The sequence below is a fragment of the Photorhabdus heterorhabditis genome, assembly GCF_001280945.1.
In the GTDB taxonomy this organism is placed as follows: Bacteria; Pseudomonadota; Gammaproteobacteria; order Enterobacterales; family Enterobacteriaceae; genus Photorhabdus; species Photorhabdus heterorhabditis.
In genome coordinates, this window is sequence record NZ_LJCS01000034.1 from 1 (window position 1) to 52,457 (window position 52,457).

Annotated in this window: 47 protein-coding genes; 15 read left to right on the top strand and 32 right to left on the bottom strand. The window is 42.0% G+C overall.

The genetic code is table 11. The annotated features are described in order from the left end of the window. Positions 1–265: 265 nt before the first annotated feature. On the bottom strand, positions 266–832 hold the full coding sequence (gmhB, locus tag AM629_RS12555; RefSeq protein WP_054479420.1) for a D-glycero-beta-D-manno-heptose 1,7-bisphosphate 7-phosphatase: 567 nt from the start codon (positions 830–832) through the stop codon (positions 266–268). Between the two features lie 195 nt (positions 833–1,027). Here gmhB and metN point away from each other — a divergent pair, with 195 nt between their 5' ends. The 6 genes from metN to proS all read left to right on the top strand — a co-directional run bounded on the left by metN (position 1,028) and on the right by proS (position 6,684). After that, positions 1,028–2,059, top strand: coding sequence for a methionine ABC transporter ATP-binding protein MetN (gene metN, locus AM629_RS12560; RefSeq protein ID WP_054479422.1), 1,032 nt, complete (start codon positions 1,028–1,030; stop codon positions 2,057–2,059). Continuing rightward, positions 2,052–2,705: a methionine ABC transporter permease MetI gene (locus AM629_RS12565; RefSeq protein ID WP_054479424.1), complete on the top strand. Its 654-nt coding sequence runs from the start codon at positions 2,052–2,054 to the stop codon at positions 2,703–2,705. The genes metN and AM629_RS12565 overlap by 8 nt, the downstream gene beginning before the upstream one ends. Positions 2,706–2,770: 65 nt before the next feature. Continuing rightward, on the top strand, positions 2,771–3,586 hold the full coding sequence (locus AM629_RS12570; protein WP_054479427.1) for a MetQ/NlpA family lipoprotein: 816 nt from the start codon (positions 2,771–2,773) through the stop codon (positions 3,584–3,586). A gap of 144 nt (positions 3,587–3,730) precedes the next feature. Then, the gene (rcsF, locus tag AM629_RS12575; protein ID WP_054479430.1) at positions 3,731–4,129 is read left to right on the top strand and encodes an envelope stress sensor lipoprotein RcsF; all 399 of its coding nucleotides are present in this window, start codon (positions 3,731–3,733) and stop codon (positions 4,127–4,129) included. Further along, complete coding sequence (gene tsaA / locus AM629_RS12580) at positions 4,126–4,833, top strand: tRNA (N6-threonylcarbamoyladenosine(37)-N6)-methyltransferase TrmO (RefSeq protein WP_054479432.1); 708 nt, start codon at positions 4,126–4,128, stop codon at positions 4,831–4,833. The genes rcsF and tsaA overlap by 4 nt, the downstream gene beginning before the upstream one ends. 126 nt (positions 4,834–4,959) lie before the next feature. Continuing rightward, positions 4,960–6,684, top strand: coding sequence for a proline--tRNA ligase (gene proS / locus AM629_RS12585; RefSeq protein ID WP_054479434.1), 1,725 nt, complete (start codon positions 4,960–4,962; stop codon positions 6,682–6,684). Between the two features lie 92 nt (positions 6,685–6,776). Here proS and nlpE read toward each other — a convergent pair whose 3' ends face one another. Then, the gene (nlpE, locus tag AM629_RS12590; protein ID WP_072161883.1) at positions 6,777–7,442 is read right to left on the bottom strand and encodes an envelope stress response activation lipoprotein NlpE; all 666 of its coding nucleotides are present in this window, start codon (positions 7,440–7,442) and stop codon (positions 6,777–6,779) included. A 257-nt stretch (positions 7,443–7,699) separates the two neighbouring features. Here nlpE and rof point away from each other — a divergent pair, with 257 nt between their 5' ends. Next, positions 7,700–7,966 carry a Rho-binding antiterminator gene (rof, locus tag AM629_RS12595; RefSeq protein ID WP_054479436.1) on the top strand — a complete coding sequence of 89 codons (267 nt, stop codon included), beginning with the start codon at positions 7,700–7,702 and terminating at the stop codon, positions 7,964–7,966. A gap of 33 nt (positions 7,967–7,999) precedes the next feature. Here the strand turns inward: rof and tilS are convergent, their stop codons facing one another. From tilS to rpsB, 18 genes are all read right to left on the bottom strand, one after another. Beyond that, complete coding sequence (gene tilS, locus AM629_RS12600; protein ID WP_054479437.1) at positions 8,000–9,328, bottom strand: tRNA lysidine(34) synthetase TilS; 1,329 nt, start codon at positions 9,326–9,328, stop codon at positions 8,000–8,002. A 144-nt stretch (positions 9,329–9,472) separates the two neighbouring features. Continuing rightward, a complete protein-coding gene (gene accA / locus AM629_RS12605; protein ID WP_054479439.1) occupies positions 9,473–10,432 on the bottom strand; it encodes an acetyl-CoA carboxylase carboxyl transferase subunit alpha in 960 nt (319 codons plus the stop codon). A gap of 12 nt (positions 10,433–10,444) precedes the next feature. Continuing rightward, positions 10,445–13,927, bottom strand: coding sequence for a DNA polymerase III subunit alpha (gene dnaE, locus AM629_RS12610; protein ID WP_054479441.1), 3,483 nt, complete (start codon positions 13,925–13,927; stop codon positions 10,445–10,447). Positions 13,928–14,002: 75 nt separating this feature from the next. Beyond that, positions 14,003–14,590 carry a ribonuclease HII gene (rnhB, locus tag AM629_RS12615; RefSeq protein ID WP_054479443.1) on the bottom strand — a complete coding sequence of 196 codons (588 nt, stop codon included), beginning with the start codon at positions 14,588–14,590 and terminating at the stop codon, positions 14,003–14,005. Next, positions 14,590–15,774 carry a lipid-A-disaccharide synthase gene (lpxB, locus tag AM629_RS12620; protein ID WP_054479444.1) on the bottom strand — a complete coding sequence of 395 codons (1,185 nt, stop codon included), beginning with the start codon at positions 15,772–15,774 and terminating at the stop codon, positions 14,590–14,592. Before lpxB ends, rnhB begins: the two co-directional genes overlap by 1 nt. A gap of 4 nt (positions 15,775–15,778) precedes the next feature. Beyond that, a complete protein-coding gene (gene lpxA / locus AM629_RS12625; protein ID WP_054479446.1) occupies positions 15,779–16,567 on the bottom strand; it encodes an acyl-ACP--UDP-N-acetylglucosamine O-acyltransferase in 789 nt (262 codons plus the stop codon). A gap of 3 nt (positions 16,568–16,570) precedes the next feature. Continuing rightward, the gene (fabZ, locus tag AM629_RS12630) at positions 16,571–17,023 is read right to left on the bottom strand and encodes a 3-hydroxyacyl-ACP dehydratase FabZ (protein WP_054479447.1); all 453 of its coding nucleotides are present in this window, start codon (positions 17,021–17,023) and stop codon (positions 16,571–16,573) included. 121 nt (positions 17,024–17,144) lie between these two features. Next, positions 17,145–18,173, bottom strand: coding sequence for a UDP-3-O-(3-hydroxymyristoyl)glucosamine N-acyltransferase (gene lpxD / locus AM629_RS12635; protein WP_054479449.1), 1,029 nt, complete (start codon positions 18,171–18,173; stop codon positions 17,145–17,147). Positions 18,174–18,176: 3 nt separating this feature from the next. Then, the gene (skp, locus tag AM629_RS12640) at positions 18,177–18,674 is read right to left on the bottom strand and encodes a molecular chaperone Skp (protein WP_054479503.1); all 498 of its coding nucleotides are present in this window, start codon (positions 18,672–18,674) and stop codon (positions 18,177–18,179) included. Between the two features lie 110 nt (positions 18,675–18,784). Beyond that, complete coding sequence (gene bamA / locus AM629_RS12645; RefSeq protein WP_054479452.1) at positions 18,785–21,178, bottom strand: outer membrane protein assembly factor BamA; 2,394 nt, start codon at positions 21,176–21,178, stop codon at positions 18,785–18,787. 33 nt (positions 21,179–21,211) lie between these two features. Further along, entirely contained in the window at positions 21,212–22,567 is a 1,356-nt protein-coding gene (gene rseP, locus AM629_RS12650) for a sigma E protease regulator RseP (RefSeq protein WP_054479454.1), read from the bottom strand. A gap of 29 nt (positions 22,568–22,596) precedes the next feature. Then, positions 22,597–23,445, bottom strand: coding sequence for a phosphatidate cytidylyltransferase (gene cdsA, locus AM629_RS12655; protein WP_054479456.1), 849 nt, complete (start codon positions 23,443–23,445; stop codon positions 22,597–22,599). A 9-nt stretch (positions 23,446–23,454) separates the two neighbouring features. Next, positions 23,455–24,150, bottom strand: a complete 696-nt coding sequence (ispU, locus tag AM629_RS12660; protein ID WP_235525474.1) for a (2E,6E)-farnesyl-diphosphate-specific ditrans,polycis-undecaprenyl-diphosphate synthase — start codon at positions 24,148–24,150, stop codon at positions 23,455–23,457. A 281-nt stretch (positions 24,151–24,431) separates the two neighbouring features. Further along, on the bottom strand, positions 24,432–25,628 hold the full coding sequence (ispC, locus tag AM629_RS12665) for a 1-deoxy-D-xylulose-5-phosphate reductoisomerase (protein ID WP_054479459.1): 1,197 nt from the start codon (positions 25,626–25,628) through the stop codon (positions 24,432–24,434). Between the two features lie 142 nt (positions 25,629–25,770). Continuing rightward, complete coding sequence (gene frr, locus AM629_RS12670; protein ID WP_054479461.1) at positions 25,771–26,328, bottom strand: ribosome recycling factor; 558 nt, start codon at positions 26,326–26,328, stop codon at positions 25,771–25,773. A gap of 120 nt (positions 26,329–26,448) precedes the next feature. Further along, a complete protein-coding gene (gene pyrH / locus AM629_RS12675; protein ID WP_054479463.1) occupies positions 26,449–27,177 on the bottom strand; it encodes a UMP kinase in 729 nt (242 codons plus the stop codon). A 149-nt stretch (positions 27,178–27,326) separates the two neighbouring features. Next, the gene (gene tsf, locus AM629_RS12680) at positions 27,327–28,184 is read right to left on the bottom strand and encodes a translation elongation factor Ts (protein WP_054479464.1); all 858 of its coding nucleotides are present in this window, start codon (positions 28,182–28,184) and stop codon (positions 27,327–27,329) included. A 152-nt stretch (positions 28,185–28,336) separates the two neighbouring features. Then, positions 28,337–29,062, bottom strand: coding sequence for a 30S ribosomal protein S2 (gene rpsB / locus AM629_RS12685; RefSeq protein ID WP_054479466.1), 726 nt, complete (start codon positions 29,060–29,062; stop codon positions 28,337–28,339). Between the two features lie 431 nt (positions 29,063–29,493). Here rpsB and map point away from each other — a divergent pair, with 431 nt between their 5' ends. From map to AM629_RS12705, 4 genes are all read left to right on the top strand, one after another. Continuing rightward, positions 29,494–30,288: a type I methionyl aminopeptidase gene (map, locus tag AM629_RS12690; RefSeq protein ID WP_054479505.1), complete on the top strand. Its 795-nt coding sequence runs from the start codon at positions 29,494–29,496 to the stop codon at positions 30,286–30,288. Positions 30,289–30,419: 131 nt separating this feature from the next. Then, positions 30,420–33,074, top strand: a complete 2,655-nt coding sequence (glnD, locus tag AM629_RS12695; protein ID WP_054479468.1) for a bifunctional uridylyltransferase/uridylyl-removing protein GlnD — start codon at positions 30,420–30,422, stop codon at positions 33,072–33,074. 47 nt (positions 33,075–33,121) lie between these two features. Then, positions 33,122–33,946, top strand: a complete 825-nt coding sequence (gene dapD / locus AM629_RS12700; RefSeq protein ID WP_054479470.1) for a 2,3,4,5-tetrahydropyridine-2,6-dicarboxylate N-succinyltransferase — start codon at positions 33,122–33,124, stop codon at positions 33,944–33,946. 212 nt (positions 33,947–34,158) lie between these two features. Next, positions 34,159–34,545 (top strand): DUF3461 family protein, encoded by a 387-nt coding sequence (locus AM629_RS12705; RefSeq protein WP_054479472.1) that lies wholly within the window; start codon positions 34,159–34,161, stop codon positions 34,543–34,545. Between the two features lie 225 nt (positions 34,546–34,770). Here the strand turns inward: AM629_RS12705 and AM629_RS12710 are convergent, their stop codons facing one another. Continuing rightward, on the bottom strand, positions 34,771–35,223 hold the full coding sequence (locus AM629_RS12710) for a flavodoxin (protein WP_054479474.1): 453 nt from the start codon (positions 35,221–35,223) through the stop codon (positions 34,771–34,773). Positions 35,224–35,698: 475 nt separating this feature from the next. On the opposite strand from AM629_RS12710, the gene AM629_RS23955 reads away from it, so the two are divergent. Further along, on the top strand, positions 35,699–35,875 hold the full coding sequence (locus tag AM629_RS23955) for a hypothetical protein (protein WP_161804228.1): 177 nt from the start codon (positions 35,699–35,701) through the stop codon (positions 35,873–35,875). Between the two features lie 232 nt (positions 35,876–36,107). Here AM629_RS23955 and AM629_RS12715 read toward each other — a convergent pair whose 3' ends face one another. The 6 genes from AM629_RS12715 to syd all read right to left on the bottom strand — a co-directional run bounded on the left by AM629_RS12715 (position 36,108) and on the right by syd (position 42,404). Continuing rightward, entirely contained in the window at positions 36,108–37,316 is a 1,209-nt protein-coding gene (locus AM629_RS12715; RefSeq protein ID WP_054479476.1) for an MFS transporter, read from the bottom strand. Positions 37,317–37,342: 26 nt separating this feature from the next. After that, positions 37,343–38,203: a glutamate racemase gene (gene murI, locus AM629_RS12720; RefSeq protein ID WP_054479478.1), complete on the bottom strand. Its 861-nt coding sequence runs from the start codon at positions 38,201–38,203 to the stop codon at positions 37,343–37,345. A 9-nt stretch (positions 38,204–38,212) separates the two neighbouring features. Then, positions 38,213–39,184 carry a Fe(II)-2OG oxygenase family protein gene (locus AM629_RS12725; protein WP_054479480.1) on the bottom strand — a complete coding sequence of 324 codons (972 nt, stop codon included), beginning with the start codon at positions 39,182–39,184 and terminating at the stop codon, positions 38,213–38,215. Positions 39,185–40,241: 1,057 nt separating this feature from the next. After that, positions 40,242–40,982, bottom strand: coding sequence for a tRNA pseudouridine(65) synthase TruC (gene truC, locus AM629_RS12730; protein WP_054479482.1), 741 nt, complete (start codon positions 40,980–40,982; stop codon positions 40,242–40,244). Between the two features lies 1 nt (position 40,983). After that, the gene (locus tag AM629_RS12735; protein ID WP_054479484.1) at positions 40,984–41,316 is read right to left on the bottom strand and encodes a YqcC family protein; all 333 of its coding nucleotides are present in this window, start codon (positions 41,314–41,316) and stop codon (positions 40,984–40,986) included. Positions 41,317–41,852: 536 nt separating this feature from the next. Then, positions 41,853–42,404: a SecY-interacting protein gene (syd, locus tag AM629_RS12740; protein ID WP_054479486.1), complete on the bottom strand. Its 552-nt coding sequence runs from the start codon at positions 42,402–42,404 to the stop codon at positions 41,853–41,855. Positions 42,405–42,565: 161 nt separating this feature from the next. Here syd and queF point away from each other — a divergent pair, with 161 nt between their 5' ends. The 3 genes from queF to xni all read left to right on the top strand — a co-directional run bounded on the left by queF (position 42,566) and on the right by xni (position 45,703). After that, on the top strand, positions 42,566–43,414 hold the full coding sequence (queF, locus tag AM629_RS12745) for an NADPH-dependent 7-cyano-7-deazaguanine reductase QueF (protein ID WP_054479487.1): 849 nt from the start codon (positions 42,566–42,568) through the stop codon (positions 43,412–43,414). Between the two features lie 109 nt (positions 43,415–43,523). Next, on the top strand, positions 43,524–44,891 hold the full coding sequence (gene ppnN / locus AM629_RS12750) for a nucleotide 5'-monophosphate nucleosidase PpnN (RefSeq protein WP_054479488.1): 1,368 nt from the start codon (positions 43,524–43,526) through the stop codon (positions 44,889–44,891). A 56-nt stretch (positions 44,892–44,947) separates the two neighbouring features. Then, complete coding sequence (gene xni / locus AM629_RS12755; RefSeq protein WP_054479490.1) at positions 44,948–45,703, top strand: flap endonuclease Xni; 756 nt, start codon at positions 44,948–44,950, stop codon at positions 45,701–45,703. On the opposite strand, the gene AM629_RS12760 is transcribed toward xni, so the two are convergent. The 5 genes from AM629_RS12760 to prtA all read right to left on the bottom strand — a co-directional run bounded on the left by AM629_RS12760 (position 45,700) and on the right by prtA (position 52,183). Further along, the gene (locus tag AM629_RS12760; protein WP_054479492.1) at positions 45,700–47,076 is read right to left on the bottom strand and encodes a TolC family outer membrane protein; all 1,377 of its coding nucleotides are present in this window, start codon (positions 47,074–47,076) and stop codon (positions 45,700–45,702) included. The genes xni and AM629_RS12760 overlap by 4 nt on opposite strands. A gap of 2 nt (positions 47,077–47,078) precedes the next feature. Next, a complete protein-coding gene (locus AM629_RS12765; RefSeq protein WP_054479494.1) occupies positions 47,079–48,407 on the bottom strand; it encodes an HlyD family type I secretion periplasmic adaptor subunit in 1,329 nt (442 codons plus the stop codon). Positions 48,408–48,473: 66 nt separating this feature from the next. Further along, the gene (locus AM629_RS12770; protein WP_054479496.1) at positions 48,474–50,204 is read right to left on the bottom strand and encodes a type I secretion system permease/ATPase; all 1,731 of its coding nucleotides are present in this window, start codon (positions 50,202–50,204) and stop codon (positions 48,474–48,476) included. Positions 50,205–50,288: 84 nt separating this feature from the next. Further along, complete coding sequence (locus AM629_RS12775) at positions 50,289–50,603, bottom strand: protease inhibitor Inh/omp19 family protein (protein ID WP_054479507.1); 315 nt, start codon at positions 50,601–50,603, stop codon at positions 50,289–50,291. Between the two features lie 125 nt (positions 50,604–50,728). Then, on the bottom strand, positions 50,729–52,183 hold the full coding sequence (prtA, locus tag AM629_RS12780) for a serralysin (RefSeq protein ID WP_268794970.1): 1,455 nt from the start codon (positions 52,181–52,183) through the stop codon (positions 50,729–50,731). Between the last annotated feature and the right edge of the window lie 274 nt (positions 52,184–52,457).

Here is a 52,457-nt window from a genome sequence, read left to right on the forward strand (position 1 = left end):
CAGATTGTCTGATTAATTGTTAAAGAGCAGGCCACCTTAAAATTTGATATTCTCGGTCAGCCGGGCTGCGTATATTACGCTTTTTGCCCGCAGAGTCAAGCGCTTATTTGCGCTCCCCTGCCCAACCTCACACGTTTTCTCAGCGTTGTGTCGGTCAGTGGTGGCGCATTATAGGGCGTTCTTCGGCGCTGGCAAGTGTTTATTTGAAAAAAGTTAACGACCGCGGTTTTTTTCCACAAAATGATGACATAAGGAACAAAAAAACCTATTTTTTGATATCTTTAATCGCTTTAGGCAAGTCTACCAAGCTATTTATTACCAAATCAGCTGCTTGTTCAGCTTCATTAGTAACTAGTTTACCTGTACGAACTAATACCTTAGTACCAACTTTTGCTGTCGTCGCTGCTTGCATATCTTCCAGTTTATCACCAACCATATAAGAAGCAGCCATATCGATACTTAGCTCTTTTTGTGCTTCCAGAAGCATACCTGGTTGTGGCTTACGGCAATCACAACCCTTCTTATATTGTCCTTCAGTCGCATCTGGATGATGAGGACAATAATAGATGCCGTCCAAATCTACCCCACGGTCTGCCAATGACCAATCCATCCATTCTGTCAGTTGCAAAAATTGCTCTTCATTGAAAATGCCACGAGCAATCCCCGACTGGTTTGTAACTAATACCAGTGCATATCCCATCTTTTTCAATTCAATCATGGCTTCAATAACACCATCAATAAATTGAAAATCATCTATTTCATGTACATAACCATGATCGATATTTATTGTTCCGTCACGATCTAAAAATACGGCAGGAATACTTTGTGTCACCCGATTGCTCCAAGAATGTAAGAAGGCTTCAGTATCGCATGATTTAGTCATGAATGAGAATGCAGCAATTAATTTATTCCCGGTTGACTTAGACGTCTAGACACCTTAACATCCGATTCAACAGGTGGTTTGTTTTCTCAAAAATGTTTAAGCTATCAATTCTCAAAATTTTTATAAAAACAAATAAGAATAAAAATGATAAAACTATTTCATATCAATAAAGTATTTCAGCAGGGTGCCCGTTCTATCAACGCGCTTTCAGATATCAGCCTGCATGTTCCGCAGGGGCAAATTTATGGTGTTATTGGTTCATCTGGCGCAGGTAAAAGTACACTGATTCGCTGTGTGAATATGCTTGAGCGTCCAACTTCTGGACAAGTACTGGTTGATGGTCAAGATCTAACTATCTTATCTAATAGTGACTTAACCCGTGCACGTCGTCGAATTGGCATGATTTTCCAGCATTTCAACTTGCTATCTTCGAGAACAGTGTTTGGCAACATAGCCTTACCTTTAGAATTGGACAACATTCCAAAGGCTGAAATCAAAAAGCGGGTAGACGAGTTATTGGAACTTGTTGGTCTTGCAGATAAACATGATACCTATCCAGCAAATCTCTCTGGCGGACAGAAGCAACGTGTTGCTATTGCCCGTGCTCTAGCTAATTCACCTAAAATACTTTTATGTGATGAAGCAACCAGTGCTCTTGATCCGGCAACAACTCGTTCTATTCTAGAATTATTGAAAGATATTAATCGCCGTCTGGGACTAACCATTCTGTTAATTACACATGAAATGGACGTTGTCAAACGTATTTGTGACCAAGTAGCCGTTATCAGTGGTGGGCAACTAATTGAACAAGACATTGTTAGTGAAGTGTTCTCTCATCCCAAAACACCTATTGCGCAGGCATTTATTCAGTCAACTTTACATCTGGATATCCCTGAAGATTATGTACAAAAAATGCAAAGCCACCCAGCATCAGATCTTAGCCCATTACTGAAATTAGAGTTCACAGGTCAGTCTGTAGACGCACCACTGATTTCAATGGCAGTACGTCGTTTTAATATCGATATGAACATATTAAGTTCTCAAATCGACTATGCTGGTGGCGTTAAATTTGGCGTGATGTTAGCTGAATTACACGGTGAAAATGGCGGCATTGAATCAACAATTAAGTTCTTACAAGATCATCATGTGAAAGTAGAGGTTCTCGGTTATGTCTGAAGGAATGATTTTATTACTGGCTAAAGGCGTCTGGGAAACTCTGGTAATGACTTTTGTTTCTGGCTTCTTTGGCTTTATTATCGGGCTGCCGGTCGGTGTATTACTATATGTCACCCGTCCTGGTCAGATTATGGAAAACAGTAAACTCTATCGTTTTCTTTCCGCGATAGTTAATATTTTCCGCTCTATCCCATTTATTATTTTACTGGTTTGGATGATTCCTTTTACTAGATTAATTGTGGGAACATCTATCGGCTTACAAGCGGCTATTGTTCCATTAACTATAGGTGCTGCGCCATTTATTGCTCGTATGGTGGAAAATGCTTTATTAGAAATTCCATCAGGATTAATTGAAGCAGCCAGAGCAATGGGCGCAACTCCGTTCCAGATTGTGAAGAAAATTCTGTTACCTGAAGCATTACCAGGTTTGCTCAATGCAGCCACAATTACTCTGATCACTTTAGTAGGTTATTCCGCAATGGGAGGTGCTGTAGGTGCAGGCGGTTTAGGTCAAATTGGCTACCAGTATGGTTATATCGGCTATAACGCAACAGTAATGAATATCGTATTAGTGCTACTGGTTATTTTAGTTTACTTAATTCAATTAAGTGGTGACCGTTTAGTTAAAGCCACAACACGTAAATGATAAAATTATGTTAATAACAGCACCGGCATAGGTGTTAATAAATCAGCATTCAATAGGGGTAAAGTATGTCTGTTAAATTAAGAATCATCGCAACCATCAGCGCCCTTTTAGGTTCATTAATTCTGGCTGGTTGTGGTCAAGAAAAACAAGATCCAAATCATATTAAAGTAGGTGTTATCGTTGGTGCAGAGCAAGAAGTTGCTGAGATTGCGAAAAAAGTAGCTAAAGATAAATATGGTCTTGATGTAGAGCTGGTAACTTTTAATGACTTTGTACTACCAAACGAAGCACTGAGCAAAGGTGATATTGATCTAAATGCATACCAGCACAAGCCTTATCTGGATCAACAAATCAAAGATCGTAGTTATAAGCTAGTCACTGTTGGCAATTCTTTTGTTTATCCAATTGCTGGTTATTCCAAAAAAATCAAGTCACTAGATGAATTGCAGGATGGTTCTCAAATTGCACTACCAAATGATCCAACGAACTTAGGCCGTTCTTTATTGTTATTACAGAAGCAAGACTTAATCAAACTGAAAGATGGCGTAGGTTTATTGCCAACAGTTTTAGACGTCGTTGAAAATCCTAAAAATCTAAAATTAGTTGAACTGGAAGCACCTCAATTGCCTCGTTCACTTGATGATCAAAAAATTGCTCTGGCAATTATTAATACGACATATGCAAGTCAGATCAGTCTGACCCCGGCAAAAGATGGCTTATTTGTTGAAGATAAAGATTCTCCATATGTGAACCTGCTTGTTAGCCGTGAAGATAATAAAGATGCCGAAAATGTAAAAAAATTCGTTAAAGCCTATCAATCTGACGAAGTTGACGAAGCTGCCAATAAGATCTTTAATGGTGGTGCAGTGAAAGGCTGGTAATCTTTCATATTACTCTCACCAATATTAGAATAATCAGGCGGGCAAATTGTCCGCCTGATATGTTATGACATCATGTTTTCGATACTTTTTTATTAACCTGATCGATTAACTTAACTCTAATTGTCATAATTCAAGGAGTTATTAATGCGTCGGCTACTTGTCCCTTTATTAGTACTGTTCATAGCAGGATGCTCAATGCAACAGACAACTTTTACTGATTCTTCCCAATTATCGGATATGAGACTCAAAAGACTACCAACCAGCGAAACAAGGAACCTCTCTTCATCTGTAAAGTTATATACCAAGAGTGAAGAATTATTAGGTACCCCATTTAAAGATTTAGGGATTGTCACTGGTCAATCATGCCGTAGCTCGTTACAAGACCCACCAGCTAATATCACCATAGCGCGTAACAAGATGATAACAAAGGCTACTTATTTGAATGCTAACGCTGTTTTATTACATCAATGCGAGATGTTATCAGGCCAAGGATGCTATCAGATAGCAATATGTGAAGGCTCAGCCCTGCTTATTACTCAATGACTGACTTTCATTTCACACAAATAGGGATTATTCACTCCCCTTATAAAGAGAAATTTGCTGTTCCCCGCCAACCAGGTCTTATTAAAGATGGTGGAGGGAAATTAGTACTTCTTCCGCCCTATAATCAACCAGATGCAGTTCGCGGTTTGGAACAATTTAGTCATCTATGGATTATTTTCGTTTTCCACCAAACAATGGAAGGCGGCTGGAAACCAATGGTGCGTCCTCCCCGTTTGGGTGGCAATGCAAAAATGGGTGTATTCGCAACTCGTTCAACTTTCCGACCGAATCCAATTGGTATGTCTCTGATTGAGCTTAAAGGAGTCGAATGCAGGACAGGTAGCGTTACTCTAGAGCTGGGTAGCATGGATTTAGTTGACGGTACCCCTGTTATTGATATCAAGCCCTATCTACCCTTCGCGGAATGTCAGCCACATGCAATAGCAGGTTTTGCTCAGGAAGCGCCTTCAGCCGGTATGGAAGTAATATTTTCACCTGCCGCCGAACAGCAGCTTATCTTGATCCAAAACACTTACCCGAATTTACGCCGATTTATCAGTCAGGTTCTAGCCCAAGACCCTCGCCCTGCTTACCGTAGAGGAGAATCAGAAAATCGGGAATATGCTGTTCATTTACTGAATTTCAATGTGCGTTGGAGAGTTTACGACACACTAACCGAAGTGGTTTCCATAGAACCCCGCTAAAAATCAATATATACCCTTTTGGCATCTTGAACTCACTGGTAGACTAAAGGCTTATTTTCACTATTTTATTGGCTGGCAAATTTCTGCCAGCCGGAAGCAATTTGCTGCTCTAATGGAACCCTAATAATGCGTACTAGCCAATATCTGCTCTCTACATTAAAAGAGACTCCCGCCGATGCAGAAGTTGTCAGCCATAAACTGATGCTTCGTGCGGGCATGATCCGTAAGCTCGCTTCTGGCCTATATAATTGGATGCCTACAGGTATCCGCGTACTAAAAAAAGTCGAAAAAATTGTTCGTGAAGAAATGAACAATGCTGGAGCGATTGAGATATCTATGCCCGTAGTGCAGCCGGCAGATTTATGGCAGGAAAGTGGTCGCTGGGAACAATACGGCCCGGAGTTGCTGCGTTTTGCTGATCGAGGGGATCGCCCTTTTGTACTGGGTCCAACCCATGAAGAAGTTGTCACTGATCTAATCCGCAATGAAGTCAGTTCATATAAACAGTTACCACTAACTTTGTTCCAAATCCAGACTAAATTCCGCGACGAAGTTCGACCTCGTTTTGGCGTAATGCGCTCGCGTGAATTCCTGATGAAAGATGCTTACTCTTTCCATGCTACTCAGGAATCATTACAAGAAACTTACGACAACATGTACGAAGCTTACAGCAAAATCTTTACCCGTATCGGTTTGGATTTCCGTGCTGTCCTGGCTGATACCGGTTCTATCGGCGGTAGTGCTTCCCATGAATTTCAGGTCCTGGCTGCCAGTGGGGAAGACGATATCGTTTTCTCAACAGAATCTAATTATGCAGCTAATATTGAATTGGCTGAAGCTATTGCTCCTGCTTATGATCGCGCAACACCCGCAGAAGATATGCATCTGGTTGATACCCCGAATGCAAAAACAATTGCTGAACTCATTGAACAATTCAATCTGCCAATTGAGAAAACCATTAAAACTCTGATAGTCCACGCAGCAGAAAGTACAGACCATAAATTAATTGCCTTACTGGTTCGTGGCGACCATGAACTCAATGAAATCAAAGCCGAGAAATTATCTTTGGTTGCCAGCCCTCTAACTTTTGCCACAGAAGAAGAGATTCGTACAATTGTCGGAGCAGGCCCTGGTTCACTAGGACCCGTCAATCTGCCAATGCCCATTATCATCGACCGCAGTGTAGCAGTGATGAGTGACTTTGGTGCCGGTGCTAATATTGATGACAAGCACTATTTCGGTATCAACTGGGAACGTGATCTACCAACACCAGAAGTTACTGATATCCGTAATGTTGTTGAAGGTGATGTCAGCCCTGATGGTAAAGGTACATTGCTCATCAAACGAGGTATTGAAGTTGGTCATATATTCCAGCTTGGTACCAAATATTCGGATGCAATGAAAGCAACTGTTCAAGGTGAAGATGGTCACAACCAGATCGTCACTATGGGTTGCTATGGTATTGGTGTTACCCGTATTGTCGCAGCAGCGATTGAACAGAATCACGATGACTGCGGTATCATCTGGCCTGATGCAATTGCGCCATTCCAGGTTGCTATTTTGCCAATGAATATGCACAAATCATATCGTGTGAAAGAAATCGCAGAGAAATTGTATGCTGATCTGCGCGCCTGTGGTATTGACGTTATTTTTGATGACCGCAAAGAACGGCCAGGCGTGATGTTCGCTGATATGGAACTTATCGGCGTACCACATACGATAGTTATTGGCGACCGTAATCTGGATAATGGCGAAGTAGAATATAAATATCGTCGCAATGATGAAAAACAGATGCTAAAACTAGATAGTGTTGTTGATTATTTGAAGCAACAACTTGGTTTTATTAATTAAAGTTATTACACCAACTCATTGAGCTGTATGGTGATAATGGTCAGATCGTTAAGATGCCATAACCATTATCACCATCAATACTAAACCCTGAATTATTTCTTCGTATTACAAGATTTCGATTTATCGAAATGGATTTTACCCGTCTGAATCAAAGCAGGATCAAATTGCCCATCTTCCATTGAAGGTCTCACGCTGTAATAACCTTCAACTTCAACATAAACTGGTGTTCCCCCTTCTACACCAACTTGATGATAACCTCGCTCCAAATCCAAACTTTCCGTTACGGCATACTGCTTACCTGTATTACAATCAGTAAATGAAGCTGCATCAGCCATATAACTGTATTCACCAACCAGTTTCTTCGGTGTTACCCGTTTCAGCTCATAGTTGAATTGTGATTCAATTGGATTGCCTTCAATATCTAGCATCACCAAGTTTCCACCTTTCAGCAGATAGTAATATTTCTGATCATCTGATTTTGTCAGGCGAATTTTTTCCCCGTCTTTCACCCATTGACCAGATTCAAAGAATGACGAGTCACCATCACGAGTATCAAGATAAGTTTGTTCCAGAATATAACTCCCATCACCATCCAATAGCAGTGTGGTATCAATACCAGAACAATCAGCACAAGGAAGAACCCCCTGAAAAGTCTGATCTACTGGTTGTGAACTCGTTTGTTGTGGCAAGTTACTTTTACATCCCATCAAAGTACATACGCCCACAGCGATTAGCGCTGTTAAAAATTTTTTATTCACATTTATCTCCAAACAGTATAGTGGGCTTTGTGAGCCGCCTTTTTAAGGACATTACTCAATAATCTGATTTTAATACCTTTGTCCAGAACTTACTGTGAAATCAAACTTTTATTTATTTACTGTTCAAGGAAAACAACCAAAGTTATTCATTAATCACGACTGATTTCCTGTGCTATAGTCATTAATAGTGCTTTTGAGTTACAATTTTAACAACCACAGGCGGCAATAACCGCCACTAACCATAGTGGTGAGCAAATATGTCTATAAATACTGAATATCAACCAATTAACTGTGACGACTATGACAATCTTGAGTTGGCTTGCCAACATCAACTCCACCTACACATAAAGTTGCGGGGTGGTGAAGTTATTGAAGGAAAAGCCTGTGATTTGGTTTTAAAGAAAAAAATTGAATACCTGATAATCGAAACAGAAGACAACCCCCGTGAATTACGGTTGGATTATATTGCTAGTTTTAGTAACCCTAAAATTGGTACTGTTATTATTGAACACTCCGAATCCTGAATACAAAAGAGCCGCTAAAGGCGGCTTAACTTCTTATTTTAACAGCGTTTTATTCCAGTTAATTGTCAATGTTTCCTGCCCTTCTGCTACTTCGCTTTCTTTAGTGACAAAAATACCCAATGCAGCCATCAATTGTTCATTGTAATAAAGCAGTGGAATTCGCTCTCTAAGCCACGGAGCAACTCCAAACTCCTGCCACAATTTTTTACTGTGCCGAGAGTGTTGACGGCCCACAATACTCATCATTCCCTGAACGCCAAAACGGATAGTCACCCGCTCATTATCAGTTGGAGTCCTGACTTTAATACCGCAATCAGAAATATTTAGTTTTCCTAAGCTATCCGGTAATACCAAAGTGTTACAAATATCCCATTCAAGAATAATATCTCTCAAAGGTTGCAATTGAGGAACCAGCCAAAGTTTTTGCTTATAACGGCGTACATCATGCTGACAAAATTGTAACCGTGGCTCAGCATCAATACGGGCAATAGCCACCTCATACCAGAGTCTATGAAGCTGCTCTCGCGAAGGCATTTTCATGCCATGATAACCAAACCAACGACGCAACAAAGCATTTCGTTTTGCTTCTGAATACCCATCCAAAGGCGAAATAGCCAGAGCACCATCCTGAGTTATCAATTTTTTCAGCGATTCATTCAATAACTCATCAAGAAGCAGCTCTTGCTCACCACATAAATTTGCACTACGTGCAACAGACTGTGGAAAATGCGGCCAGCGTTGATTCAGTAACGGCATAATATGTAAGCGCAGAAAATTTCGATCATAGCGATCATCTTGATTACTGTCGTCTTCAATCCAAGTTAGACAGTGTTCACTGGCATATATTTCTAGTTCATTCCGGCTATAACCAAGTAACGGGCGTAACAATAATGTATCTGCAAATACGGCGATTGGAGGCATAGAAGCAAGACCAGCCGGACCACTACCACGCTTTAATGCCAATAAAAAAGTTTCTGCCTGATCATCAAGATGCTGGGCCGTTACCAGAACTTCATCTTTTTGTAATTCATGCTTAAATACCTGGTATCGGGCATCACGAGCAGCAGCTTCAATACCCTTTTGGCGCGCATCTATCGTTACCCTTTCAGAAAAAAATTCAACCTGCCAGTCATCACAGATCTGTTGGCAATATTTAACCCACTGATCTGCTTTTATGTTTAAACCATGGTGAATATGGATTGCTCTTAGTTGAACATCCTGATTGTACTGATTACGCCAATTAACCAGCAAATGAAGCAAAACTGAGGAGTCTAACCCACCACTGAACCCAACCAAGATTTTCTTATGTTTACCAAGCTGCTTAGCCAAAGTGACAAATAGCCGCTCATCAATGTTTGTCATTACAGATTCAAAAATCCCTTAGCTTGTAACAATTTGAATTGATTATCATTAAGAATAAAAAATGGCAAAAAAGCAGAAACAGTAAGGGATAAAGGCGACTGAAATTCATCACTTGCATCCCTTATTAAATAATTAATTCAGATATCAACAATAACCATATTGCATCAGACGCTGATATCGGCGCTTGATCAATTCTTCAGAGGCCAAATGATCAAGATCGGCCAGATCAATCAACAACTGAGCCTTCAATGATGCTGATACTGCTTCGTAATCACGATGCGCACCACCTAATGGTTCCTGGATCACAGTATCGATTAATTCCAGCTCTTTCAAACGAGGGGCGGTAATTCCCATCGCTTCCGCCGCAAGAGGTGCTTTCTCTGCACTTTTCCACAAAATTGAAGCGCAGCCTTCCGGAGAGATAACAGAATAGGTGCTGTATTGCAGCATATTCACTTTATCACCAACGCCAATCGCCAACGCACCACCGGAACCGCCTTCACCAATTACGGTACAAATAACAGGCACAGACAAACGGGACATTTCAAGAAGGTTGCGAGCAATAGCCTCAGACTGACCGCGTTCTTCTGCACCAACCCCCGGATATGCGCCTGGAGTATCAATGAAAGTGATAATTGGCAGTTTAAAACGTTCTGCCATTTCCATCAGACGTAAAGCCTTGCGATAGCCTTCTGGTGCTGGCATACCGAAATTACGGCGAATTTTTTCTTTAGTTTCACGGCCTTTTTGATGACCAATAATCATCACAGGTCGCCCATCAATACGAGCCAGACCACCAACAATCGCTTTGTCATCAGCATAAGCGCGATCACCCGCTAACTCTTCAAAATCAGTAAAAATATGCTGAATATAGTCTAACGTATACGGGCGACGCGGGTGACGTGCAAGCTGAGCAATCTGCCAAGCCCCTAAATCTGAAAAAATTTTGCGAGTCAGTTCCAAACTCTTTTCCCGCAAACGTTGTACTTCTTCATCCAGATTTATATCTAATTTTTCATCTTGACGGCTAACTGCGGTTAGCGAATCAATTTTCGCTTCCAGCTCGGCAATCGGCTGTTCAAATTCAAGAAAATTCAGACTCATAACATTCCTATTTTAGTCAAATTCTAATTCTACCTGCTCATTACCCAGCAGAGTTCGCAGATCTGTCAGAAGGTTATCCGTTGGTGTTACCCTCCACGTCGCGCCAAATCTTAAACGAGCGCGGGCGTCTTCCCTCTGGTAATAAAGATGAACCGGTATCGTACCTGAACGATATGGTTCCAATGTGCCACGAAGACGGCTTAACAATTGATTATCAATTTGCCTGTCCGACAGCGAGATAGCAAGCCCACGCGCATATTTTTCACGTGCTTCACTAATATCCATTAATTCACGTGCTGTCATTTTAAGACCGCCATTGAAGTCATCAAAGCTGACCTGCCCCGTAGCTATCAATATTCGGTCCTGTTCCAGCAAATGCCGGTGTCTTTCTAGGGCATCGGAAAATAACATAACTTCCAGGCGACCTGAACGATCATCCAATGTACAAAGACCAATCCGGTTACCTCGCTTGGTTATAATCACTTTGGATGCCAGTACCAAACCTACCACAGTTGTTACTTGACCACGCGGTGTCGGGTTTACATCCTTTAACCGCAGCCCATTAGTATAACGCTCAATTTCTTTTAAATAACGGGTGATCGGGTGCCCAGTTAAATAGAGTCCCAGCGTTTCTCGTTCACCATCAAGAACTACCTGTTCTGGCCATTGGAAAACATTGGCATAAGAGCGTTCAACTTCTTCTGGCGCCTCTGCCAACACGCCAAACATATCAGTCTGACCAATGGCCTCTGCTTTGGCATGTTGATCTGCCGCCTTTAAGGCATCTTCCAAAGAAGACATCAATGCTGCGCGGTGCGGCCCCAGACGGTCAAATGCCCCTGACATGATCAATTTTTCCATCACCCGGCGATTTAATTTCTTGGTATCAACACGGGCACATAAATCAAACAGTTCTCTAAAATAACCATCTTTCTTTCTGGCTTCGATGATCGCTTCAATCGGGCCTTCGCCTACCCCTTTAATCGCACCGATACCATATACGATCTCCCCATCATCGTTAACATGGAAATGATACAGGCCGCTGTTAATATCGGGTGGTAAAATTTTCAGCCCCATGCGCCAGCATTCATCAATCAATCCAACAACTTTTTCTGTATTATCCATATCAGCAGTCATTACCGCAGCCATGAATTCAGCCGGATAATGTGCTTTCAGCCATAAAGTCTGATAAGAAACCAGTGCATACGCAGCAGAGTGAGATTTATTAAATCCATAACCAGCAAACTTCTCTACCAGGTCAAAGATTTTCATTGCCAACTCGCCATCAATACCGAGTTTTTTAGCTCCTTCCTCAAATACGGAACGCTGCTTAGCCATCTCCTCCGGCTTCTTCTTACCCATTGCCCGACGGAGCATATCTGCACCACCGAGAGTATATCCCGCCAGCACCTGAGCAATCTGCATCACTTGTTCCTGATAAAGGATGATGCCGTAAGTTGGCTCCAATACAGGCTGTAAAGATTCGTGCTGCCACTGTATATCTGGGTATGAAATCTCTTCCCGGCCATGTTTGCGATCAATGAAGTTATCAACCATGCCTGATTGCAAAGGACCAGGACGAAACAGTGCCACAAGCGCAATCATATCTTCGAAACAGTCGGGGCGAAGACGTTTGATAAGATCCTTCATACCACGAGATTCAAGTTGGAATACCGCTGTTGTTTCAGCCCGTTGCAGCATATCGAAACTTTTGGTGTCATTTAGTGGAATCGCTGTGATATCAATCAACTCCAGACCTTTCTTCGCTCTGCGTGCGTTGATCATCTCTAACGCCCAGTTGATGATCGTCAGCGTCCTCAATCCGAGGAAGTCGAATTTCACCAACCCAGCATATTCCACATCATTTTTATCAAACTGAGTAACCGGATTCAAACCCTCCGGATCGCAGTAAAGAGGAGCAAAATCAGTGATCTTAGTTGGGGCAATAACTACCCCACCCGCGTGTTTCCCTGCGTTACGGGTGACACCTTCCAATTTACGCGCCATATCTATCAGCGCTTTAACTTCTTCATCCGATTCATAGATTTCGGGAAGTTGTGGCTCTGCGACAAATGCTTTTTCCAGGGTCATTCCCGGATCAAGCGGTATTAATTTAGAAATTCTGTCAACAAACCCATATGGATGCCCCAGCACACGACCAACATCACGAATTACGGCTTTCGCTGCCATCGTACCAAATGTGATGATCTGGGATACAGCATCACGACCATATATATCAGCCACATGATCAATCACCAGATCACGTTTTTCCATGCAGAAATCGACGTCAAAATCAGGCATGGAAACACGTTCGGGGTTAAGGAACCGTTCAAACAGCAGGTCAAACTCCAAAGGATCGAGATCGGTTATTTCCAGAGCATAAGCTACTAAAGAACCCGCACCGGAACCACGCCCTGGACCAACAGGAACACCATTGTCTTTTGACCACTGAATAAATTCCATCACGATCAGGAAGTAGCCAGGGAATCCCATCTGGTTGATAACCCGAAGCTCAACATCAAGTCGCTCATCATATTCAGGGCGTTTTTCTGCCCGTACTTCAGGCTCTGGATAGAGAAACTCCAAGCGCTCTTCCAACCCTTGTTTAGATTTCTCGACCAGATAATCTTCAGTGCTCATTTCTCCTGTCGGAAATTGTGGCAGGAAATATTCACCAAGACGGATAGTGACATTACAACGTTTAGCAATTTCTACACTATTTTCCAGCGCCTCAGGAATATCAGAGAATAGCTCACACATTTCCTGTTCACTACGCAAATATTGCTGAGGACTGTAATTTCTTGGGCGTTTGGGATCAGCCAATGTATAACCATCATGAATCGCTACACGGATTTCATGCGCATCGAAATCTTCTTTATCGATGAAGCAAACATCATTAGTCGCAACAACAGGTAGATTCTTTTCTGTTGCCAATGCAACCGCTGCGTGAAGATAATTTTCTTCATCTGCACGACCAGTACGAATCAGTTCTAGATAATAGCAGTCAGGGAAATGCTCCTGATAAAACTCAAGGCATTGGTCCACCATGACCCGATTACCACGTAACAGGAATTTGCCCACATCCCCCATACGGCCACCAGAAAGCAGGATCAGCCCTTCTTTACGGTTTATCAACCATTCCTGTTTAATTGTTGGACCAGCAGCACCATACCCTTGCTGATAAGCCTCTGATATCAGTAAGGTCAGATTATGATAACCAGTATTATTACGGGCAAGAATGGTCAAGTAAGCGTACTCATCTCCAAGCAGCTCACTTTCCATATAAAAATCAGCACCAATAATCGGTTTTATCCCAGCCCCATGAGCACCACCATAAAATCTCACCAACCCGCATAGGTTAGTAAAATCAGTGATCGCAAAAGTCGGCATGCCTAACTGAGCAACTTTTTTAACTAAAGGCCCAATTTTAGCTAAGCCATCAATCATTGAATAGTCGCTATGGACACGTAAGTGTACAAAACGGGGGTCAGCCATGTATTTGTCCAGATGATTAAGTGATTGTGCTTTACATCGATTTGAGGAATAACTGTATCCAGTTAACAAGCTTACTTAAAGACCAATTGCTCTTTTAACCGGCGCGAAACTTTTACGGTGATGTTTTGTCGCTCCCAGCTGAGCCAACTTTTCTAAATGAAAAGCGGTTGGATAACCTTTATGCTTAGCAAACCCATATTCAGGAAACCGTTGATCGAGTTCAACCATTTCCCGATCCCTAGTTACTTTCGCCACAATAGAAGCGGCACTAATTTCAGCAACCAATCCATCGCCTTTTATAACCGCTTGTGCAGGCATTGGTAATTTAGGGCAACGATTACCATCAATCAGCACATATTCAGGAGAAATAGACAAACCAGCCACAGCTCTTTGCATTGCAAGCATGGTTGCATGCAAGATATTTAATTGATCAATTTCTTCCGGCTCTGCACGCCCCAAGCTCCAGCACAACGCTTTCTCTATGATTTCCCGATACAACTCTTCACGGCGTTTTTCACTGAGTTTTTTAGAATCAGCTAACCCGGCAATCGGGCGAGATGGATCTAAAATAACAGCCGCAGTCACAACCGCACCGACTAATGGGCCTCGGCCAACTTCATCAACTCCGGCAATGAGATTCGCCGGAGGGTATATAAATTCCATCATTTTCCTGCTAATTCTAGTACAGCCTGTGCAGCTTGTTCATCAGCATTACAACGAATGCTTTCGTGCAGATGTAAAAATATCTGTTTCAGTGCTTCAACTTTTTCACTACCTTGTAGTAACGGCAACAATTCATCTGCAAGTTTCTGTGGCTGACATTTTTCCTGCAATAATTCTTTGACCAGTTCTTTACCAGATAACAAGTTAGGTAATGAAACATAAGGTGTTTTTACAAGGTGTTTTGCCAGCCAGAAAGTAAACGGCTTCATCCGGTAACCCACTACCATTGGGCATTTTGCCAGCATACATTCCAAAGCAGCTGTTCCAGATGCCAAAAGTGCAGCATTACTTGCAATCATGATTTCCCGCGCTTTGCCATCCACAAGATGAACATTCAAATCTGGCGCAGTTTCCTGTTTAATTCTCTCAAATTGTTCACGCCGTTTAGCATTCACCAGTGGCACAAGTACATGCAAACCTGGAATTTTTTGCCGTAATAACTGAGCAGTTTTAAGAAAATCAGCACTTAGCATCTCAACTTCAGAATGGCGGCTCCCCGGCAACAAAGCTAAGCAAATAGACTCTTGTGGGATTCCTAGTAGCTCACGCGCTGCTGCTCTATCTGGTTTTAATGGCATAGTATCTGCCATTGTATGTCCAATAAACCGGCAAGGAACATTAAATTTATCGTAAAACGCTTTTTCAAAAGGCAAGAAAGCCAAAACCATATCTGTAGCTTTACCAATTTTGAAAACACGTTTCTGGCGCCAGGCCCATACCGATGGACTGACATAATGAATGGTACGGATGCCCCGCTGTTTTAACCGGCCTTCCAAAGTAATATTAAAATCCGGCGCATCAATACCGACAAACACATCAGGTTTCAGCGCCGTGAAACGGGTTGTCAGATCCTTACGTATCTTCAGCAAACGAGGCAAACGCTCAAGAACTTCGATAATCCCCATTACAGCCAGTTCTTCCATCTCATACCAAGCTTCACAACCTTCAGCTTGCATAAGAGGACCTGCGACGCCAACAAAACGCGCATTGGGCACTTTGGCTTTTAATGCACGGATTAATCCTGCGCCAAGGATATCACCGGAGGTTTCTCCGGCGATTAATCCAATAGTCAGCAGACGCAGACTATCAACAGAAGAAATGGTAGCCAAAGGAGTATCCTTCATCTACTTAACGGATAATACCGCGAGTAGAACTTACTAGAAAATCACTGAAGATTTTTACATGCTGATTGTCTTCAGCCAACTCAGCAATTTCCCGCTGGGCTTCTTCTAAAGTTTTGCCATTACGATACAACAATTTATATGCATTTCTGATTGCATGTAGTGATTCTTTATCAAAACCACGGCGCTTCAGACCTTCAACATTAATGCCAAAAGGTGTTGCATGGTTACCCTGAGCGATAACATATGGCGGAATATCCTGTACCACACCGGAACAACCACCCACCATGGCATGAGAACCAATCTGGCAAAACTGATGAATCGCACTCATACCACCGATGATGACATAATCTCCCAGAATAACATGCCCACCTAAAGTACCATTGTTAGCAATGACACAGCGATCACCGAGAATGCAGTCATGAGCAATATGGGCATTAACCATCAGCAAATTATCATTGCCGATTTTCGTTAAACCGCCACCCTGAACTGTTCCACGATGGATGGTTACATTTTCGCGGATACGATTACGATCACCAATTTCAACCTTGGTTGGTTCACCATGATATTTCAGATCCTGATTCATCTCCCCAACAGAGGCAAACTGAAAGATCTGGTTATCACGGCCAATTTTGGTTATTCCATTGACAACAACATGAGATTTCAGCTCTGTACCTTCGCCAATCTCAACCTGAGAACCAATGCAACAAAATGGGCCAATACGAACATTGGCACCAATAATCGCGCCATCTTCCACAATAGCGCTGGGATGTATATAAGCGGTTTCATCAATCATAGATTAGACCTCACGACGGCGAGCACACATCATTTCTGCTTCGCAAACCACTTCTCCATCGACTTTTGCCACGCCTCTACAGCGAGCAACCCCGCGACGTTCTTTAAGAAACTCTACTTCTAAGATCATTTGATCCCCCGGCACTACCGGACGTTTAAAACGGGCACCATCAATAGCAGCAAAGTAATAGAGTTCATCCGACCCTAGCTTGCCTGCACTCTTAAATGCCAAAATTCCAGTGGCCTGCGCCATAGCTTCAAGGATCAAAACGCCTGGGAAAATCGGTTTGCCCGGGAAATGCCCCTGAAAGAAGGGTTCATTAAAAGATACGTTTTTGACTGCACGTAAGGATTTACCTTCTTCAAAATCAAGAACGCGATCCACCAATAAAAACGGATAACGATGCGGAAGCAAATCCAAAATTTCTTCAATGTGCAGAGTATGATTTTCACTCATCTAAATACTCTTCCTGTCTAAAAAGGACTAATGGTATTAACGACACGGCCCGCTTAAACCCCAAATCCAGAGTTCCCAGGCAGGCCGCAAAAATAAAGCACAACCAAAAATTACAGTGTAATTACTCGTTTTTGCCTTCCAGCTTACGCTCCACTGACTTAAGACGCTTATTCATTTCGTTGATATTCATGACTAAAGCTGATGTCTTACGCCAAACTTTATTTGGTTGTGCCGGAATGCCAGAAGAGTATACACCAGGTTCAGTGATTGGACGCATTACCATGCTCATTCCCGTGATTGTCACCTTATCACAGATTTCCATATGTCCATTAATGACACTAGCACCACCAATCATACAATAACGACCAATTTTCAGGCTACCAGCCATGATCACGCCGCCAGCAACTGCCGTGTTATCTCCAATGATAACATTATGAGCAATTTGGCATTGGTTATCGATAATAACACCATTACCAATAATAGTATTATCCAGAGCCCCCCGGTCGATAGTCGTACAGGCACCAATCTCAACCCGGTCGCCAATTATAACTGAACCTAATTGAGGAATTTTAACCCAATTACCACGATCATTTGCATAACCAAAGCCATCAGACCCAATAACGGCCCCCGACTGAACCAAACACTGTTCACCCATTTCAATATCGTGATAAACAGAAACATTCGCCCAGAGACGACTTCCCGCGCCAATATGAGTATTTTTACCAATAAAACAACCAGCACCAATCACAACATTGTCACCAAGAACAACATCAGATTCGATAACAGCATTAGCCCCAACAGAAACATTCTCACCCAGTGTTACTTGAGGTGAAATCACCGCCGAAGGATGAATATCTTGTGCAGGAGCTGGGGTTGTATCCATAATCTGAGCCATATAGGCATATGCCAGATAAGGATTGGAAACAACCAATGCAGGAACATTACAATAAGGGAGATCTGATTCGCTAAGAGCTACAGCCGCAGCCTGACATTCACCTAAACGCTCGCGGTAACGGCTGTCAGACAAAAAAGTGATTTGCTCGTTATTAGCCGAATGCATTGGTGCAATACCAGTGATGACGATATCGCCATCACCATGTAATTGCGCATTCAACTGCTGAGCTAAATCAGCCAATCGAATTGAAAACATCTATTATTTAACCTGTTTCAATACATCTGAGGTAATGTCTTTACCGGATACTGAATAAGCAACAACATTCGCATTAATTACGACGTCATAGCCCTCTTTAGCTGCAACTACTTTGATTGCGTCCTGAATACGGCCCAAAATTTTATTGCTTTCTTCCATATGGCGACGGCGGTTATCTTGTTCAAAAACTTGAGCTTTTTTCCCAAATTCTTCACGCTTAGCCATAACGTCTTTTTCCAGATTAGTTCGCTCGCTGGATTTCATAGTAGAGCCATCACGTTGTAGCTTCTGGATTTTAGTCTGCAAATCAGCTTCCATACGTTGCAATTCAGATGCGCGGCTTTTGAACTCATTCCCCAACTGTTTCTCAACAGCTTCACGGGCAGGCAACTGCTGAAAAATCTCACCGACATTTACAACAGCAATTTTGTCTGCTGCCTGAGCACCAGCAGAGAAAGCTAATACAATACCAAGGCTCACTGCACACAACAATTTCTTCACTATAAACTCCTTAAACCACGCTATCTGTAACATCTTGGAAGATTTAGCTAATGCCCTGAAACCGACAATTCCAGAACTTGCCTTATCAATAATAAGATAAAAACGCATTATCACCAGGTTTTGCCAATATTAAACTGGAATTGCTCTGATCTATCACCTTCGTAATCTTTGATCGGCTTAGCATAAGAGAATACCAACGGACCCAAAGGAGAAATCCATTGCAATGCGATACCCGTCGAAACGCGAATATTACCTGGTTTACTATAATCAGGTACACCCCTGTTTTTCATCGTCGCAGACTCACTCCAGTTGGTATCCCAAACCGTACCTGAATCAATAAAGAATGAAGTCCGGACAGAGTTCGAATATTTACCATCAAGGAATGGCGTTGGCGTGATCAGCTCAAGGCTAGCGACTGCCATTGCATTACCCCCTACAGCATCACGGGATGGGCTATCTTTCTTAGGATCATCGATTCCTTTCATATAAATCGCTTTAGGACCGATATTGTTGGAACGGAAACCACGAACGGTGCTGGAACCACCGGCATAAAAGTTTTCATAGAATGGTAACTCTTTACCTCCTAATCCATCACCATAGCCTAAACGACCGCGGCCCAAAATCACCCAAGTATGAGCATCATTAATCGGGTAATACGCAGAGGTATCAAGGGTAATTTTATAAAACTCGTTATCCGAACCAGGGATAGTCACTTTACCATTCAGAGCCGATTTCACACCGGAGGTCGGGAAGAAACCACGGTCAAGATTATTGTATGTCCAGCCCATAGTCAGAACAAAGTCATCTGCTTTGAACTCAGCCTTATTTTCATAACCTGGTTTTTCACCCATAGAATTCAGATAGCGCCACATTGCTGCCTGCGGGAGCATATCAGACAAAGAGTTATGAACATAGCCCAGCCCAAAATTCAGGGAGTTATTTTCATTCACCGGGAAGCCAAGAAAACCATTTAAGCCATAGGTTTTATTGGTATAACCGGACAAATCAGCATTATCAGCTCTAAAATCATTGTAGAACACCCGACCACCGAGGCTGACGCCATTAACAGTGAAATAGGGATCAGTGAAAGAGAGTTCTGCATAGGTTGAGTAATCGTTCTTGCTGGCATTAATCCCAACAGAGTTACCCGTACCCAACCAGTTATCTTGCTGAGCACCGATCTGGAAACTCACGCCACTTTCAGTACCAAAACCAACACCAAAGTTCAGAGAACCCGTATTACGCTCTTTAACTTTATAAACGACATCTACCTGATCAGGACTGCCCGGTATACGTTGAGTTTCAACATCTACAGTTTCGAAATAGCCCAAACGGTTAAGACGCTCTTTGCCCAATTCAACCAGATCACTCCCCAACCATGCACCTTCCATCTGACGCATTTCACGGCGCAAAACAGAGTCTTTGCTGGTGTCATTACCTGAGAAACGAATTTTACGGACATAGAAACGGTTACCTGCATCAATGTTGACATGCAATTTTACGGTTTTGTCTTGGTCATTGATTTCAGGTTGAGTCATCACTCGTGGGTAAGCATAACCATAACGGCCAAGCAGATTTTTGATTTCACTTTCCATTTTAGTTACTTGAGTCCCGTTATATAAGGAACCAGGCTCAATGGTAGCTAGTTTAGTAATTTCTGACTGGTAACCCACCATATTACCGTTCAAGTCAATACCAGATATTTTGTACTGGTCACCCTCAGTAATATTCAACGTGACATAAATACCTTTTTTATCTGGCGTCAAACTGACCTGAGTCGAATCAATGTTGAAACGGGCATAACCGCGATCAAGATAAAAACTACGTAGTGCCTCAAGGTCACCAGCCAGTTTTTGTTTCTGATATTTCTGATCAGCGGTCAAGTTCCACCACGGCACACTATCCCTAAGTTGGAAACGATTCAATAGCTCATCAGAAGAAAATGATTTATTACCAACGATGTTAATCTGCTGAATTTTTGCAGACACGCCTTCGGCGAAAACCAATTTTAAATCGACGCGGTTACGTGGAAGTGGTGTCACAACAGCTTTTACACTAGCATTGTATTTCCCCACGCTGTAATAGAAATCTTCCAGCCCTTTTTCGATATTGGACAGCATCGTGCGGTCAAGAGCTTCACCGACCCGAACATGAGATGCTTCAAGGTTTTGTTTCAGCATGTCATCTTTCACCGATTTATTCCCGGAGAAAGTAATGCTAGCAATCGTCGGCCGCTCTTTTACCTGAACAATAAGTGTATTGCCATCACGCAGGACACGAACGTCTTCAAAGTTACCAGTAGCAAATAGCGCATGAATGGTACGACCAATATCTTCATCGCTGACCGTATCACCTACGCGAACTGGCATATTCAATAATGCTGCACCTACGGCGACGCGCTGAAGACCTTCAAAGTGAATATCCTGAACTACGAATCCGTTTGCACCGTATGCAGTAGCGCTGCCGAACAGCAGCGACGCTATGAGTAACTTTTTCATCGCCATCGTTGTAATGCGTCTTCCTAACCAGTCTTCCGCTCAGAAGCGGGAGAAATCATTGAAAAGTGCAAGCCCCATCAATAACACTAGTAACATGGTACCAATGCGATAGCTGAAGTCTTGTACACGCTCGGAAACTGGCCCACCTTTTATCTTTTCGATAATCAGAAAAAGCAAGTGTCCACCATCTAACACAGGTAATGGGAGCAAATTAATGACCCCAAGATTGACACTTATCAGCGCCAAAAACATCAGATAATACACCAAGCCTGAATCAGCCGACACCCCCGCCCCTTTGGCGATAGAGATAGGCCCACTCAGGTTGTTGATTTTCACATCACCAACGATCAGCTTGCCAATCATACTGACAGTTAGCCGCATCAGTTGCCAGGTCTTATCGCCTGCCTGATAAATGGCAGAGAAAGGCCCATATTGCTGAACTATTTTATATTCGTCTGCCAACGGTATAATTCGCAGTTCCACACCGGCAAAACCCACCTCTTTACCACCAGTCTGCCGTCGTGCTTCCGGTGTCATTGAGAGAGAAATAATATGACCAGCCCGCTCTACTGAAAGTTCCAATGGAACATTAGGATTATTGCTGACAAAGGATGTAAAAGTATGCCAAGCATCTATTTCCTGACCGTTGACTTTAACTATTCGGTCCCCCTTTTGTAAACCCGCTTTTTCTGCCGCAGTACCAAGAGTAACCTTATCCACCAGAGAATCCAATCGGGGGCTGACAGGCATAATCCCTAATGATACCACTGGATCTTGCTTATCAGGATTAAAGCTCCATTGCCGCAAATCCAGAGTTTTCTCTACCGGGTGCGATGAGCCTGGGGGTATCGCCTGAACAGTAATGTTGTCATCACCTATCTTACCAACCAGAGCAAAGCGAACTGAATTCCAGTCAGGCGTTTCGATACCATCTATGGCTTTTAGTTCCATTCCTGACGAAATATTTGCTTGGGCAGCAATAGAATCAGGTTTGATATCTGCAATAATTGGACGTATTGCGGGTACACCAATAATAAATACCAGCCAATAAGCCACAATCGCGAGTAGAAAGTTAGCAATAGGCCCTGCACTAACAACCGCAGCGCGCTGACTAATAGTTTTATTATTAAATGCCATATGTCGGCGTTCAGGAGAAACAGGTGAAACACGCTCATCGAGCATTTTCACATATCCCCCCAAGGGAATAAGGGCTATAACATATTCAGTTCCCTGGCGATCTGTACGCCGCCACAACGCTTTGCCAAAACCAATGGAAAAACGTTCAACATGAATACCACACTTTCTAGCTACCCAGAAATGACCGAACTCATGCACAGTGATCAATATACCTAACGCGATAATAAAAGCCGCCAGATTCCAGAGAATTCCCATCATATTCCTTTAAATGCCGTCAAATAGAGAGATCAAGATACCAGCAACATTAGGCCGGCAAAGACAGGGATCGCAGCAGTCAAGCTGTCGATACGATCCATAATACCACCATGTCCAGGAATCAGCTGACTGCTGTCTTTAATACCAGATTCACGTTTGAACATACTCTCTGTCAAATCACCAAATACTGAGGCGATAACAACAATTGCAGAACACAACATGAGTTTTTCAGGCATTGCGGGCACTGGAGCATATTTACTGAACAACCATGAAATAATAGCCGCAGTAACTAAACCACCAATTAACCCTTCTAGCGTTTTTCCCGGAGAAACTTTTGGTGCCATCTTGTGTTTACCTAAAGTACGCCCGAATAGATAAGCACCAGAGTCGGCACCCCACACTAGCAACATGACATACAATAGCCACCATGCACCGTGAGATGAATTATCATCATATCCCAGACCCCGTAAGACCATCATTCCACAGTAAAACGGGACTAATGTCAGGCCACCAAATAAAAGACGCAATAAAATGGATCTTTTCCAGATTGCAGCGGAAGAAGGATAAGTAATAACCAGAAGGGTGGCAACAATCCACCATATCATCCCTATCCATAAAATAAAGGTGATTTGCTGCTGTTTAATCAAATCAGTGAAACTTGGCAGGGTATATTGTAATGCCAGTAAACCTATCGCAAACAGAGCAGCCAAGATAACCCGTTTCTTTTGGCTAAATAAACCAGCAAATTGCCCCCATTCCCATGCAGCAAGGACTGATACAGCAATAATGACCAACCCAAACGCTGTTGGCGGCAACCAAAACAAAGCTGCAATTACAAGAGGGATTAATATCACAGCCGTTATAAGACGGTACTTTAGCAAGAGTTCCTCCTATGATCCCGCATTGGCATCGTCTGGTATTGTTCCGCCAAATCGGCGTTCTCTTTTGGCAAAGGCATTAATTGCACCTTCAAAAACTGTTTCATCAAAATCAGGCCAGAGTATATCGGTAAAATAGAATTCTGCATAAGCTATCTGCCATAACAGAAAATTACTTATACGATGTTCACCCCCGGTTCTGATTACCAAATCAACCTGAGACTGCTGGCTCAGGTTAATATAATTATTAACTAATTCTTCAGTAATATCCTGTGGTTCAAGCAAATTATCCTTAATCTGCTGAGTAATTTTCTGAACACTTTGAACTATATCCCAACGACCACCATAATTTGCAGCAATATTAAGTTGCAAGCCTGTATTATCAGCAGTTAGTTTAACTGAGCGACGAATGCGCTCCTGTAAACGCTCACTGAACCGACTGATATCGCCAATAATAGACAATTTGATATTATGTTTATGTAAGCTTTTGATTTCACTGTCTAGTGCAAAAATAAACAATTCCATTAAAGAACTAACTTCTTGTTCTGGCCGGTTCCAGTTTTCACTACTAAAAGCGTACAGAGTCAACGACTCAATGTTGTGCTTAGCAGCGAAACTCACCGCACTCCGTACTGCCTTAATCCCTGCACGATGACCAAAAACTCTTAATTTCCCACGTTTCTTTGCCCAACGTCCGTTACCATCCATAATAATAGCAACGTGCTTAGGTAATAATGACGACAAATCGTTCTGATGATCACTGGCTAATATCACTCAATTAATCCTTTACTGGTCGGGGTAATTCTCTTACAAATGCAGGCATTCAAATATAAAAAAGCCGTGTCTGGCATCACGGCCTGAGTAACAACCTGATTATCTGGAAGATAACTCTGCAAATTTAAACTGTTAATTATATCAGCCAATAGTTATACAGAAACTATACCATCAGGTAAAAATGCGAACAAATACCCCTTCATCCATCAGCAATACTACCTGACAAATGAACTGATAGTCTTTGTAGCCAAATTTCTTGCAAGCTTATCAATCTGTAAGACTTCTTCAATGCTCTGAGGTTCCGGTAAATCTAGTTTTTCTACAACCTGACGATTGATAATTGCTATATCTGTGAAAGAGATTCCACTTTGTAAAAAAACCTTAACAACTTCTTCATTTGCTGCATTCAGTGCCGTAGTTGCAGCCTGACCTTCGTGACATGCTTCAATAGCCAACTTCAAGCATGGATATCGTTCATAATCTGGTTTCGAAAAAGTCAGTGTACCTAAAGAACAAAAATCAAGAGGCTTCACACCAGAAGAAATACGATTTGGGTATGCCATTGCATAAGAGATAGGCGTACACATATCCGGGGTTCCCAATTGAGCAATAATGCTACCATCCAGATAACGCACCATAGAATGAATGACAGATTGGGGATGAATCACCACTTCCATTTCAACAGCAGACGCATTGAACAAACAACACGCTTCAATATATTCCAAACCTTTATTCATCATTGTCGCGGAATCTACAGAAATTTTGCGTCCCATCGACCAATTCGGATGGGCACAGGCTTGATCTGGTGTGACAAATGGCAACTGCTCCAAAGGCGTATGGCGAAAAGGCCCGCCAGACCCCGTTAGAATAATACTAGCAATACCATGTTGTTTCAGCTCCTTGCTTCCAAGGTTCTGTTGTATTACCTCGGGTAAACTCTGAAAAATAGCATTATGCTCGCTGTCAATGGGTAACAATTTAGCATTATGTTTAATTACGGCATCCATAAAAAACCGGCCACTGGTGATCAACGATTCTTTATTAGCAAGCAAAATCTGTTTACCCGCCCGGATAGCGGCCAAGGTTGGCAATAAACCAGCAACCCCAACAATCGCAGACATTACCTGATCGACGTCATTCAAAGCAGCCAAATCACACACAGCCTGTTCCCCGAAAAATACTTCGGTTTTACAACCTTGTTCAATCAGTAACTGACTAAGCTTTTTTGCAGAAGCTTCATCTATCATTGCAGCATATTGAGGCTGAAATTCCAGACATTGCTCAGCCATAACCTGAATATTCTTCCCGGCAACCAGTGCCGTTACTTCGAATTTATCAGGATTATTGCGAACTACAGTAAGTGTACTTTTGCCTACTGAACCTGTGGAACCAAGGATGGTCAACCTTTTCATACTGACGCTCTGAATTGTTCTGTTTGATATGTGTTAATACTTGTCTGATTTGTCTGGCTTAGAATATCCATGACTTCAGAGAAATGCCGGATAAAAAATAGCGCCGCACGGTAGCGACGCTTGGTCTATCTCATGAAAGAGATTAGAACTCCATCAGTTCTTCTTCTTTCTTGGCTAAAGCTTCATCAACTTTTTTAATGAAATTATCAGTCAACTTCTGGATTTCATCCTGTGCACGACGCTCATCATCTTCGCTAATTTCTTTGTCTTTCAGCAAAGCTTTGATTTTGTCATTCGCATCACGGCGAATATTACGGACAGAAACACGCCCCTGTTCAGCTTCGCCACGCACAACTTTAATCAGATCCTTACGACGCTCTTCTGTCAGTGCCGGTAAAGGAACACGAATAATTGTACCAGCAGAAGATGGGTTCAAACCCAAATCAGAAGCCATGATTGCCTTTTCAATCGCCGGAGTCATAGAACGGTCAAATACCGTGATAGCCAGGGTACGTGCATCCTCAGCGGTGACGTTAGCAATCTGACGCAGTGGTGTTGGTGCACCATAATACTCAACAGTGATACCATCCAGCAGACTTGGAGAAGCACGGCCAGTGCGAACCTTGCTGATTTGGTTTTTAAGTGCTTCGACGCTTTTTTCCATACGGTCTTGTGCGTCTTTTTTGATTTCATTAATCACGTTACAAACCCTTGGGAACTGGTTGTTTTTCAAGCCATAAGTCATTATGACCATGTATTGTTAAATTTGGCATATCAGGCGACTCATCATACCGCCAAACATCTCTGGTGTCTCTGAACATTATTCGTGAGAAATCAGAGTACCTTCATTTTCACCCATCACCACACGACGCAACGCACCCGGTTTATTCATATTGAATACGCGAATAGGTAAGCTGTGATCACGAGCCAGAGTAAATGCCGCCAGATCCATGACTTTTAATTCACGCTCTAATACCTGCTGATAAGACAACTTATCGAACAATATTGCTTCCGAATCTTTCGCTGGATCAGACGAGTAAACACCATCTACTTTGGTTGCTTTTAGCACAACATCCGCTTCGATCTCAATACCACGTAAACAGGCCGCAGAATCTGTAGTAAAGAATGGATTGCCAGTACCCGCAGAGAAAATAACAACACGGCCATGACGTAACAAGCTAATCGCTTCCGCCCAACTATAGTTATCGCAAACGCCATTTAAAGGAATAGCAGACATTAGACGGGCGTTCACATAGGCGCGGTGTAATGCATCCCGCATTGCCAGACCATTCATCACTGTTGCCAACATGCCCATGTGGTCGCCTACTACACGGTTCATTCCTGCTTCTGCCAAGCCAGCGCCACGAAACAGGTTACCGCCGCCAATAACGACACCAACCTGTATGCCTAGCTCAACCAGTTCTTTGATTTCCTGAGCCATGCGGTCTAAGACGCTGGCATCTATACCAAAACCTTCTGCACCTTGCAGGGCTTCGCCGCTGAGCTTAAGCAGGATACGCTGATATACGGGTTTTGCATTAGTTGCCATGGTGTTCTGTCCTAAGCAGAAAAAAGTATATTGGGGATTTACATACATCCGGGTCACTCTAACCAGATGCAAAAACTCAATGCCTACTGGGATAGGCAATTTAGATTGGATAAAACAGAACCGCCATCTGGCGGCTCTGTTTATGAGAATTAAGACTGTTTGCTCATTGCAGCAACTTCCGCTGCAAAGTCAGCCTCAACTTTCTCAATACCTTCACCAACTTCATAACGGATGAAGTTAGTGACTTTAGCATTGTTTTCTTTCAGCAGATCGCCAACCGTTTTGCTTGGGTCCATAACGAAATTCTGACCTGTCAGAGAGATCTCACCGGTGAATTTATTCATTCGGCCAGAAACCATTTTCTCTGCGATTTCGCGTGGTTTACCTGACTGCATTGCGATATCCAGCTGGATTTGGTGCTCACGCTCAACAACATCAGCAGGTACATCGCTTGGGTTAACATATTCTGGTTTGCTTGCAGCAATGTGCATAGCCACATGCTTAATCAGCTCTTCATTAGCGCCTTCAGCCGCAACCAGAACACCGATACGTGCGCCATGCAGGTAAGTACCCAGTTGTTCACTTTCTAATACAGAGACGCGACGAATATTGATGTTTTCACCGATTTTAGCAACCAGTGCAGTACGTTGTTCTTCAAATTTAGCTTTCAAAGTTTCAACGTTAGAGATTTTATCAGCCAGTACGGCTGCCATAACTTCTTTACCGAAAGCAATGAAACCTGCATCTTTAGCAACGAAATCAGTTTCACAGTTCAGCTCAACCAAAGCACCGAATTTACCTTCAGCAGCCACTTCTGCCAGGATGATACCTTCAGCAGCAACACGGCCAGCTTTCTTAGCTGCCTTCGCCTGACCTGATTTACGCATGTTGTCAATGGCTAACTCAATGTCACCATTAGCTTCAACCAGCGCTTTTTTACATTCCATCATACCTGCGCCAGTACGCTCACGCAGTTCTTTTACCAAAGCAGCGGTAATTCCAGACATTTGTTTTATTCCTCGATGTATCCTGCGGGACAATAATATTCCACATGGATAGTTCTTATATCAGATACGTAAAAGGGGGCCATAACAGGCCCCCCTAACCAATATATTCCAATACCTGGTTAATAAGGGCTCAATTCACTGAGCTTGCCTTATTATTCAGCTTCTACAAAGCTTTCTTCTGCTTGAACAGCCAGATCTTGAGAACGACCTTCACGAACAGTGGTAGCAACAGCACCCAGATACAGTTTTACTGCACGGATTGCGTCATCGTTACCAGGGATGATGAAATCAACACCATCTGGATCAGAGTTAGTATCAACGACAGCGAATACCGGAATACCCAGGTTGTTTGCTTCTTTGATAGCAATGTGTTCATGTTCAGCATCGATAACAAACAGAGCGTCAGGTAAACCACCCATATCCTTGATACCGCCCAGGCTGTTTTCTAACTTACCAAGTTCACGAGAACGAATTAACGCTTCTTTCTTGGTCAGTTTGTCAAAAGTACCGTCCTGAGACTGTGCTTCTAAATCTTTCAAACGTTTAATGGACTGACGAACGGTTTTCCAGTTAGTCAACATACCGCCTAACCAACGGTGGTTAACGAAGTACTGATCACAGCTCTGAGCTGATTCTTTAACCGCTTCACTTGCAGCACGCTTGGTACCAACAAACAGGATTTTGCCTTTACGTGCAGCAATTTTGTTCAGCTCAGCTAATGCGTCGTTGAACATTGGAACAGTTTTTTCCAGGTTGATGATATGCACTTTGTTACGAGCACCAAAGATGAATGGTTTCATTTTTGGGTTCCAGTAACGAGTCTGGTGACCGAAGTGAACGCCCGCTTGCAGCATATCGCGCATGGAAACAGTTGCCATTGTAAACCTCTGTAAAATATTAAGTTGGGGTTATGCCTCCACGAGCCCCATAACACCGACTCCTAACTGCATATTCTGCATGAGAGCACCCCGGTATATGTGCCGGCCCGTGTGTGTTATTTACACAGTGAGTATATTTAACGTCCCTGTGTTTTGTCTCAGTGACAAAATACACAAAACGCCGGCGCGCTTTATATCATAAACCGGCCCAAGATACCAACTTTTGTTGCCATTTTTTGGCTGCTCAATGTGGTAATGAAAAGCGCCATTTATGGCGGGTATTGTTAGTAAGTACCAGTAACGCGGGAAATATGGCTGCCAACTGTTATTGGCAGATATTCTGTAGGCTGATACCATTGGTTCAACAATTTTTCCTCGTTAATAATCATACAACCAGCAGATTTGCTGGTTTTGAGTGGGCAAATTATTTCATGGCAATCTCAATTAAGACATCTGAAGATATTGAAAAAATGCGTGTCGCCGGTCGACTGGCGGCGGAAGTGCTAGAGATTATTGAACCTTACGTAAAACCTGGTGTAACAACTGGTGAATTGGATCGTATCTGTCACGAACACATTACCAATAAGCAACAGGCTGTCTCAGCTTGTCTTGGTTACCACGGTTTCCCAAAATCTGTTTGTATTTCTGTTAATGACGTCGTCTGTCATGGTATTCCAAGTGATGATAAGGCGCTGAAAGATGGCGATATCGTTAATATCGATGTAACTGTCATAAAAGAGGGCTTCCACGGCGATACCTCAAAAATGTTTATTGTCGGTAAGCCAACTATTCAAGGTGAACGCCTGTGCCGAATCACTCAGGAAAGCCTCTATCTGGCATTGAAAATGGTGAAACCCGGTATTCGTCTGCGTACTCTTGGTAAAGCCATTCAACAATTTGTTGAAGCTAATGATTTCTCTGTGGTTCGCGAATATTGCGGTCACGGTATCGGTACAGTCTTCCATGAAGAGCCACAAGTACTGCACTATGACGCCGATGACGGCGGAGTTGTATTGCAAAAAGGCATGGCTTTCACTATTGAGCCAATGGTTAATATCGGTGACTACCGCATCCGTACCATGAAAGATGGTTGGACCGTAAAAACCAAAGACCGCAGCTTGTCCGCCCAATATGAGCACACAATTGTTGTTACGGACAACGGCTGTGAAATCATGACATTACGGAAAGAAGAACCCGCTCTTTCCGCGATACTGACTAACGAATAATTAATCGCAAATTGTGAAGCCTTGCTAAAACCACACAAGGCTTCCAATCTCCACCGTAATCTCTCCTGTTCAACACAGCATTTTCTCAGTAATCTGGCTGTTATGATTCGCTTTCTCTCGGGTTCATATTTATGTCAGCAGATATCGCCGCAATTCAAGCGCCTATCCCGCCATTTTCTCCCTCTGATTTCTCCAGTGAAGACTTTCACTATCCAGTGTTGAAACAACACCTCGAAGAATTTCAGCTTTGGCTAGAACATGCTTTTAAAGCGGGCATTTCCGCAGAAGCGTTGATTTACGCCCGTAGTGATTACATAGACCAATTGCTGCAACAACTATGGCATACCTATGGATTTGATAGAATTTCATCACTTTCATTGATTGCCGTCGGCGGATATGGCCGACGGGAACTACATCCGCTATCTGATATTGACTTGTTGATACTTAGTGAACAACCGCTTACACAACATCAAGCACAGAATGTCGGGCAATTTATCACCTTACTGTGGGATATACGACTGGAAGTAGGCCACAGTGTCCGTACACTTGAAGAGTGTTTACTGGAAGGGCTGTCAGATCTGACTGTAGCGACGAATTTAATTGAGTCACGTTTAATCTGTGGCAATTTGCCTATTTTTCTCCGCTTACAGCGATACACATTTAGTGAGGTTTTTTGGCCTTCTACTGAATTTTTTGATGCCAAAATTGCCGAACAACATGAACGCCACCAGCGCTATCACAGTACCAGTTATAATCTGGAACCTGATATCAAAAGCAGCCCCGGAGGATTACGGGATATTCATACTTTGCTATGGGTTGCTCGCCGTCACTTTGGTGCAACCTCAATGGATGAAATGGTCGATTTTGGCTTCCTGACAGATGAAGAACGTAATGAATTGAATGAGTGTCTGAGTTTCCTCTGGCGTATCCGTTTTGCCCTTCATTTGATCGTTAATCGTTATGATAATCGCCTGTTATTTGATCGCCAGTTCAGTATTGCCCAGTTACTCGGCTACCAGGGAGAACGTAATCAACCGGTAGAGCGGATGATGAAAGATTTCTACCGAATGACACGACGTGTCAGCGAACTCAATAATATGTTACTGCAACTCTTTGATGAAGCTATTCTGGCACTGGGAACCAATGAAAAACCTCGCCCCCTGAATAATGAATTTCAGTTACGCGGACAATTGATTGATCTGGTTGATGAGACTCTGTTTATCAAAGAACCCGCAGCGATTATGCGGATGTTTTATTGCATGGCAGAACATGTAGAAGTTCAAGGCATCTATTCGACTACACTTCGTCAACTCCGTTATGCTCGCCGTAATCTAAATCAGCCATTGTGTGAATTACCCGAAGCCCGTCAAATCTTTGTGGACATTCTGCGCCACCCCAGGGCGGTTGAAAGCGCATTTGTACCCATGCACCGCCACAGCGTTCTTGGCGCTTATACGCCACTTTGGGGCAATATTGTCGGCCAAATGCAGTTTGACCTGTTTCACGCATATACCGTCGATGAACATACAATCCGTGTGCTGAAAAAGCTGGAAAGTTTTGCCGACGAGAACAACCGTGCCATTCATCCACTCTGTGTCGAGCTATACTCTCGTCTGCCTCAACCGGAGATTTTACGCCTTGCCGCGCTGTTTCACGATATCGCCAAAGGGCGTAATGGCGATCATTCCGAACTTGGCGCTGAGGACGCGCTGATATTCTCACTGCAACATGGGTTTAACTCTCGGGAAGCTGATTTGGTGGCCTGGTTGGTTCGTTATCATTTATTAATGTCAGTCACTGCCCAACGGCGAGATATCCAAGATCCGGAAATCATCAAGCAGTTTGCCTATGAGATATTAAATGAAACTCGGTTACGTTACCTGATTTGCCTGACAGTCGCTGATATCTGCGCAACCAACACTAGCCTATGGAATAGTTGGAAACAGAGCCTGCTACGGGAACTCTATTTCTCTACGGAGAACCAATTACGTCAGGGAATGCAAAATACACCGGACTTGCGGGAACGTATCCGTCATCATCGTTTTCAAGCACTTGCTCTGCTACGCCAGGATAATATCAATGAACAGAGACTTCATCAGCTCTGGAGCCGCTGTCATGCAGATTATTTTCTGCGCCATACACCCAAACAACTCGCATGGCATGCTCGTCATTTGGTGAAACATGATTCTCAAGAACCGCTGGTCTTGATAAGTACCAAACCAACCCGTGGCGGTACTGAGATTTTTATCTGGAGCCCGGATCGCCCTTCCCTGTTTGCAGCAGTTGTCAGCGAACTGGACAGGCGCAACCTCAGCGTTCACAACGCTCAAATATTTACCAATCGTGATGATATGACAATGGATACTTTCGTGGTACTAGAACCTAATGGTCATCCTTTAGCATTGGATCGTCACGAAATAATCCGCAACGCACTTTTGCTAGTCGTTCTCGACCCATATTCCAAAATACCAAAAGCCCGAAGATTGCCAACTAAACTGCGTCATTTCAATGTACCAACAAAGGTGAACTTTCTGCCCACTCATAATGAGCGGAGAACCTATATGGAACTGTTCGCACTCGATCAACCGGGCTTGTTGGCCAGAGTTGGCAATATTTTTACCGAAATGGGCGTTTCACTGCACGGTGCTCACATCACCACTATTGGCGAACGTGTTGAAGATTTTTTTGTGCTAACAGATAAAGACCATAAGGCATTAAATAAAAAAGTTAGAGAAGAATTGTCAGAAAGGTTGACAGAAACCCTGAATCCAAAGGATAAAATGTAACTGAATATAAGTCCATGATCCGGATAATAACCAAGGAACCTGATGCAATGCAGCAACTACAATCCATTATCGAAAGTGCTTTTGAAAACCGCGCAGCTATTACTCCAGCGACAGTAAACAATGAAACACGTGATGCTGTTACTCAGGTCATAAACCTGTTGGATAGTGGAAAACTGCGTGTTGCAGAGAAAATTGACGGTCAATGGGTCACACACCAATGGCTGAAAATGGCTGTACTGCTCTCTTTCCGCATTAATGAAAACCAAGTCATAGATGGTGCTGAAAGCCGTTATTTCGATAAAGTTCCGATGAAATTCTCTGATTATGATCAGGAGAGATTTGAAAAAGAGGGCTTTCGCGTTGTTCCTCCTGCGGCAGCACGCCAGGGAGCCTTTATTGCCCGTAACTGTGTATTGATGCCTTCTTATGTCAACATCGGCGCTTATGTTGATGAAGGAACGATGGTAGATACTTGGGCAACGGTTGGTTCCTGTGCCCAAATTGGTAAAAACGTCCATTTATCCGGTGGCGTTGGTATCGGAGGCGTGTTGGAGCCATTGCAAGCTAACCCAACCATTATTGAAGATAACTGTTTTATCGGTGCCCGTTCTGAAATTGTAGAAGGTGTCATTGTCGAAGAAGGTTCTGTAATTTCAATGGGCGTCTATATCGGCCAAAGTACCAAAATCTATGATCGTGAAACAGGCGAGATCCATTATGGCCGCATTCCTGCTGGTTCTGTTGTTGTCTCTGGCAACCTTCCATCAAAAGATGGCAGTTACAGCCTGTATTGTGCTGTCATTGTAAAAAAAGTGGATGCCAAAACACGAGGAAAAGTGGGCATTAATGAACTATTAAGAACGATAGATTAAACTTTAAAATAGCGGATAATAAATCCGCTATTTTTTTGCTTTTTATCATCTTTACCAAGCTCGGTGAGTGTTATTAATATAGGTAGTTTGAACGCGGGCAACATGCACAACCCAGAACGTACACAATGAGTACGTAAGGCGTTTGGACATGACCCACATTCAAAATGACGTATAAAATAACCTACTGGGAAAAATACCCTTAAGGTGGTGCCATGTACGATAACTTAAAGAGTCTGGGAATCACATATCCCGAAGAAATTGACCGCTATAGTCTGCGTCAAGAAGCTAACAACGACATTCTAAAAATCTATTTTCGCAAAGATAAAGGTGAATTCTTTGCCAAAAGCGTGAAATTCAAATATCCGCGTCAACGCAAAACGGTTGCTTCAGACCATGCAGAACAAGGATACAAAGAGATTAACGAGATCAATACTAACTTGCGTTATGTGATTGAAGAACTGGATCAGATTTGCAAACGAGACCAAGCAGAAGTCGATTTGAAACATAAAATCCTTGATGACCTGCGTCACCTTGAACACGTTGTTGCCAATAAGATTGCCGAGATTGAAGCCGATCTGGAAAAACTGACCCGTAAATAGGTGGCAACTCATATATACCCAATAGATTTCAAGATGGATCGCGACGGCAAAGGAGCGAATCCCCGGGAGCATAGATAACTCTGTCATAGATAACTCTGTGACTGGGGTGAGTGAGTGCAGCCAACAAAGAGGCAACTTGAAAGATAACGGGTATAACTTGTACTAGTATAACTACAACCGCTTATATTCTCCTGTCCGGTATAAGCGGTGTATTAAGAGCTAAAATCACTCAACTAATAATTCGCCCCACAGCTTAATCCAGGGCTGAGCAAAAATTTCCGGTTCTGCTTCTTCTACTGCATCCACCAGAAGAATTTCACCGATTCTTATCGCGCCTTGCTCTTGTAGCAACTCATCAAAAATGCGACCGCCACCACAAAAATTCTCGTAACTACCATCACCCAAGGCGATAACGCCATAACGTAATTCCGGCTGATAACCTAATTCATCTCGCAAAGCGCAATAAAGTGGCTGAATATTATCGGGCAAATCCCCTTGCCCAGTCGTTGAAGTGATAACTAAAATCACATGATTAAGATAGGACTGCCACTGCTCCAGTTCCCCTTCTTCAAATACTTCTATCTCATGACCTTGTTGTTCAAGGATTTGCTGTGCTTCTTCTGCAACTGCCAGGGCATTACCGTAAACAGTACCAACAAAAATACCAATTTTCGCCATAACTTCTGATCTCTTTTTAAAGGAACTATTAGTTATCCTCGCTGGCAACAACAGAAAACTCAACCCTTGCCAAATCAGGGATAATTACCTTACCAACTAAGCCGTCGCACTAAATATTGCCATTATTAAGCTTAATCTGTCATGTAAACAATATTTCATTAGCACTAATGACTAACGATATATCTGCCAGACTAATTACAGGCAGTTGTACTGATCAATAGCGATGTTTATTCTACATAAAACGGTAACAGGTAATCATCAAACGCATTGTTATCTGTGACAACTATTATGGAACAGCCAAAATGCAACAACATTAAACTCAGTTATTTATCCAATAATAATTTAATGTTAACATTACTTCTTGTAACAACTTTGTTCGATAACATTTAACATGGAAGAATGCCATATACTCTATTTCAATAAAAATAATAGCCGAATGAGATTAATAGAACAATGTAGGCAAGCAATAAATATCATGAGATCAATCACCATGTTTAATAATAAAGCCATCGTGCTTAGTGTGTTATTAAGTGCAGCAAATATTACCGGCTCATCGGGTCTGATGACTTGGGTAGATGCTGTACTTAAAGATGGAGGTATGATTTTCAATGCCTACGTTCCTATTTATTGGGATTATCTCTGGGATGTATGACCATATCCTTTTTTATTCAAAAATGAATATTGCATTTTTTAAAAAAATATTTTTTGATTATTGTTATTATTAGCAACTATAAACTGCATTCTCTTTTCAAGAGAAACAACTCTTATTCCAGTTTGGCTGGATTCTCTGCATAGAATATTATGGGCATATATAAATCTTTATATGTTTACAGAAAATGTTTATTTTATGACAAGCAGTAAAAATACTGACATCATACCCTATATTAGCCTGATAATACCCTTTTATTTCTAAAGTAAGTACTTAGTAAAGTAAAGAAAGTAAAAAGTATCAGTAATATCCAACTTAAGTTATAACCACCTGTAATATCTCTTAATATCCCTATTAATGGCGCAATAACAATCACAGCAACTTGATTAGCAGTCATAGCCAAACCTAAAGCAAATCCTATTCTATCTTTAGGGGCTGTATCTGCTATATAAGCTACCCATGGACCATACCAACCTACTCCAAAGAAACCAAGCAAGACCATAAATGGGAATAAAAAATAATAACTATCCGTTTTTAAAAAAAACAAAATGGTGATTCCAATTAAAGAACAAAATAAGCAACATAATACTTGAAAATATCTATTTGTCTTTGTTCTGTCACTCCAAGCAGCTAAGACTATTCTCCCTACAACCCCAGAAGCAAGAGCTGAAAATAATAAAGTCGCACCTATAGATGGAGAAATTTTTAGCTCCTCATAAAAATAAGAAATTAGATAAATGACTACACTATATTGGATGGATGTCAAGCAAGCACCAGACAACATAATATTAAACATAGCAGGTTCTTTAACCATTAATATTTTATTTCTGATAGTCGATATAATATTAATGTGCTGTATTTTCTTTGTTTTTGGATCTTTGTCTTTATAAAATATAAAAAAGAGCATAGCCCCAAAAATAGCAATACATCCACTAGCAAAGAAAGCAAAATGCCAATTAAAACGTATTGCCAAAAATGGCAGAATTAAACTTGCTAAGGCTCCTCCTAGGGGCAATCCTGCTTGTCTAATCCCCATAGCAAAACCTAACTGATTTTTTGGAAACCAATTAGAAACGGATTTGGCCCCACCTGGTTGCGCAGAACTATATCCAATCCCAAGAATAAATAAGAGAATAAGAATCGCATAATAGTTATCAAAAAACAGAGTAAAACATAGAGTGATCCCAACCAAGAAAACACCTATACTTACCACGTATTTTTCATTAAACCTATCAAGTAATTCTCCAGCTACTAGTAAGCCAACTAATGGTGCAAGTTGAGCAGATGATACTAATAACCCAATTTGGAATGCAGATAACGACATCTGTTGTTGCAATAGTAGAGCGATAGAACCTATCCCTTGAACAAAAAAACATGCACATGCCTGCGTTATCGTAGCTATAAATAAAACCATCCATTTATAACTTTCAATATTTTGATTCATCACGAATTAACTATCCCATAAGATCTTTATAAAAAACCACTATATTCGTATGGAGAAGTAAAGTTATCAACCTTACTTTGTTCTGTTAAGAATAAAAATTTCTGAATTCCCTTTTGAGAGTTAATTTGGTTAATCGCCTGATAAAGAGAGTTGACAGCATCATAGGCAGGGTCCACCCACTCCTTAACATTTTTAAAAATATACTTTAATTCATCTTTAATATTAGGAAAGTGAGTGCACCCTAAAATCACTACATCTACATTATCAACTTCTTCTTTCGTCATTGATCTTAATATTAAACTTTCTATATCATTGGTTTCTAATGATATTCCTCTTGATTTCATCTCTGAGAAATTAACCAGCTCTGTTAAACCTAATTTTTTAAAGATGAACTTATCATCAATTAACTTTGCACATATATTATTAACATATTCACTGTCAATTGTATTAGGTGTAGCGATCAGAAGAACATTTTTTTTTGAAGATATCTGAAAAGCTTCTAAAATAGGAGGAAGAACTTTAATACAAGGCATTTTTAGTTTTTCTGTAAAACTATTACTCAATAAAGTTGATGCTGTATTACAAGCAATGATTAAACCAATTGGTTCAAATATTTGTACTGCTTGCTCTAATAGATCCTCTATTCTTTCTAGTAGTAAATTTCTATCCTTATTTCCATAAGGATAGAACTTATTATCAGCAATATAAACAACGTCAGCACCTAAAAAAAAATTCTCTATATATTTAGATACTGACAAACCACCAACTCCCGAATCAAAAATCAATATTCTAGGAGAATCTGTGTTTATTTTTTCTATAGAATCTCCATTAGCGTTGTAAAATTCTATATTTTTTTTTCCTAAAATAATCGTATTTTCAACTAACATAGGAACCTCTTACGCAATGATGGCTCGACTTCGAACAGATCCTCGCATTCCTCGAGATTTCTTTAAGTCAGTTGTAAAGACAACTCTTGCTAACCAACGTGCTTTTTCTCCGAAGAAAGGTTCATATGCATCCCTCGCGTGTACACATCTAAAGTTATCAATAAAGATACAATCTGAAGTATTTAAAACAATTGATTTCTTATTTTTATTAAAAAAATCAATTAATTTATTGACTGCATTTATTTCATCTAACGAATTGTTATCTAGGTTCAAAGCAGCAGCATTAATTCTTACATAAGGCTCTTCTTTTGCACCAAATAATATTGCCTGACCTTCTTCATCAACAATATTTGAAGTTGAATGAATTGGATTATGAGAAATATAAAACCTGTTCTGAAAAAGCAGAGCCTTTTCCCTGTCAGTAAGTTCAATACCATCAATACAAGAAATTGTTGTTGGTGCTTTTTCTTCATTTCGCATACAAACTAGTCCTAAAAACTCTGCTCTTGCTGGATGAAAGGCATCTTCTACATGAAACCCAAAATCTCTATTTGAACCACTGCTTGAATTAGGGACATTTTGTAATTCTTCGAAAGGAATAATATTATTGTATATACTACCATTTCGTTGGGAGGTAAATCCTATACCTTCTCCTAATAAAGATCCGTATAAACCTAATAATATTTTCGCATCATTAATTTTATATCCATCTTCTAATTCTATTAATTTACTTGGAGTTGGTTGAACTCCATTAAGCAAAACAGGGTTATCTTTAACACAAATAGCAGCATATTTTTCATGCCGTTTAAAATGATAAAACTCTTCTCTAATATTACGAGGCAATTCCTGTGCGAAAATTGGGGATTTTTCTAGAAAGTCATATTGATTATCTAATTTCTCATCAAAAACAATATGATCTATTAAATCTTTAATCACTTTATTTTCACTTTGCCCAGGATTAATTTCCTTAATATGTGTCATCTTCCTACTCTAATATAGTTAATATAACAAAGTCCAGTTTGGTTCGGGTAATTTATATTTTTCGTTTTAAAACGAAACCAAATTTACATTTATTTACATTTTAATTTTCTCGATTATTTAATTTTATCTATAATTTTCAAAAAGATATATTTACCTTATGGAGAAATACACTTTTCTCAAACAGAATAAAAATATTTATAAAAATAATATATTAAATCCATTTTTTAAAAAAATTACGCATTTTTTATTTAAATATTAACGTAATATTACACAAGGAAACTTATAATCTAAACAAGATAAAAGCATGAATGAATGTTTATTACTCAGCCAGCTATCAGTGCCTTATCCATATTAACGCTATTCATGCTGGCCTTTTTCGTTTACGGCGAATACTGGCTTTTTTTGTTGTTTCCGCACGAAGTATATTCAAGGTCAGATCATATACAAGCCAGAATTTCAGTAGTATCACCACGATGGTAGCAAGCATCTTCGTTCATAAACACATCTAGAACCTAGTGTACGCATTGACTTCCTTGTATCTTGGTGTAAACGCTGAGCTTGTGCTTCCATCTGTTCCAGTCGGAATTTACAGGCTTTCAGAATGAGCATATTAATTCGGTGTGTCCTGTCGTCTTTCCGCAATATTACAGCTCCGGTGGTTATTCTCAATGCAGAAATACCCCTTCAACCGTTCCCGATATGCCGACTTCCATCAGTATGAAAGGCAGACAACCAGTCCGTTCCTAGGTCTCGTTTTCATTTTGCAGGTTTGTGTAACAATGCTCGGCGTTGTGAAACACTATTACGGAGCTAACGCCTCGTCGAAATCCCCCTCCCGCCTTGTGTCAGCAGGAGTACCCTTTCGAAGGAAAAGATGGTGAGTGAAGCGAGAGAATCTCCCCACAGCCTCCCGTAGAACGGTACGTGAATCTCCCAATTCATATCGTTCCTATCAAGCAAGCACACCTTACTTTAAACAGAATTCGGGTTATTCTTACTTACCAATGAGCAAACAACCTCGGGTTCTTGGCACTTACCGTTCGCTTCGTTCTAATTACTATACATATTCCAAATCAGGAATAATGCCTTGCCAGCCAAATTGTTGCACTAAATGTTGCCACGACGCATCCCATTTTGCCGTAAGCGATAATTTTTCACCCGTAACAGGATGATTCAACTCAAGATGACTGGCATGAAGCATCAACCGATTGGTTTGATAATGAGCGACAACACCTCTGTTTTGCCGTAAATCACCATGGGTCGTATCACCAATAATTGGATGACGAATATGTGCCATATGGCGCCTTAATTGGTGTTTTCGGCCTGTTTTCGGAGTCAACTCCAATAAACTAAAACGGGATGTAGGATAACGACCAATTTCCACCGGACATTCTACTGTTGCCAGCGGACGATAATAAGTGATACAGGGCTGAGCTTCTTTATCACTATCTGCAAATTTATCTGCAATCTTATCCAACTCTTCAACCAGAGCATAATCGATAATATCTGATTCCAACACATAACCGCGCACAACAGCATGATAAGTTTTTTGTAACTGATGATGTTCAAACTGTTGGGAAAGCTGACGGGCAACATCACTGGAAAGCGCCATCAGCAATACGCCTGATGTTGGTCTATCCAGACGGTGTACCGGGAAAACATGCTGACCAATCTGATCACGCAATGTCTGCATAACAAAAACCGTTTCGTGACGCGCCAACCAACTACGATGAACTAACCAACCAGCCGGCTTGTTAACCGCCACAATATGATCATCCTGATATAACACTTCTAACATATCAGGCATTATCCTGAATAAATAAGCGATCCAATACATGAAGATGCTCAAGCAGTTGCTGATAGCGACCAGTAGTCTCTTCTTTATAGGATTCCTCAAAATAAGGCGCAATAGCGAATGCCGTCGGTAACGCCAAACTCTGCTCCAATAACGCATACATTCTCGGAATTAATACCCACTGCAACCACTCTGCCGCCAGCATCGTATCAATTGAAAATGGTTCAACACTTTCAAAAGCTTCCGCTTTAGGTGGGTGATCCTGCCACAGGTCAATTTCCCTCATGGCTTCTTCAATTAATTGTAACGTATGCAGAATTTGTTTTTCAGTACTCATATTTTCAGCCTAATTAATAAGTATTTGCCCAAAGCGGCAAAACTGATAAGGATACCACTGATAACCCTTAAGCTGTAAATTTGCTTTTTCCATCAAACATAAAGAGAAGGGAGCGAACAAGCGCTCCCTTTAAATTGATTATATAGCAATCCCGCTAATCGTTTGCTCCCTGCTCATTCCCTGACAAATTGTCCCTTAATGGTCATCCTTACCCGTCATTTTTATTTATATTGCATACAATCCAGTTATGCATCGTGCCAGTCATACTGACCATCATCACCTAATCTATCCCTGAGAGATTGTACGCAGAGACTCCTTTTCCTGCTGAGGACAGAATGAATTAATTCGATTTACGACACAAGTCATATAAGCGGAACCATTAAGCCAGTGAAAGGGGATAAAATCTGTAATTATTTATAGGCTATTGAAATAAAATAAAAATAATAAACCAATGTGAAACTCACCGAAGTAAACATTGATATCTCTTACATGAAGTGTAAGAGATATCTCACAAATACTAAGTTAAAACTCCAAGCCTAACAAATGAAGACAGGCTTAATTGCACCAAGAAACCCAATTAAATCGGTAAACAACGGAGTTCTTTTATCACTACCAAACTGCTCCAGGATCACTTCACCGGTCAAATTACACAGAGAAATAATACTCATATCTGAATCCACGGTCGCAATAAATGCTGTTGGTGACAATTTTAGCCGTTTCTGTGTCACCAGATGCCCTATCAGGTTTTCCTGTAAACGGATAAAGTCCTCCTCGCTCCAGACCTGAATCAAACTCAGCTGTTGACCTTCAAACATTGCCGTCATATCACCAGCTAATTGAGAGGTATAAAAATCATGAATTGCTGGCTGTAATTGGATATCCAATGCAACTTCAACTTTATTCAGCTTGTCTTCCGAAGGAAAAGGCTGAGGAAGCCAATAAACAATGTCATCACCAGTATGGGTAATACAAGGTGATGGCACATCATAAAGCTCACTGCTGGCAGGTGCAGTTCCCGTTTCCTTCTGCCACAAATCAACATAACGACGGGTAAAATCAGCCAACGCCTCTGTAACACTAGAAATCATATTATTTTCAACCAGTCACTGTTAGGAGGTACTTATGACATTATGTTAAACCAAATATTACGAATTAAAATGGTGAACAAATAAAATTCTGATAAAACCCCGTAGCCTGATAAACTTGAGCAATGACTGCGATCCACTATTATCAAATTTTGAGGAATAACATGTCGTTATATCAGGATCATCAAGCTCTTGAGCAACTTACATTAGGTAAAACCACTTCATATCATGACCAATATGATGCCAACTTACTGCAAGCAATACCACGCAGTATGAACCGTGAACCGCTAAAAATTCTCTGTGATAATTTACCATTTCACGGAGCTGATATCTGGACACTATATGAGCTGTCATGGCTAAACAGCCGTGGTTTACCACAAGTTGCTGTCGGGCATGTTAGCCTGAATGCGACGAGTAAAAACCTGATAGAGTCTAAAAGTTTTAAACTCTATCTGAACAGCTTTAACCAAACCCGTTTTGAAAACTGGCAAACTGTCGAAGAAACACTACAGCGTGATCTGGCCGCTTGCGCAGAAGGCCATGTAGAAGTGACACTTCATCATTTGGATCATTTCAATAACCAACCGATTTCCGCTTTTACCGGTGAATGTATTGATAACCAAGATATTGACATTACTGAATATAATTTCAAGCGTGATTATCTGCAAGGCGCCGCACAAGGCCCATTAGTGGAAGAGGTTTTAGTTAGCCATCTACTGAAATCCAACTGTCTGATTACCCATCAACCTGACTGGGGGTCTGTCCAGATTCACTATAAAGGAGCAAAAATTAACCAAGAAGCGTTACTACGTTATCTGGTATCATTTCGGCACCATAATGAATTTCATGAGCAATGTGTTGAACGTATTTTCAATGATCTACAACAGTTATGTGCACCAGAAAAGCTCTCGGTCTATGCTCGTTATACCCGTCGCGGGGGATTAGATATCAACCCATGGCGCACAAATAATGCAGACTTTGCTCCAGTAACAGGCAGGCTAGCACGCCAATAAATCTACCGTTCTGAGTGCAGCCTGGGCAAAATTAAGCTGAATAGGAAATGTGACATATTCAGTTTAACGATATTGAGGTGAAACCCATACACGATATAAGGAGTCATTCTTGATTACACATATCAACCCACTCGGTTCAATGGATTTACTATCTCAACTTGAAGTAGATATGCTAAAGAGTACCGCAAAAAGTGATCTCTATCGCTTATTTCGTAACTGCTCACTAGCTGTACTCAATTCCGGTAGCCAAACAGATAATAGTAAAGAACTGCTCTCTAAATACACAGATTTTGATATTAACGTGTTGCGCCGTGAGCGTGGAGTAAAACTGGAATTGGTAAATCCACCAGAAGAGGCATTTGTTGATGGGAAAATTATCCATTCACTGCAAGCGAATTTGTTCGCAGTGCTTCGGGATATCTTGTTTGTCCATACTCAGATTACCGATTCAAGAAAACAATATCATCCCAGTCTGGAAGATAGTGCCTATATCACCAACACCATATTCTCTATTCTGCGTAACGCCAGAGCATTACATACCGACGAAGATCCCAATATGATTGTCTGTTGGGGCGGCCACTCAGTGACTAAACAAGAGTATCAATACAGCCGTAAAGTCGGTCATCAGCTTGGGCTGCGAGGGCTCAATATCTGTACCGGCTGCGGCCCTGGTGCAATGGAAGCACCGATGAAAGGTGCAGCCGTAGGTCATGCACAACAGAATTATAAAAATAGCCGTTTTATCGGTATCACCGAGCCATCAATCATTGCAGCTGAACCCCCTAACCCATTAGTGAACGAACTGATTATCATGCCGGATATAGAAAAACGTCTGGAAGCTTTCGTTCGTATTGCTCACGGTATCATTATTTTCCCAGGTGGTGTCGGCACAACAGAAGAATTATTCTATCTGTTGGGTATTCTGATGGACCCGGAAAATCAGGAACAGATATTGCCATTGATTCTTACCGGTCCGAAAGAAAGTGCAGATTATTTCCGGGTCTTGGATGAATTTATTGTTCATACATTGGGAAAAGGAGCACGACGCTACTATCACACCATTATTGATGACGCTCCTGAAGTTGCCCGGATAATGAAAGAAGCCATGCCATTAGTAAGAGATAACCGCCACAGTACCGGTGATGCATACAGTTTTAATTGGTCAATGAAGATCAACTATGATTTACAACAACCGTTTGCACCCTCTCATGAAAACATGACTAATCTTAATCTCTATCCTGATCAGTCTCCTGACAAACTGGTAGCTGCACTACGCCGTGCTTTTTCTGGGATTGTTGCCGGCAATGTGAAAGAGATTGGTATTCACGCGATTGAAAAACATGGCCCATTCAAAATCCACGGGGATGCTGAAATAATGCGCCATATGGATAAGCTGCTGACAGACTTTGTGGAACAGCACAGGATGAAACTACCAGGTGGCACTGCTTACGAGCCTTGCTACGAAATTACCCGATAACAAAAAAAGATGTCTGCTCCACGGATGGAGCACAATTATGCTTATAGTGATCCAATATGATACACCTTCTAATTGTTGATGCTCTTAACCTTATCCGCCGCATTCACGCTGTGCAGGGTAGCCCATGCATTGCTGCCTGTGAACATGCACTGAAGCAGTTGATCCAACATACCAATCCTACCCATGCTGTCGCAGTATTCGATGAGGAAGATCGCAGTAACAGTTGGCGTCACCAAATATTACCGGCCTACAAAGCTGGCCGTTCGCCAATGCCTGACAATCTGAAACAAGAAATGCCGCAGATCAGAATATCATTTGAACAACAAGGCATAGCCTGCTGGCATGCCCAAGGACATGAAGCAGATGATCTAGCCGCGACGCTGGCAGTAAAAGTCGCTTCTGCCGGTTACGTTACGATTGTTTCTACTGATAAAGGTTATTGCCAATTACTTTCACCCAATATCCGTATCCGCGACTACTTCCAGAAACGCTGGCTGGATATGCCATTTGTTCAACAAGAATTTGGCGTTTCTCCAGAACAATTACCTGATTACTGGGGACTGGCGGGGATCAGTAGCAGTAAAATACCCGGAATTCAGGGGATTGGCCCTAAAACCGCCACGGCTTTACTGCAACAGGTTGGTACACTGGATAACCTTTTCCAGAACCTCGATCAACAACCAGATAAATGGCGCAACAAGCTGGAATCAAATAGAGAAATCGCTTTTATCAGCCGGGAAGTTGCGTCGTTACGTACCGATTTAGCGTTAAATGGCAATCTGCAACAACTCCGGCTGACAACAGCAAACTAACGGAAATACCCTGCTACCTTATCCAAATGCTCACCTTTTAGCTCTCCGGCCTCATTTAGTAGGCCGACCCAAGCTTTAATATAATTATATTTTGCCTGAGAAAGATCACGCCGGGCAGTATATAACTGCTGCTCAGCATTCAGAATATCCACATTAACCCGCTGCCCAAGAACAACACTCTTACTGGTCGCATCTACCTGCAAGCTGGCTGATTCAACAGCCATTTCATAAGCATTAATCCGCTTTTCACTATTCAGGTACTGATTATAATTTCGGCGTAATGCATTAAGAACTTCTCCTGCCTGAGCATCAAGATCATATCTAGTTCTTCCATATTGCGCCGCCGCCTGACGTACAGAAGCCGATGTACCACCCCCATTATAGATATTCATGCTCATCCGCAAGCCAATGGTATCGGTTCGATACTTCTGATCTACCGTATTATCGCTGCTAGATTCGCTTTCAGAATGGGAAGCATAGAGTTCCAACTTAGGTAAATAACCTGCCCGGTTACGTTGCACCTCATGGTACGCCGCTTTCACTTCCTGACGGGAAGCGGCCAGAACCGGATTGTTAGCTAATGCCAGTTTTTCCCATTCTTCATAATGGCTTGGCGACAACTTCAATATCTTAAACTGCGTCTTATCTGATAGCCGCTGCACCGGTAAATCAATGGGAAGAGGAACACCAACAATCAGTTGTAAACCCCGGATTGCTGCATCCAGATCATCTTTAGCTGCTATTTCATCGGCAATAGCCTGGCTGTAACGAGATTGTGTTTCCACTACATCAGTACGTGTCCCTTCACCAGAAGCAAATAACTTCCTGTTCAGTTCCAATTGTTTTTCATACGCCATTTTCTGGCGTATCACCAAATCAATCTGATCCTGAGCATAAGCCACATCCACGTAAGCATTCACTACCCGGACAGCTAATTGCTGAAAATCTGCCCGAAAACGTTCATTACTCATTAACGTATGAGCCTGACTGGCTTTATAACGCGCCCATATCTCAAAATCTATCAATGGCTGAGTCAGCACAACTGCCGCGTTATAACTGCTATATTGGCGATCCCGACTTTCCGTTGTCTTATTTCCCCGACGATCATACGTAGGGTATTCCATATGTTGCCAGTTCTTCGGTGAATGCTGATAAGACATCATCACTTTAGGTAACAATTCTGCCCTGCCAATCTTTTCATACTCTTCTCCTCCTTCTCTTTCTTTTACTGCTGAGAGAAAAGTAGGATCATTTTCTAATGCCAGCGCATAAGCCTCTGTCAGGCTCAGTGCCCATGCAGGAAAAGAGAACAAACTGACACTGAAAAGAATTAACAAACTCACTGATGATAAAGAAGCACAATGCAGTTTCATAATCACTCCTCTATCAACGATGTCGAAGCCCGATCCCACAATGGCTTAAACAGGTAACTCAACAAGGAACGTGAACCGGTTTTGACAAATACTTCAACTGGCATCCCCGGCCTGATATCCAGCCCTTTCAGTTTTTCCATCTCTTCAGGGGATACGACTGCTCTCATCTGATAATAAGGTTGGCTATTCACAGGATCTACCAATCTGTCTGCGGAAACCATGACCACTTTTCCCGCAATTTTTGGCGTCCGGTTCTGATTAAAAGCGGTGAACATCAGATCTACATCCAGCCCTTTACTAATCTTATCTGCCAGATTAACCGCAACACGGGTTTCCACTTCAAGCGCCATTTGGTTCGGTAGAATTTCCATCAGTTTTTCACCGGGAGCAACAACACCACCCTGTGTAAAAATATTTAACCCGACAACCGTGCCATCAACCGGTGCCACAATTGAAGTATGCGTAAGTTCAAACTGGGCTGTATCCAACTTATTTCTGTATTCACTGGCAGCAACCTGCACCTCTGCCAATTGCGTACGCACTTCCCGTTGATAGTCTGCGTTGCGCTGAATAATACGCTGCTGGGTTTCCTGTAGCTGTTTTTCAAGCTGGCCGGTACGCCCTTCCATTTCCGCTATGCTACTGTTGAGTTCAGCCTGTTCACGCAGAAGTTCCAAATAACGATTACGCGGGAAATATCCCTCATCCGCTAAAGATTTAAGATTAGCTATCTGTTCTTTAAGTGCTACCTGTTGCACTCGTTTACTGACAAGAGAAGCTTTCAGCCCTTTAATCTGAAAGTTTGTACCAGCAACAGACTGCTCAAGCCCTTCCAGATCGCTTTGCAGCATTTCCCGGCGTGATGCGAACAGTTGTTTTTGCAATGCAATAATCTCTTTCACCCGAGGTTCAGATTGTAATTGCTGGAATATTTCGGGAAAAACCAGCATGTCATCACCATGCTGTTCAGCCAATAAACGGGTTTCCGTTGCTAATGTGGTATACAGTTGATCCTGAAGCGCATCTACCTGTGCTTTTGCCTGCACCTGACTGAGCTGAACGAGAGTTTGGCCCGCTTTTATTGTTTCTCCTTCAACAACCATAATCTGGCTAATAATACCGCTTGCCGGGGCTTGAACCGTTTTGCGGTTGCCATCCACAACCACCACACCAGAAGACGCGACCCCTTTATCCAACGGCGCAAATGCTGCCCAAATGAGAAACCCCAAGATCCCCACACCAATCACCAACCATCCTAGTCGTAAAAAATGCCCTTCTTCTAGTGGCAATAATCCTTTTCCATCCACTACCGGCGTATTCTGATCAGACATATCCACTCCCGGACAGAAATCTCCGTCTCAGCTATTTGATATTATTATAATTACATGCTTATTTGCTTATGATGCCTGTGCAACTGCCTTGGCCGCAGAAGGTTCCTGACTTTTATTTTGTTGCGATAAAGCAGTCATTACCTGCTGAGATGAACCAAACATCTTCATTTTTCCCTGAACCAGTAGCAATATTTTGTTCGTCTGTGACAACAATGATGTGCGGTGAGTAATCACAATCACAGTTTTTCCTTGCGCTTTCAGCTGAGCAATAGCTTGATTCAGCGCTCTTTCACCCGCTTCATCCAGGCTGGAATTAGGTTCATCCAGAACCACAAGTGATGGCTCATCATACAACGCACGAGCAAGACCAATTCGCTGTTTCTGACCGCCAGATAGCCCAATACCGCCGGCACCAATAACAGTGTCATAACCCTTATCAAGCGCTAATATCAGTTCATGAACCCCAGCTTTCTTTGCCGCCTGAACAACTTTTTCTGATTCCACTTCATTGAAACGAGCAATGTTCTCAGCGATAGTGCCGCCAAATAGCTCAATATCTTGCGGTAAATATCCTATTGAAGAACCCAATTCATCTTTGTTCCACCGATAAATATCTGCATTATCAAGACGGACTACACCTTCCTGTGCCGGCCATATCCCGACCAGTAACCGGGCGAGGGTCGATTTCCCTGAAGCACTGGGGCCAATTAATCCCATCACATCACCCGCATCCAGCGCAAAACTAACATCCTGCAACACAACCTTACTGTTTCTTCCTGGAGGTGCGGCTGAAACTTTTTCTACCACCAAATTGCCTTTTGGCGCCGGTAATGACATGCCCGATTTCCGTTCTGGTTGCTGCTCCAACAAATCGGTTAATCGTTGCCATGACAAACGCGCTGCACTCCAACCTTTCCAGGCTTGAATCAGCTGTTCAATCGGCGAAAGTGCCCGCCCCATCAGAATTGAAGCAGCAATCATCATTCCTGGCGTAATATGCCCGTCAATTGCTAACCAGCCACCTAATCCAAGGATCAGCGACTGTAACGCCAAACGCACTGTTTTAGTGACTGAATTAATTACTGAAGCCCGTTCACTGGCAATACGCTGGAAATTCAGAAAACGTTCATGTAATCCAAACCATCTCCGGCGTAACACCGGCAACATCCCCAACGCCTCTATTACTTCAGCGTTACGCAAGTTAGTGCTAGCGAGGCTGGCTGAACGCAGAGCAAGTTTATTGGCTTCTGATAAAGGCTGGCTTGATACCCACTGATTCAACACAGCAAGGGCAATCAATACCAACGCCCCCACTAATGACAACAAACCAAGCCAGGGGTTAAAAAGAAAAATAACCAGCAAGTAGATTGGGAACCAGGGGGCATCAAAGAAAGCAAATAAGGCATTACCCGTCAGAAACTGGCGAATATTTGCCAAGTCATTGAGCATCTGCCCCGCATCTGTTGTACCATTTTTCAGATTTGATTCGTAAGATGCGGTATAAACCCGATTATTCAGCTTCATATCAAGCTGGCTACCAATACGAATAACAATCATGCTGCGGATATATTCCAGCATCCCCATCATGGCAAACATGCCAAGAGTAATCAGGGTCAACATCAGCAAAGTGATTTCATTGCCCGACGGCAACACTCTGTCATAAACCTGCAACATATAAACAGATGGAACCAACATGAGCAGGTTAATAAAGGCAGTGAACAACCCGATAGTCCAAAACACCCGACTACGGGCACGAATGACATCAGCAATCTCGTCCTTTGGGAGTAGTAATTTCACAGCATTTCCTTAATAACTATCTGATATATCTTATTTTTATAAATATGTGACTATCTGATGTTAACGTTCCTTGCCCTATTCGCTTTACTTACCCGGTCTCATTATCAATTCCCGGCCATCAGCAAACCGGGCAAACCAGCCATCTGACTCATGAGCAAAAAAAGCCAAACCACTCCCCTGATTATCTGTAATTGTGATGCCATCAGGCGTAGGCCGCCAACCGGCAGGTACTTCACCAAACATATCCGCCAAACACGTGTTATCACCATTAAGTGACCAAATTGACCCCTCCGGTAATGGTTGATCAGTCAATGACACATCACATTGTTGACGTTTATCTGACAGTTGCCATACGCCTTTCAATTCACTAGCGTGTGGCAGATCAAGACTACTTGCCATACTTCCTCCAATAATGCTGAATGTAAGAACAACAAAGAATGCAAATTTTAGATACCAAGTCGCAAAAACCATGCCGTCTCCAAACGAATAACCGCATCCAAATTAGATGCGGTTGTATTGTTGTGTTATGCAAGAATGAAATCAGACTCTAATATTGGTTCCCCGACAATTTTTACCCAAAAATCATCGTAAGATAATTCTCCACCCATATTAATAACGAAATCATTCACCTTATCAACGGTGTTATAACGCAGCACAGCTTCTCCGACGGCACCAGTGAATTCCTCGACAAACTTAACACCTCCTTTCCCGGCTTCACCCAGATCGAACAGTGACACATCAATCTTGTCTTCACCGGAAACAAAGTCATGAATCCAATCACGCTCAAGAGGAGGTGATTCCTTGGCACTCAGGTAAACAAATGTATCTTTACCTTCTCCACCCCAAAGGTTATCTGCTCCCAAACCACCGTAGATGATGTCATCACCAGCACCACCTTTCAGAGTATTGTCAGCATCATTGCCTATCAGAATGTCATTGCCACTGCCACCAATCGCATTTTCAATCGTTACACCACGAGCAATCGAAACGTTTCCTTTCAGGCCACCAACATCAGAGAAAGAGGCTTCATTCAGGTTGATGCGCTGATCCTGAGTAAAACCAGAGAAATCAAACGTATCATTACCACCCGCATCCCAGGCAGTGAACAACAGTTTGCTGTTCTCATCTTTTGCGGTATAGAAATCGCGATCTGTGTTGGAATTAAAGCCGTATACAGTGTCATCTGTACGGGTTGTATTATTAACACCATATTTTGCCTGAATGGCAGAAATATCGTTAAGTAATGGTGCAGAAGAATAAATACCTTTGAAGTCTTGCCCAGTATTCTTCTCACTGAAATAACTCATGACGGTATAAGCGCGGCTATCTTCAAAATAGGTGGCGCTATTCTTATAAGTTGGGTTTACCTTATCAGACGCATTATAATCAGCCGGATGCTGTAACCCCAGTGTATGACCGATTTCATGAGTAAACGTTTGACGGCCATAACCATTCACGTCAATATCATTATTTGAGAAAGTACGGCTTGTTGCGTTATACCAGGTTCCTAATTGCGTTTTATCTGGGGTTGGCAGATACGCAAACGCATAACTCCCCGTCAAACTCTCATCAAAGAACCCAAAAGTGATATTCGCCTCCTTTACATCAGAGGTTTCAACGAAGTTAATATTAGCAACATCCGCCCAAGATTGTATTGACAGTTTTGCAGCAGCTTTTTGCGCCTCATTAAATGCTGAAAATTCAGAAATATGCCATGGCATATTATCCGGTTCACTCTCCAAGAAATTATACTTTAATTGGAAAGCCTTAGATTTATCGTCGTCCTGATGCCCCCAACTATAATCACCCCGGATTAATTCTTTAGCAGCATCTTTACTAGGCTCATGCTCAACGACAATATTAGAATCCTTACCTGGTATATAAGCCTGTAACCATTTCAGCAACTCATTTGCCTTCTCTGAACCGCTAACTTCTTCCGAGTATGAAATTTTTTTCTTTAAAGACATATATTTCTCCATAAATTCAGGACTTAGATATAAAAACCTTTTTATTTTATTAAATACAAGTCGATAAAACCTGAAAACAACAGACCGCCCCTGGTCATACAAATTAAGAACTAAAATCCCTTTCACATAAAAGTAACACTAAAGTTAATTGTATAAAAAGCAATTAACATACTTTTTTAATATAAACGTGATAAAAATAACATAAAACAAATAAGCGATTGTTTTACATAACATAACTATTTAAGGCGAAAAAAACGCCGCTAATTTCTTAACGTTATCTTATTTC

Bases quoted from the DNA above. Each gene is read 5' to 3' on its own strand.
- pyrH (WP_054479463.1), bottom strand. From the start codon at position 27,177: ATGGCAACTAATGCAAAACCCGTATATCAGCGTATCCTGCTTAAGCTC.
- rseP (WP_054479454.1), bottom strand. From the start codon at position 22,567: ATGATGGGAATTCTCTGGAATCTGGCGGCTTTTATTATCGCGTTAGGT.
- AM629_RS12565 (WP_054479424.1), top strand. From the start codon at position 2,052: ATGTCTGAAGGAATGATTTTATTACTGGCTAAAGGCGTCTGGGAAACT.
- AM629_RS23955 (WP_161804228.1), top strand. From the start codon at position 35,699: ATGAGATCAATCACCATGTTTAATAATAAAGCCATCGTGCTTAGTGTG.
- fabZ (WP_054479447.1), bottom strand. From the start codon at position 17,023: ATGAGTGAAAATCATACTCTGCACATTGAAGAAATTTTGGATTTGCTT.
- rcsF (WP_054479430.1), top strand. From the start codon at position 3,731: ATGCGTCGGCTACTTGTCCCTTTATTAGTACTGTTCATAGCAGGATGC.
- AM629_RS12705 (WP_054479472.1), top strand. From the start codon at position 34,159: ATGTACGATAACTTAAAGAGTCTGGGAATCACATATCCCGAAGAAATT.
- AM629_RS12570 (WP_054479427.1), top strand. From the start codon at position 2,771: ATGTCTGTTAAATTAAGAATCATCGCAACCATCAGCGCCCTTTTAGGT.
- lpxB (WP_054479444.1), bottom strand. From the start codon at position 15,774: ATGAAGGATACTCCTTTGGCTACCATTTCTTCTGTTGATAGTCTGCGT.
- ispC (WP_054479459.1), bottom strand. From the start codon at position 25,628: ATGAAAAGGTTGACCATCCTTGGTTCCACAGGTTCAGTAGGCAAAAGT.
- syd (WP_054479486.1), bottom strand. From the start codon at position 42,404: ATGATTTCTAGTGTTACAGAGGCGTTGGCTGATTTTACCCGTCGTTAT.
- metN (WP_054479422.1), top strand. From the start codon at position 1,028: ATGATAAAACTATTTCATATCAATAAAGTATTTCAGCAGGGTGCCCGT.
- lpxD (WP_054479449.1), bottom strand. From the start codon at position 18,173: ATGTTTTCAATTCGATTGGCTGATTTAGCTCAGCAGTTGAATGCGCAA.
- AM629_RS12775 (WP_054479507.1), bottom strand. From the start codon at position 50,603: ATGGCAAGTAGTCTTGATCTGCCACACGCTAGTGAATTGAAAGGCGTA.
- prtA (WP_268794970.1), bottom strand. From the start codon at position 52,183: ATGGAGAAATATATGTCTTTAAAGAAAAAAATTTCATACTCGGAAGAA.
- AM629_RS12710 (WP_054479474.1), bottom strand. From the start codon at position 35,223: ATGGCGAAAATTGGTATTTTTGTTGGTACTGTTTACGGTAATGCCCTG.
- dapD (WP_054479470.1), top strand. From the start codon at position 33,122: ATGCAGCAACTACAATCCATTATCGAAAGTGCTTTTGAAAACCGCGCA.
- rof (WP_054479436.1), top strand. From the start codon at position 7,700: ATGTCTATAAATACTGAATATCAACCAATTAACTGTGACGACTATGAC.
- tsf (WP_054479464.1), bottom strand. From the start codon at position 28,184: ATGTCTGGAATTACCGCTGCTTTGGTAAAAGAACTGCGTGAGCGTACT.
- bamA (WP_054479452.1), bottom strand. From the start codon at position 21,178: ATGGCGATGAAAAAGTTACTCATAGCGTCGCTGCTGTTCGGCAGCGCT.
- rnhB (WP_054479443.1), bottom strand. From the start codon at position 14,590: ATGGAATTTATATACCCTCCGGCGAATCTCATTGCCGGAGTTGATGAA.
- queF (WP_054479487.1), top strand. From the start codon at position 42,566: ATGTCGTTATATCAGGATCATCAAGCTCTTGAGCAACTTACATTAGGT.
- map (WP_054479505.1), top strand. From the start codon at position 29,494: ATGGCAATCTCAATTAAGACATCTGAAGATATTGAAAAAATGCGTGTC.
- AM629_RS12715 (WP_054479476.1), bottom strand. From the start codon at position 37,316: ATGAATCAAAATATTGAAAGTTATAAATGGATGGTTTTATTTATAGCT.
- rpsB (WP_054479466.1), bottom strand. From the start codon at position 29,062: ATGGCAACTGTTTCCATGCGCGATATGCTGCAAGCGGGCGTTCACTTC.
- truC (WP_054479482.1), bottom strand. From the start codon at position 40,982: ATGTTAGAAGTGTTATATCAGGATGATCATATTGTGGCGGTTAACAAG.
- glnD (WP_054479468.1), top strand. From the start codon at position 30,420: ATGTCAGCAGATATCGCCGCAATTCAAGCGCCTATCCCGCCATTTTCT.
- ispU (WP_235525474.1), bottom strand. From the start codon at position 24,150: ATGGATGGTAACGGACGTTGGGCAAAGAAACGTGGGAAATTAAGAGTT.
- xni (WP_054479490.1), top strand. From the start codon at position 44,948: ATGATACACCTTCTAATTGTTGATGCTCTTAACCTTATCCGCCGCATT.
- tsaA (WP_054479432.1), top strand. From the start codon at position 4,126: ATGACTGACTTTCATTTCACACAAATAGGGATTATTCACTCCCCTTAT.
- AM629_RS12765 (WP_054479494.1), bottom strand. From the start codon at position 48,407: ATGTCTGATCAGAATACGCCGGTAGTGGATGGAAAAGGATTATTGCCA.
- AM629_RS12735 (WP_054479484.1), bottom strand. From the start codon at position 41,316: ATGAGTACTGAAAAACAAATTCTGCATACGTTACAATTAATTGAAGAA.
- tilS (WP_054479437.1), bottom strand. From the start codon at position 9,328: ATGACAAACATTGATGAGCGGCTATTTGTCACTTTGGCTAAGCAGCTT.
- proS (WP_054479434.1), top strand. From the start codon at position 4,960: ATGCGTACTAGCCAATATCTGCTCTCTACATTAAAAGAGACTCCCGCC.
- murI (WP_054479478.1), bottom strand. From the start codon at position 38,203: ATGTTAGTTGAAAATACGATTATTTTAGGAAAAAAAAATATAGAATTT.
- lpxA (WP_054479446.1), bottom strand. From the start codon at position 16,567: ATGATTGATGAAACCGCTTATATACATCCCAGCGCTATTGTGGAAGAT.
- AM629_RS12760 (WP_054479492.1), bottom strand. From the start codon at position 47,076: ATGAAACTGCATTGTGCTTCTTTATCATCAGTGAGTTTGTTAATTCTT.
- AM629_RS12725 (WP_054479480.1), bottom strand. From the start codon at position 39,184: ATGACACATATTAAGGAAATTAATCCTGGGCAAAGTGAAAATAAAGTG.
- accA (WP_054479439.1), bottom strand. From the start codon at position 10,432: ATGAGTCTGAATTTTCTTGAATTTGAACAGCCGATTGCCGAGCTGGAA.
- dnaE (WP_054479441.1), bottom strand. From the start codon at position 13,927: ATGGCTGACCCCCGTTTTGTACACTTACGTGTCCATAGCGACTATTCA.